We start from the raw sequence: 57,671 nt of genomic DNA, 5'->3' as shown, positions 1-57,671 counted from the left end.
ACGCTCTACAAACACCATCTCCTGGGGCACCATATACATCGGCACCCGGGCCTTCAATTCATCACGAAGCCGCTCCAGATCGACCTCGGGGCGCTCAATGAAAAGAGCCAGATACGTTCGCCCTTTGTCTGAAGCCGCAACGACGGCAATGCTCGTGCGATCAAGTAATTGCCTGACATGGTGTTCAATTTCACCCAGCTCCACCCTGAATCCATCCACTTTCACTTGTGCGTCAAGCCTTCCGTGATAGATGAAGTTCTCTCTTTCATCAATGGAACAGATATCCCCGGTGCGATAGGCCATGTCACGCTCTCCACGGTAATCGATCGTAATGAAGGCGGCTTCAGTCTTGGCGGGGTCTTTCCAGTAGCCAGTGGATAGCTGTTCGCCCATCAGCAACAGCTCCCCCCTGGCGCCCACTTTTTGGGAGAGAGTTCCGGATTCCTCCAAGATCACTGCCCGGGAACGGGGGAAAGGCGCTCCGATAGGAACAACCCCATTTACCGCTTCCGCAGGGCTGGTGTCCGGCTGCCAGAGATAACGCAAACAAAACACCGTAGCTTCGGTTGGTCCATAGAGATTCTCTACCCTTCCATTCGGTGCCGCGACGGTCCATTTCCGCGCAAGACTATCCGGTAAGGCCTCTCCGCAAAAGAGCGATAGCCGTAGCGAAGGGAGACGTACCCGGCTCTCCAGAAAAGGCTCGAGGAATACCAGTATCGACGGCACCATCGGCGCCACGGTCAACTCATGCTCCTGAAGCATCTTCAGCACTGTAGCGGCACCAAACCTAGACTGGGGTAGTACATAGCAGCAGGCACCCGCGCAAAGCGGCACGAATGTGGACATAACGGAGAAATCGAACGTCAGTTCGAACATTTGCAAACACCGGTCTTCAGGGCCTATGTCGTAAAGACCGGAATCCAGCATGATCGAGAGGAAGCAACTCAGGTTGTCATGACGAATCGGCACGCCCTTGGGTTTACCGGTGCTCCCCGAAGTAAAAAGCAGATAGGCCAACTCCGGCGCTGACTGCCAGCTTGGCCGTAAACCGGATTTCGCAGGATGACTGGCGGCCTGCACCAGTTTGCAACTGGATCCCTCGGAAAGTCGTTCCGCCAGTTCATCGGCCTCTTCGAAAACCAACGCACTCACTTCTGCATCGTCTATAATTTCCAAATTCCGTGTCAGTGGGTTTTTCCCATTAATCGGAACGTACGCCGCACCTGCGGCCATAATGCCGAGAATCGCAGCATAGGTTTCGACACCGTCTCCAGTCATCACACCAACTTGTTCCCCAATACCCACGTCCTGTTCACACAGGCGCAAACGAGTTGCCTCTGCAATCGCACTCAGTTCACGGTAGGTGTAGGTCTGATTCCGGGCCCATAGCGCCGGCCTGTCCGGGAAACGGTCTACAATATCAACAAATCTTTCAATTACAGAAGGATCCGTCTGTGTCATCTATTATTCTCCAGTAAGAGCCTTATTCGATTAGGGCACTTAAGCCAAATCGCCCTGGCGAATCGGTTGGCTCGCGCCATGAGCAGAATGGCCCACCTGACGCCGGCGGAACTTACCTGCTCTGAACCTGCCCGCCATGCGAATGGCCCGAGAAAGCTCGCTGACGAGTCCTGCAACCTGATTCGGACCAGGTCACGAAGACTTAACTGAGGAGCCGGCACCTGTTGCGCCGCACGGTTAATAGAACCGCTTTCCAGGGGATATTTGCCCCATGAAAACGACTCTGCCCGAGTCGGTGAATCCCAGAGCAGGCGATAGGTCTCGAGAACCGCTTGCCGGCTGTCGACCTCACCTCGCAGGAAGGAAGGTTGTCTGAGGATCGCCCCCACGAAACAGCCCAACACAAGCCTGACCTGACCGGTATACCGACGTCGACTTTTCCAACCGGGCTGTTCTTCGAACTCAGGTTCGATCTGGCCCGCCACACCCCGGCGGTAACCAACGACGCTCCCATGAACAGCGGCGCAGAAGATTTCCAGCATGGAAGTCAAGCCGGGAATCGAATAGCCTCGTCGGTAGGCGTACTGGTCACAGTAATACCCATGGATCTCCGGAAAGCCATCATAGTTCAACCGCCGCTGCCAGATACGAACCATCAGGAAACACTGAAGCGGCCGGGAGTCCGATTGCCCCCTGAGCCCCTGCAAAACCCTGAACTGACTTCCTACACCGGTTGTATCAACCAGTCCGATTTCCCCCTCACCCAGAAAGCCTTGCTGGGCAAGATATTCATCCACCAACTGACGCCTGATTTTGGCTTGCTCCTCAATCAGCGCCCTCACCCTTCCCTGACAAAAAAGATCAAGAAGCTTCTCGAAAGAGGGTCGGGACAAAAGTCCGGACCAGGAGTCACCATCGAAGCCTGCGGCGACAAGCTCTTCTGACATATCCTCGGGCGTCAGATTCAGCCGGGAAAGCAGGGTTCGAACCGTCTCGTTCTCGAACCCGGTCAAAGCCCACTCAAGCTCCCCGCGCTCAACACTTCTGAGCAGAGCCAGGTTCAGCGCCCGACGGCTGACGTGCAGGTAACAGAGCTCCAGTTCAAGACCCAGCCCTTCCACCAGTTCCTGGGCCACAGCGAAGAGCACCTCGCCTTCACGAGCGAGAAAAAACAGGCGCGTCAAACCAAGGTCGACCGCTTTGCGAAGCACCCACAAGGTGTAATCCACGACAAGCGGGGCGGCGACTCCGGAGCAGACAGGGAGCAGCGCCTGATCCACCTCTTGCCCAGAAGCAAGCGACTCCAGGCGAGCTACCCGGGACGCCCCCGCATACACACTGGATGTGCCCCGGGATTCCCAATGGGCGTGGTTCAACCTTTTTTCGTACCGAGTCAGATTCGCTGTGGGGAAGTGAATTGCGCCCATACCGACTTTTCTGGCGGACATGACATCCACCATCCAGTCCTTACCAACATGCACCGCATGACGAGCACTCACCCCGAGATCTTCAAGCGCATAGCGTAGCAAATCGCCGTTGGTTCCCTTACGGCATCCACAGTCGCCGGAAACGAACAGACGCTCGTCACCCTTGAGCAGTCCGTAGTGCGTCAACTGCTCCGCTATAACTTCCGTCGGAATGTACATGTCAGAGACAAACGCAACACGCCCGACCTCCCGACGAACCCAGTCGAGAAACTCGCCCATTCCCGGTATCAGTAGCAAAGCTTCGCGCTCAACAGCCAATTCACATGACATCAGTTCAGAAACCCGATCCCCTAACCAGCTGTAGCATCGGGCCAGTTCCTCATAAATCTGCAAAAGCGTTACGTCTTTGCCAGGATCGGTTAGTTCCCTAATACGTTGCTCCGCCAGCGTACGTGCTCGGGCAAAAGCCTCTGGAGTCATCATGTCAGAAATCTGCGTCTGCCGTGTCGAGCGACGGCCCACTTCAAGGAAAACGGCTTCAGGGTGGTCAAGCACGCTGGTGAGAAGTGTATCGAAGACATCAAAGGTCACGAGTTCCGTGTTTGGATACTGCGTCAACTTTTCTTTGATAGAAAGGATATGTGGTGGCAGTGTAGATATCTGGTCAGGAGTAGCGGGGGCCCTCTCGTTGTCCGACCGGTCAATGCCTAACTGATGAATCTTCCCTTTGAATTCCATGAGCCCTTACCACTCCCTGAACAACGATCTTCGGGCCGACGCTGACGACTGTCCGTTTTGCGATTGCCGTGCCTGCCGCAATAAGCCACAAGCCTCTGGCTTTCCGAACTCGGCTACCTTAAATATTGATTATAATTCAACCTCAACAACTATTCTCAGACTAACACCAAAAAAAGTCTATTTTCAGGCTATGGAACTGACTTGACGAACTAGGCGTAAAATATCCTGACGTTCAGGGGGAGAAATATTCGAAGCTAAAGCAACATGACATTCACCGACAGGGGGCACTAATATGATGAATACCACGGGGATCGGAGCATGCACAGCGCGCAGATCGAAGCCGACTCCCGAGCCGGACGTTCCCAAGGAAAGTAACGGAAATCTAGAGTGAAAAAACTGACAGAATTCCTGAAAAAGCCACACCTACCTTGGGTGATCCATAAGCGCCTCAAACGACTGAAGAACGCCTACTTCTTTTATCGAAACCAGGTGGCCAACCTGAAACGCAAGCATGGCACAGAAATCTCCATTGTCTTTATCTGTGGGTATCATGGCGACACCGGAGGTACGATTGCTATAGCCAGTATCGCGAATCTGCTGTCCCGATATTACAGTGTGAGTTTTTGTTCATATCTGGCCAGCAACTATAACCGAAAGTTATCGTCCAGGGTTAAAATCACCCGAGGACATTTGCCTGAATCCGACATCTACATCTGTGATGCTTCCTGTGATCACAGAACGCTTCAGGCAATGCGCGCATCAGGTCGGAATATCATCGTTTCCTGTCACGGTTTGCCAGACGAGCTCCACGGCATGGAGCCTGCTTACCTTCGACAGACCCTGAACCTGGCCACCCGAGTCCATTTCGTCAACGAGATCCAGCAGCGTGCCTTCCAGCTTGACGAAAACAAGGTCGCCATTATTCCCAACACATCAGCCGCCATCCCGAAAACACGCACGACAAATAATATTGGCACCGTTGGTAATCTTGATGAACCGAGAAAAGGGGCCGCTGAAACGATCTCTGCCGGACTGCTTTCCTATGCGGACGAAATTCATCTGTGGAGTACCAGCTCCGACCACTGGTCCCTAGATTCCCCAGATAGAGTGAAACCCCATCACTGGGAAAACGACAAACAGAAAATTTACAATTCATTCGACGTTCTGGTCTTTATGAGTACCCAGGAAACCTTCGGACTAGTAGTCATTGAAGCCATGAGTGCTGGCGTCCCTTGTGTTCTCAGGCGACTGCCAGCGTTTGAAGCTTATGCTGACTGTCCGGGCGTGGTACTTATCGACTCGCAAACCCCAGAGGAGCTTGCAGAAATCATAAACGGACTGCTTCAGCACAAAGACGACTATCGGAAGACCATGCGAGAATTTTTCGATGCCCATTACTCCGGTGAGGCCATACTCCGCGAATGGCAATCGCTAATCCAGAGCTTATTGACGGCTCAGGAAGTCAGCGATAGCGGCCATTGACTGCGAAGCGGAGAATTGCCGACCGCCGAACCAGCCAATAGTGAAACGCTATGGAAAGCGACGAGGCCACCAAGACAATCAGCAAAAACTTGAGTAGCAACGGCACGTTCGTGAACGACAACAGCAACGCAACACCAAAGACAAGCGGGTGATGTACCAGATACACGGTGTATGAGGCATCCACAACCGAAGCCGTTCGGGCCGATGGAACATGCACGTACCTGACAAATACCGCCACCAGGAAAGTAATGATCTGAAAGGCTACCGCGTAGTAAAGCAAAGTTACAACGAAATCAGAGAAGTAGAATTGCACCCTGCCAACCGACCCCGCCACATACAAATAGAACAGTCCACCCCAGGAAACCACCAGGGCGCCCAGCCTTGCAGGAGAAAGAACGGCCCAGTCCTGCAGCCGGCAAAACAACCTTGCAAAGAGAAATCCGGCAAGAAAAAAAGGCAGGTACTGGAAGTATGACAGCGTCCAGAGGAAAGGCAGATGGCTAAACAGCTCATTGCCTCCGCGCCACCACAGTGATTGAACAGCGTACCCGAAGCCGGAAAGAGCAAGCAACAACAAAGGCCAGCACCAAGCGGCGGCAACTGTTCGACTGACCCTTTCATTAACCCGAAGCCTGCGTGTTAACAAGTGTACGAAGTGAGCCGTCATGAAGAAATAGATCAACGTGACCAGAAACCAGAGATGTGATGCCCAGCAGCCCGCATAGATGTCGTACATAGTCTGGCAGGGCGACTCCGTAATCCGTGCCTGGCCGAAGGCAGGAGCCAGCCAATCGGATATAAGCAGCTGCGGAATGTTGAGCAGTATCGCCGCCACAATCAGCGGAATGCCAATCCTCACAAGGCGACTTCCCAGAAAAGCAAGGGGAGCCTTTCGGATAACCACCATGGCGAACAGCAGCCCGCTCAGAAAAAAGAAAGCAGGCATCCGAAATACATTTATCCAGAAAACCAGATAATCAAACAATTGATGGGTGGCCGAGTCCTTGATTAGCCATTTTTGTTCTACCGTATATACAAACCCGGCATGTATAACAACACCGAGGAGCATTAACAGCCCTCGCAAAAGATCCAGTTGCTGAAGCCTATCCTGGCTCATCATTATCCCCTGGTTCTCAGGTGGGTGGCGCCGGTCTGGGCCGTCCTGCAGTGCCAGCGATTATGCCGGCAAATCCTATCCGGCTATCCGGGATTAGCCCAGAAGGCAGGATGATATGACACCTGCGCTCTGGAGAGAAACAAGCGATAGCCCATTATGCCCCGCATACAGCGACGCTATGACCCACGGATAGCTGAATCATGAAAAAGACGATATTTCTTTTTGGGGCCAAGCGATGGCCTGACATATCAAATCGATACAAGGCCCCAGTGGCGCTAACCGGCATCCCCTACGATACTGAATCGTGCTGTCTTTAACATACCTCAAGGGATGATGTCACCATGTCTTTCAGTAAATTAACTGGCCTTGTATTGATTGCAGGTTTTATTTCGGGGTGTCAAAGTTGGCACAGAGCAGACCTGGATGCTCTACCGCCCACAGCAGCTTTGCCAGCCACTAGTGAGGCCGGGATAGTTGAGGTGTGGTATTGGGACAACCTTCCGGGCAACGAGGTCGGGGACCTCACCAGCCATGCCAGTTATCCGGACAAGCCAGACAGCGTGGTTGAAATCAACAGCCTCGAGAGTGAGAGCAACAGAGGGCAAGATTACGGCTCGCTCGTCAGGGGGTATGTCACCCCCCCCACCGATGGCCGCTACCGCTTCTTCGTCACAGGCGATGACGAGACCCAGTTCTGGTTAAGCGACTCTTCTTCCTCTTCGGATATAACGCTGATCGCATCGGTTCCGGGCTGGACCAATCCAGGGGAGTACAGCAAGTACACCTCACAAACGTCTTCCGAAATTACCCTGTCGGGTGATTCACGCTATTATTTCGAAATTCGCCACAAGGAAGGACGAGGCGGCGACCACTTCACAGTAGCCTGGGAAGGCCCCGGGTTCGGACGTACCGTTGTCGATAGTAATTCTATCGCCTCGTTCGCCCAGTCGACATCCACCGATAGTGGGAACATGGAAGAAGCGCACACACTCGGTTATCGCGTTGGCTTCTTTGACGCACAGGAAAACCTCGAGTTCAACCCTTCGTATCCGATGTTGGATGAGGACCGGGACGAACTCTACGACAACTGGGAAGTCGCGCACGGGCTTGACCCAACCAATCCTGACGATGCGACCTCGGATGCCGACGATGACCTCTTGACCGCACTGGACGAATTTTGGCGGGGAACCGATCCTGACAATGCGGATACTGACGGCGACGGCATACCTGATGGTGCAGAATTCGCTTATGGTATCGATCCGCTCAATCCCGCAGACGCACAGGAAGACCTGGACGGCGACGGCTTTTCCAATATTGAAGAGTATGCAGCAGGCACCGATATCGATGACCCCGAGGCTTTTCCGGCCCAGGAAGAGACAGCTCAGCAATTAATAAACGGATTTGTCGGCCAGTATTTCTTCGGGCAGGAGCTCGACGACCTGGTGACTTTGCGCAACGATGTCTCGATCGATTTCGAGTGGGGCAATGGCGGGCCAACCAACGGACTAACAGGTAACAATTTCAGTATCCGCTGGGTAGGCAAATTCTACCCACCGCATGGTTCAGGCACACGGGAATACCAGTTCACAACGCGCACAGACGATGGGGTCAGGCTGTACGTCAACAATGAGCTCGTTATCGATCAATGGCAGGGTCAGGCGGCCACCAGTTTCAGCGCTACCGCCAACCTCGAAGCCGGCACCACTGTACCTCTAAGTATGGAATACTTTGAAGGAAGGGGAGACGCAACTGCCCAATTAACCATTACCGACCTGTCGAACGGGACAGTCGTGTCTTCACAGGACACAGTGAGATCACCGGATCCAGCCGCACAAGACAGCACCGCGGATACCCAGGGAGACGGCATCCCCGACACCTGGGCAGTCAACTATGGTCTTGACCCCTGGAGAGACAACGCCGACACAAGCCTGAACGACCAAGGTATCAGCAATCTTGAAGCCTACCAGAGTGGTCTTGACCCCAGAACACTTGAGGACGTGTCTGAACCAGTGGGTACTGCCCCTACCCCCCCACAAACGGAAGATCCCCCCGAGGATCCAGCCACCGGTACGGCCAGCATCTCCTGGACCGCACCACTGACCCGGGTTGACGGCAGTTCACTCTCACTCAGTGAAATACAGAGCTACGAAGTCCGCTACGGCCAAAGCGAGAATAGCCTTGACCAGACGCGGACGGTGGATGCTGGAGAAACCTCAGTCGACATTTCAGGGCTGGAGACTGGAACCTGGTATTTTTCGGTCCGGGTTATCGACAACAGTGGAATACGAAGCGTGTTTTCCGACACGGTCGAATACGTAGTTCAATGACACCAGTGCACAGCAGCCCTCGGGCTGTTGTGCGCAGTTTCTTCAATTACCGGAACCAACAAAACTTCACGTGACCCGCCAGAACCTTTATCCTTTTGCTCTGAGGGATAAACGCAGTAGGTTGGGAAAATATGGAAGCCGTCACCATCCACCTCGCAGGGCAGCGAGGCATCACCAGGATACGAGAGCCACTCACGGTCGGGGTGCCACTGCAGAAAGGCGCTGTTCGTAAACCGGATGAGCTCGCTCTCCTGTCGCCAACCGGGGACTGCCTTCCAGCCGACTTCAGCCCGGCGCTCTATTGGCCAGACGGGAGCATACGCTGGCTTCGTGTTGCCACCTTGATCGACCTGACACCAGAGAGTTCAGACAAACTGTTACTCGTCACCCGTACTGGCGCTGAATTGTTACCAGCGTCTAGCCTGACATTGTCGCAAGACAGCAGTCATTGGACGATTGATACCGGAAAGCTGCAACTCCGATTTGATGACGACCAACTGGCCTGGACCGCATCACCAACAAACGCCTCGTCCGCCAGAGTTCTGACCTCCCACACTCCTGCTATTACCGACAAAGCCGGCCATCCCTGCCATGCCGTTATGACCCACTCCTGGTCCGTGGCCGATACCGGGATAGCTTCCATAACCCTGGAAGCACGAGGTCAGTGGGTGACTACCGATAGTCAGACGTTTGCCCATTTCCACTGTCGGGTAACATGTTTCAATGAAAGCGAGACCATTGAAATAGCAATGGTACTGCACAATACACGCCGCGCTCAGCATCGTGGAGGCTTGTGGGACCTTGGCGACCCCGGGTCGATTCATATTCGCAGCCAGAGCCTCACGATCACACCGTCTGAATCCGGAACCCCTTGGTTACAGCCAGAGGCAGGGACCGAAAGACAGCAGGCCTCCTCAGGAAGTGAGGCAATTGTCCTTTACCAGGACTCCAGTGGCGGCGAACAGTGGAACAGCCCGAACCACCTCGACGCACAGATGGATATTGTCACCCGGTTTCGCGGCTATCAGGTTACGGAGGACGGTCAGCTGATCACTGACGGCCACCGAGCCAGGCCCATCGCAGGCATCACTGGCCCCTCTCCTGTTCAGGTGGGTATCCGGCAGTTCTGGGAGAACTTCCCCGGGTCGGTCAAGGTGACCCCTGGTGCACTGTCCATCAACCTGCTTCCCCCGGAGTCGTCTGGCTTGCACGAACTTCAGGGGGGAGAGCGGAAAACCCGAACCCTTTGGCTGAACTACAGCGACGATCACCAGGCACTTCAATGGACACGGGCGCCACTGATTCCAACTCTGGATGCCCGCCAGTTTGAACAGGCGAAGGCCTTTCCCTGGTTCACTGCAGACCTCACAATCGGACCACTGGAATCACTGATCCAGGCGGGCGTTGAGGGACCCGGGAATTTTTTTGAAAAGCGGGAAACCATTGATGAGTATGGTTGGCGAAATTTCGGCGACCTTTTCGCTGATCATGAAACCTTATACCAGCCAGAGTGCGAGCCTCCCCTCGTTTCCCACTACAACAACCAGTACGACGCAATCTATGGATTTGCAAGACAGTTTGCTGCCAATGGTGACGTGCGCTGGTTCAACCTCATGGACGACCTCGCCAGACACGTGGTGGACATCGACATCTACCATACCGATGAGGATCGCAGCGAGTACAATCATGGACTGTTCTGGCACACGGATCATTATCTGAATGCGCACACCTGCACGCATAGGACATTCAGCCAGCACAACAGGACCAGTTCGACGCCCGGCCAAACGGGAGGGGGCCCGGGAGCTGAACATTGCTACACAACAGGGCTACTTTACCACTACCTGCTCACCGGCAATGTCGACTCACGCAGAGCGGTCCTCGGACTCTCGAACTGGATGAGGAACCTTCACGAAGGGAACGGCGGTTTGTTGGAGCAGCTGCTGGCAATCAAGAAACGTGACCTCCCGAAACTGAAAACGCTGATTCGTGGTGGACGACCCACCGCACATCAATACCCGTTCACCAGAGGTACAGGTAACTATATCAATGCACTACTGGATGCGTGGCAACTGGAACCATCCAGGGACTGGCTGTTCCAGCTTGAAACAGTAATACGAAATACCATGAATCCTGGTGATGATATCCAGAAACGGGATTTGTTAGATGTTGAAACCGGATGGTCTTACCTGATCCTGCTTGCGAGTCTGGCACGCTACCTCAAGCTAAAGGAGCTTTTGAGCGTAAGAGATGAGCACTACCAATATGCCAGGGAATGTTTTCAGCATTACACCCACTGGATTGCAGAAAATGAACGCCCCTTTCTGGCAGTCCCTGAACAGCTTGAATTTGCAAACGATACATGGGTCGCACAAGATATCCGTAAATCCATGCTTCTGTTTCAGGCGGCAGAATATACGGATGATCACGGGCTTCAAAGGTATTACGTGGAAAAAGCATCGGAATGGCTTCAAGAAACGTGTGAATTACTTTCAAAGAGCCCCCAGCGCCACTATACCCGTATCTTGGTCATCCTCATGCAGAACTACGGCCCTCATCAGTGCACCACCCAACTTCCTTCGGATGCCTCTACGGGACTCACGAAAACAGACTTTTATGATCAAAAATTAACGCTGTCCCTGCAAGATGTCGTACGTCAGATCACACAACGGCTAATGATTGGAGTGAAATCGTTTCGTCTAGCACGGGAGAAAGCCTGGCTAAAAGCGAGGCTGGGGCAAAGATGAGCTATCGTGCAGTTCTTAAAACAATAGTAAAAACGTTCTTCCTGATTATTGTCTATCCGATATTCATAACCTATAAACTACTTGGTTTATTAAATCGATCTGACAATGGTTTTGCTGCTTTTTCGCAGTTTTTCAGTCTGATCCCGGGCAAACCCGGGATCTATTCCCGCGCCGCCTTTTTTCGGCTTTGCTGCACCAATACTTCTGATCATATTTCAGTAGGCTTTCTGACATTACTATCCCATGCTAACACCACTATCCATGAAGGTGTTTATATAGGCCCCCAGTGCAACATAGGCATGTGCTCCATCTTGAAAGATACACTCATCGGAAGTGGCGTTCATATTTTAAGCGGTAACAAGCAACATTATTTCGATAACAGCAACCTGCCAATACAGAGTCAGGGAGGTCAATTTATCAAAATCAGCATCGGGGATGATTGCTGGATAGGAAATGGCAGCATCATAATGGCCGACGTGGGGCGAAAGTGTATTGTTGCCGCCGGCTCGGTAGTTACAAAAGCGCTCCCCGATTCATGCATCGCAGCCGGTAATCCCGCACGGATCATAAAGTATCGAGCAAATTAACTTCAGAGACAACCAAAAATGGAAAATCTTGACAATATATCTTTTATAATACCCACACTAAATGAAGAGAAAAATCTACCTCGCTTACTAAACTCCATACAGAAAACCATGGGTGAATTTATCTATGAAGTATTAGTGGTCGATAACGGATCTAACGATAAAACACAAAATATAGCACTAACTCACAATACAAAATTATTAGTAGATCAAGAAGCAACAATTGGGGGACTCCGAAATATTGGCGCGAGATCTGCAAGCTATGACATACTCGTTTTCCTTGATGCAGACATTTCACTAGAACCCAACTGGATTTACAAGCTCCAAGAAGACATAAAATCTTGGCCAAAGGATGACCTAATTATAACTGGCAACAGCTACTTGGTTCCCGAAAGTTCATCATTGGTCGAAAAACACTGGTTCTCCAAACTTGTTAACACAAATGACAATTATATAAATTCCGGCCACCTGATCACCACAACAACGATGTTCAAGAAAGTAAACGGATTTAACGAAGACTTGCGAACCGGAGAAGATTATGATTTCTGCCGAAGAGCTAAAAATAAAAATGGTGTTGTAAGAAAATGTAAAAACCTAAAAGGCTTCCATCATGGTTTTCCTAAAACCATAGCTCAGTTCATCTTAAGAGAGGCATGGCATGGCAAAGAAGATTTTCAATCAATATCAAAGCTAATTCACTCGAAAACAGCATTAGCCTCATTGGCGAACTTTACACTCCTGGCTTCTGCCTTTTTTTTAGTTGTAGCAGCTGATAATAGGTTTTTCGCCATAGTACCTCTAACACTAATGGCTATACTCTCCCTTGCAACTGCACAAATTAAGTTTGGAAAAAACACTACAGCGAAGGAATTAATACCAACTGCGCTTTTTACTCAATTCTATTTTTTTGGCCGCGTGCTATCGCCCTTCCTAAAGATGAAAAGGCCGAAAGCACGCAGCTAGGTGGCAACATCACTCTACAAGAATGCTCGTTGGAGGGTTGGGGGCTGCAACTGCATTATCTAAGGACTCCGTGACTGGACCAATATCGGTACCAGAACCAGTACGAACGCGACCATATATATCTCGATCCACGAACTGATCAGAAGTCCTTAGATATTGAGTCATCATGGATGATGGCGCGTTTACGTTTTGAGCAGACACGCCATTACCAAAAACCGGAGATTGAGACGCCACCTCTACTTTAGAACCCGAAATTGTTAGTAATGGATCAGCTTTGACAGCCGAATTGTCCCAACCAGGAACGCTGTAATCGCTTCCACCAGTCGCCAAGTACCATATATTATTACTACCTTGAACATTGTCTAGCTTGTTCTCAGCTCTGAAGCCAGAATCAACAAACGGAAAACTGTAGTCGCTGTAGCAGATATTATTCATCCAAACAACGTCAATATTATCACCATCCGCATTGAAGGATAAGCAACCCAATCCGCCACGGCTTTGCTCGGGCGTTGCCCAGTTATAAACAAGGTTGTTTCGGATTATATAATCACCATAGAGCCCGTTACCACCATCTCTCAACGCAATTCCTCCGCTTTCTGCTGCGGTAAGGTCCGAGGAATCCACTCCGTCCCAACCTGCAGGAAGACCAACATCTATAAGAACATTGTCTTCGATGAAAACATCCATGGACCATCCACATGTAGAGCCAATGCTGATACCCGCACCGCCTTGCTCAACGATCACATTATGATGAATTCTCAACGGACCGGAAATATCACCACACCCTGTCCCTTCGTCATAGTTATGTATCCCAAACTTCGCGTGATTTCCGTGCAAGTAATTATAGGCCCACTCCCATGGTTCAACTATAGGATTATCGTTGGCCCTGATGGATAAATAGGTTGTATGGTGAAGCTTATTCGACCCCTCACACCCATAATCATATATTTCATTACCATATATCTTGTTATTGCCAATCCAATCCTTGTTGCCCAAGATAGCTCCCTGGGCTTGTGATGCACAGCCGCCTGGAATGTCTCCTATACGATTACCAACGACTCTGCCATTCCTCGATGTTTGAATACCGTATGTGGCTCGGGGGACATTTGATATTACGCCACCAGCGGGCTGACCGTTAGAGTCAACTGACAGATAATTCGATGCGTAAACATCGTATTTGGACACCACCCAACCTTCGGTCCGGTAACTCTCGATAGCCCTCTGAGCGATAGCTTTAGGTTGGTAGCCAGGGTAAGCAGTCACTGCGAACTGAGCGTCTTGCGTGCTGCTCGCATCGCCATTATTCCAGTAGATCGCCCGCGCAGATGGCGAATTAAAGCTGCCCGTGTCCACTCCATGTACGTAGATTGTACTCCCCGCCGGAACTGCGTTTACCGCAAATGCTGCGGTTGCAAATGGCTCCTGCCAGGACCCATTGGCCCCGTCCTTGCCGCCTGCTTTCACGTGATAAATTCCACCCTGGCGGACGGTGAAAGGCAGCCGGTTACTCTCCTGCCCATCAACTTCCACGAAAAGCTCCCCGTCCCCATCCGCACTTGCCGGAATGGACAAGGCAATTTCCTGCATACCGTGGGATTCATACAGATTCGCCGGCCCGGACGGCAGCTGACCATCAGCAGCTTTCCAATAATACACATGAGCAACGTCAAGAATATCTCCGGACGAACTGCGGAAATATACGTTGCTGTCGCCCTGCGAATTCCCCAGGCCCTGCCCCCAGAGTGTGACGATGACGCCGCTTCCCTGACCGTCGTCAAGCCCCGAACTGGGTCCGTTCCTCAGATCTGAAAAGGCCAGAAACGGGGCACTCGCGGACGCGTGAAACGGAAACAACGTCAAAGACAAAAAAAGGAGCCCGGATATTGCGACCTTTTTTATCAACATTAACAAGTACATAATCTATGTCCTCAAACACCAAGATGTACGGGATAGTGCTCTACCGTTATCTTAGCCCAGCATTGGTTATTTATCGAGTTACCAGTGCGATCTCACAAAAACAAAAAGTTCAATAATTCTAACAACTTGGCTTATTTCAGATTAAAGATCCGCAATAGACCAAATTCTTCTCAAAATCTGAACGGCACTCTCATGCTTCTACGAAAGAGCCCTCCGGAAAAAGTAGGGAGGTCTGCTCGATGCCTACTTTGACGAAACCATCGGATCCCGTTGCCGGCAGGCAGGCCAGTTGATTAGGTAGCACTTCAATCAGTTGTATGCGCGGGGTGCGATACTCGCCGCAAGACCGGGATACTCGGCATTTTTCGGGATGGGAAACGCTACCGTTATCATATTGGCAGTACGATGCTACCGGCGACCCGCATCCTGGCCAAGGAAGAAGCAACCGAGCCGTACCAGATATATTACTATCGACCGCCGCTGCCAGCCCTGTGAGGCGACTATGGCCCACGTACTGCGTTTAAGACGATGCCGCAGGACTACGCCGGCCGCAGGCACCTTCCCAGTGTTTGTAAAGCCATTCTTGCGCGGCGCTCGGCGACGACAGGCTGACCTTCAGCGTCAGGCCTGCACGCTCAACTTTGCCCTCTTGAGCCTCATCGAGATCAGCAAGAGACCTAGACCTAGTGTCACAAAAACCGAAGGTTCGTTCACTTGTGCTACGGGCTCAACAAGGAAGCTGATGTCAGCCCCCTCCCAACCAAAGTTGCCGTGGCCATTAATACCTGGCTTGTCATAATCCTTGAGTTCAAGATCGAAGTGTCCGGAATCACTGGAATAGTCGAAGAACGTAGCTTCCAAACCGTCACTGGAAAAATTATTGTGATAAGAAACAATCAGTGTACCGTTCCCATCAAGGTAGGTTTGCCCCCAATCGAACGGGTCCGCCGGCACAGAGAATGTGTAATTTCGGCTGTTCCCATAGAACGTATACTCTGTAAAGCTTGATAAGGTACCGTCTCCTTCACCGATGTCATAGAGTTCAAAGTCTGCATCGAACCTGGAGCCCGCTTGAATATCTACGCCCTTAAAATAATCCAACCAGTCAGCAGCTATTTTTATATCTGTTACATACCCTGAAAAATTGCGATCTTCCAGCTGGACGTAGCTTGCCTGAAGGACTGAAGAAAAAGAATAAAATGCGAGGGTGATGACTGTATTTTTTAATAATTTCATAGCGATAATCCATTCGAGTCATTAACGGAAACACCTAGGAGGTTTTTGCAAATAAAGTGCCAAAACCCTAAATCGCTGATTGTCGAATGAATTTTATATACCATCATCTATAGCCGTAAAAGAAATCGACGACCAGACGTGCTGTCTGATGCGGCATAAAAACCAGACCCTGGCCAGATGTCAAGGTGAGAGTGCATCCTGACCTCCTGCTCAGACCACTTTCAATGACGGCGTCGTGGACTCGCTCCAGCCAATGACGAGTCTGACATGCCCCGCCCCGCCTGAGTCAGGAAGATTGGGTCGGTGCATTCAAGCAGAAGGTGCATCGATACAGAAAAGCACGTGCCTTGATGAGTGTTATCAGCCCACCCTGCAACACTATGACCCCTTTTCCCAAATGGCCGGGGATAGTTGGAAGAGAGTTCATGACAAGGCTGCATCTTGCTCTGACAGCGAATATTTAGTAGCATTTCGAGAGCAAAAATTAAACCGCATGTCACAGGCGCAAAAAGGCAAAGAGCAACTCAACACCCTTAAACATCTTATCAGGGATGACAATGAAAAATTTTTCACAGGTTTTTATTTTCGGTGCTCCCCGCTCTGGCACAACATTTTTGGCGAGCCTGCTGGACAAGACAAAATACAAAGCCCCATTCGAAACCCATTTCATTACCAAGTACTATAAAAAACTCGAAGACTACGGGGACCTGCAAGAAAAAAGAAATTTCAAGAACCTGATTAACGATATTTTTGGCGAGAGAGCGGTTCGTCAATGGAAGATTGATCCAGACATTGATAAGCTGTACTATGCTACAGCCCCAGACTTCGAATATTCGAAAATTATAAACGAAATAATTTCATTGAAGATTGATGGAGGCACTTTTTGGGGAGACAAAACCCCGAATTATCTTGAAGATCCTGGCACAATCATCGAACTCTTCCCTGAAGCAAAGTTCTTGTTTATTGTTCGAGATGGACGCGATGTGGCACTTTCTTTATTGAGGAAGTCTTGGGGACCAAACAACTTTTTGACCTGTGGAGAGTACTGGTCGAGATTGAACGACAACTTTCTTAACGTCAAAGATAAAATTCCACCTGGAAGTCTTTTTGAATTAAAATATGAAGAAGTTCTGACTGACCCAGAACGTCATATAAAAGCAGTTTACGATTTTCTGGAAGAAGACATCAGTGAAGATAATATAATGGATCTGGCAAACACCACAAAATCCAACAACTCTGGCAAATGGGCCTCGCAAGCTACTACCAGTCAATTAAGACGTTTTGAATCAGCCGCTGCGACAACATTAAAGGTTTTTGGCTACTCAACCGCTTCGCGTCAAAACATAATTACTTCACCTGAAAAAATGCTACTTAGAGCCCACGAGGCTTACTGTCGATTCGTTTTTTTATTTAAAACAAATGTAATTGATGGAATCAAAATTCATTTTTTTGATAAAGAGCCTTTCAATGAGTAGCACACAAAACAAACCAAATTTCCTTATCATTGGCGCAGCGCGCTCAGGATCAACCAGTCTATTCCTCTATCTGGAGCAACATCCCGAGATTTATTTTTCGGAAGTAAAAGAATTAAATTTCTTCTCAAACCCCTCCTTCTGGAAAAAAGGTTTTTCATGGTATGAGACTTGGTTTAGGCCCAGATCAAAAAGAATAACATGCATTGGCGAGGCATCAACTAGCTATACGAGATCCCCTTTTCTTGAGCACGCACCAGGGAGAATCTTTGATTATAACTCTGACATGAAGCTAATCTATGTTGTTCGAAACCCGTTAGATCGGTTAGTTTCACATTATCTTCACAACATTAATGCCGGCATAGAAGATCGGGATATTGAAAAGCTACTTGAAAACTTACCCCTCGAGCCCATCGCATGGCAGGGAAAATACCACTACCAGCTCTCAAGGTATCTTGAGTTTTTCAATAGAAATCAATTATACGTTACAAGCTTTGAAAAACTTTCCAATGAACCTGAACAGGTTACAAAAGAAATATTTGACTTCCTTGGAGTTAATTCAGACGTATCACTTGAAAAAATCGGTAGAGTATTTAATTCGAGCAACAAAACGACAAAAAAGTCTCAACTAGGCCTCAGGATCCTCGACCTCTACAGAAGAACCATTCAGTACCAGGCGTTACCATATCGCGTCAAAAAACTAGTTCAGAATATCGCTGAAATTGGATCCACGCCGATCACCAAACCGACTCTATCTCTTAATGAGAAAGAGGCACTATACGACTTTTATAAGGAAGATTCGCAACTTTTACAAACCGAATTTGGGATACGTACTGAGGATTGGTTCCCCCCACTTCAAGGATGACATTACGTTGCACACTTCAGCATACTGTAAGTCGACATCAGGTCACCTAAATTTGCGTCTATTCAAAGACTTTCATCAGCTAAACTTGTCTACACTCAATTGATACAGGGTGTGCAACGTCAAGCAAAAATAAACTCTGCATTTTTTGATTTCGATTTCTTTTGAGGTTATGGCTTCATCCTGATGGACTTTGTCCGCTATCAGGATAGAAGAACCTGTAGGCTTTGGTGGCCAGATTAGTCCAGCAGAACTGCTCTACAACATGACTTCTGGCCGACTCGCCCATCGCTTGCAGTCTTTGCTCATTGCCCAGCATCTTCGATACTGCATCAGCCAGGGCATCTTCGCGGGTGCAATCCACGATCTTCCCAGTCTCTCCCTCCCGCATCGTTTCTCGTGTTCCGCCAGAGTTGCCTGCCAGGACAGCCTTCCCACACGCCTGAGCTTCCAACAGAACCATGCCGAAACCTTCATCGTCATTACCAACGCGACGGTTTGGCAAGGCAAACAGGGAACAGTGGCGATAGGCATTCACCATTTGCAGGTCATCCACTTCCCCCATAAACAGTACATGGTCCGACACATCCAGCTCACGGGCCAGTTGATGCAGAGACTCCCATTCCTTGCCCCCACCAATAATGGCGTAGAGTATGTCCGGCCATTTTTCCCTCAGCGCGGGCAATGCACGGATCATCATGTCCTGCCCTTTACGCTTCTGCAGCCGACCTACCGTCAGAATGACGGGGCGATCCCCCCAACTTTCAGGCCTCGGGGCATTATGGTCGGGCGCGAACCGATCCACATCCACGCCTGGGGTCATGACCAGGATCTTGTCTTTGGGTAGTTGCCATTTTTGCTCAAGAATGCGCCTGCTGTTTTCACTGTTACAGATGATCTGCTCGGCGTGTCTCATTACCTGCCGGGTCAGCCAGGTAAGTTCGCGGCTCGCCAGCACCGTTTCCACATCTTCACCATGCACATAACAGCTGAAAGGAATCCGGTTGGTGAAGTTGAGCAGCAGCGCTGGCACCCCCTCAGGAAGAACCCTTCCGCAATGCACCCGAGTTACCGCCTCTTTCCTCACAACCTGTCTCAGGCGACGCCACTGTCCAAGATAAAATGTGAAGCCCTTCCAGGACCGGACCCCCCACTCCGGACTACTCAGGTTTTCCCGGTAGACAGGGTGTCGGATGCCCGCGTCATAATGCTGCGCCTGTTCGTGATCCCCCACCAGGAAAGCTGCACTTCCCTCCGGAAAGCGGCCATAAATTTCTGAAAACCAGCGTCCGCTGCCGCCATGGACTGGAGGGAATATCTCGCTGAACAACAAAATCCTGGGCGAAGCCGTCGTCTTGATCACTTCAGAAAGTCCTCCAGTACCGCTTCACACTCTGCCTCGATATTCGCGAACCATTCTTCACTGGCGTATTCCGGCCAGCGACTGACCGCCGGCTTTACGAAGGACAGATCCAGAGGATAGTCGGGGGCAGACCATCCGATTGCGGATAGAAGGTTATCGGTACAGATTGCCGGATTTTCCGTGAGTGACTCCATACTGATGCTGATGTCCGAATAGTGTTGCCCAAAGTTGTAGGACAATTTCCAGAGGAAATAGAAATTGTAGTATTGGTGTCTGTCCCGGTAATCTTCCAGAAACGGAAACTGGCGACATAGATCCCGGACCCACATACCCTGATAGAAACGCCGGGGAAACGATTGTTCTGAATCAGCTGTCAAAGGGTAGGCGGAAATGTCCCCGAGAATCGAGCACCACTGATCCCGTGGATTCCGGTAAATATGGATAATCGGGGAGTCGGGGTAATTTGCTCTCAGCCAGGCGAGACGGAAATCCACGCGGTTGAACTGTAGGACAGGTCTTCCTCGAGCATTGGAGGCCAGCGCATCAATGTAAGACTTCATGTTGTAGTCGAAATCGCGTTCGTCCATGTACAGCCGGTGTCGTATCCAGTCTTCCCGGTAGTATTTCACCAGGTGATCCAGCCCCTCGTATTCTGACCAGTACTCCGTAACCCCCTGATGAGTTGTATCGGTATGTTTCCCTCTACTATCGCGGAGGAACCAGCGACGCTCGTTCAAGGGCTCATAATAGGCAGTACAGTCGTCCAGACTTCTGAAAATATTCCAGAGCAAGGTGGAACCACTCCGGAACCTCCCGGTAACAAAGGCCGGAGGCCGGGTCCGTAAGGCCACCGGGGCCGAGCCACTTCCTGTCTCATAGGGCGTAACGACATTAGTGACCCGGCGCCGAACATCACCGTGGTCATCAGCGTGTCGGTTGAGATAATGCCTGGCTTCTTCTGTTTTCAACAACCGTACAAACAGCTCAATGAGTCGTCGACGGAAATGGCCACGGAATCTGCGTACTATCATGCGGAAACTTCCCACGAATACCGGGTCTGTAGCACCTGTTATTCCCCTTTCCTGCGAAGCGTCCCCAAGACACCAGCAAATTCATCGAACAGGGGATGCCGGAACGCCCACAACAGGCCCAGCCAGACAGGGGGCATCACCAGCACTAAAGCCACTGCCGGCTGCCATGGGGGGGCCTGCTCGAAATCTATCACCTGGCGCACGCCCAGGGCGACCAGAGCACACAAACCTGCAATGGCCGCGTTGGACACCCAAGCCCTGACAAACCCCCCCGAATCCATGCCCAGATATTTCCGCAGGACCAACGTAATGACGACCACCTCCAGCATGCCTGCCAGGACAAACACCTGGGCAATCCTTTCCAGCCCACCGGAATAGGCAAAGGCAATGCCCGCCAGAAGAATGGCGAATATCCCCGCTTCCTTGAGAACCATGACCCGTTCCCTGTGCATCGCCAACAATACTTGATTGGAGAACCAGTGGACGGATCTCAGGGCAGCCCAGAGTGCGAGCCAGCCAGCAAGTGGGGCAGCAGCATCCCACTGACTCCCGAAGAACAGCCGGATAGCTGGCAAGCTGGCAAGACTTGCTACCGCCAGAACCGGCCATAGTAGTCCCCCAAGCAGCACGGTAGCCCGCTGGTAGGCGTCACTGAGGTCACCGCCTTCCCGCCTCGTCCGGGACAGGTAAGGTAAGGCCACCGGGCTGACACTGGTCATCAGTGATTCTGCGACGAACTGAACGAACCCCAGCCCGCGAGAGAAGATACTCACCTGATAGGTGGTGCCCAGCTTCCCTATCACCAGGTCAGGGGCTACAACCGTGAACTTGCGAAGTATGTTGGTTAGCGAGCTGTAAATCCCGACACTTGCAATCGCTTTGAGCCCCCTGAACTGGGGACGATAGGTCATTTGCTCCGGACTCAAAAAAAACACCGCCACCAGAAACCGTGTCAAGGCGCCGGCGGAAAGGCCCCACGCCAGCGCATAGAAGCTGGCACCAAACTGGATTAGCGAAACGATTACTGCCAGGTTTACCAATGTGCCTGCTACCTGCATGCGAAGAATCAGGTGGAACTGGAGATGCCTCGCAAGCAGGGCTGAGGACACGCTGATGTACGGTGCCAGAAAAAAGCTGACGGCCAGTATCCAGAAGATCGTCTTGATTTCAGGAAGATCGTAGAATCGGGCTATCCAGGGCGCAGACAGGCAGACAACGATACCCAAACCCCAGGAAATAATGATGGTAAGCCCCAGCGCCGACCGGACCTTCGACCGGGTTAGGTCCTCTTCCCGCACCAGATAGACTCCGGCTCCCAGGATTCGAAACTCACTCACCAGCATCACCACGGCACTGGCAACCGCGAAAGTGCCTATTTCGTCGGGCGTCAGCAAGCGCGCCACCACCATAGTGGTGACCAGGGTGATCAGCATGACACTGTACTTCGAAAGGGAAGAGAAGATTACCGCCTTGCGCATTTCCGAAAGTGCTGCCATCAATCCTCCAGCACTTTGACATACAAGTCCTGGTAACGGGACACCATGCGGGCGACCGAAAACCTTTCTTCAAAAAGAATCCGGCTCTCTCTGCCGAGTTTTTCTCGCAGGTCACGGTCCGACTTAAGACGAAGCACGGCTTTGGCAAGCTCTGCTGGATTTTCTGTGGGAATCAGCAACCCTGTGCGACCGGACTCTACAATTTCCACGTTCCCTCCGACGGCAGTAGCAATGGCAGGTACGCCCAGACTCATGGCCTCAAGCAGCGTCATGGACGTGCCTTCTGTGTGGGACGTCAACAGGAACAGATCCATGGCTGCCAGATAATCCGCCGGTTCCTCACGAAAGCCGGTAAAACAGACCCGGGATTCTATCCCAAGCTCACTGGCCCTTCGCTCAAGAGTTCGACGGTCGGGACCGTCCCCCACCATCAGCAACCAGCTGTCGGGGCAGGATTCGAGTACGATCGAAAAACCATCCAGCATCATCGCCTGATTCTTGACAGGGTCCAGACGGGCGATAGTTCCCAGCACAAAGTCCTTGTCGGGTATTCCCAGCTCGGCGCGAACTTCGCTGGCCCTGGACGGGTTCTTTTCAATGCTCCGGATGCCATTGTAAAGAACTTGTATCCGGGATTTTGGAACAAACTCGTACCGTGACAGCGCAGAGCGGGTTGCATCTGAGATGGCGACAATGGCATGGGTCTTCAGGGCCATCAAAGGATTTAGCGCAAACGCCTTGTGACGATAGCGATCCGGATGAAAGCGACCGTGCTCGGTGAAAACCACACGGGCACTGGTGCCAAGGCTGGCAAGCCAGCCGTAGAACCAGGGGGTGTATTGATGGCAGTGAACAATATCCACTCCCAGCTGCCTGATGCTCTCACGAATGGCACGAATCAATCTCTTGTCAATTCCCGCCTCCCGGGATATGGAAAAAACATCCACGCCGTCGCGTTGGAGCTGTTGTCCCATTTCGCCGACATTTCCGTCAATACAGACCACATGATTCTCGTAGCAGTCTGAAGGGAGTCCCGTTACCAGTTGCCGTATAACCTGCTCGGTGCCGCCGATTCCCATGTTGAAGGTGACGTGAAGAATCGTGGTCTGCTGCGATGACGGCCCTGGAGTTGCGTTACGCACCAGCCACCCTCCAGGCATCACTTTCTTGCCAGCCCTGCCACCACAACTCAAAGGTGAGCATACTCCAGAGTTCCTGCGTGAACTGGTAATCACCCGATAAATGCCGTTGCCACAAGCGTTGGACTAACTCCATGTCGAAACACTCTGCCAGCCCGCCGCTCTGGCTGGTAAAGGTGCGGTCTGCGATTACTTTAAGCTCATGCCCCAGCCATTGGGCGAGGGGTACGGAAAAACCCATTTTCTTCCGGTAAAGAACAGCGTCAGGCAACATTTCGGAAAAAGTGTCTTTGAGAATGAATTTCTTTTCCTTGTTCTTCAGTTTCAGTGCGGACGGAATGCCTGCCGCATACTCCACTACACGGTAGTCGAGTAGCGGAGCGCGGGTTTCCAGCGAGTTGGCCATACTCATACGATCCACTTTCACCAGAATATCGCCAGGCAGATAGGTTTTGATATCGGTATAGAGGATTTTCGACAGATGGTCGTCTGTGTCAGCGTTCCTGTAATGGCGCCGCGTCAGTTCCGCCGGATCGTAGCCAGAGGTTTCCCTCTTCAAGTCACCGGCTACTAACTCGTCCCAGACTGACTGGCGGAAGAAACTGTTCGTGATAAAGAAGGCATCGTCGGGCTCCATGGCCAAAGTGGAGAGCAGCGAACGGGCCTTCCGGGCCGGCCCGATATTCAGCCTACCCGCCAATTGCGAGAGGTAGGGAAACAGATTGCGGCGCAAGCTTGCCGGAAACCGATTGCGCAGCCGGTTCTCGATCTGGTCTGTACGGTATTTGCTGTATCCGGCAAAATTCTCATCGCCACCATCGCCCGCCAGCGCCACGGTCACTTTCTGGCGGGCCAGTTGTGAGACAAAATAGGTCGGCACGAACGATGGATCGGCAAAGGGCTCGTCGAAGAAGCGAGCAATGTCTGCGATGCTGCCTGCGACATTTTCCCGCACGGTGAACTCGTGGTGATCAGTATCGAACAGGCCTGCCACTTTCCGCGCCCAGTCCACCTCATCAAACCGTTTCGAATCAAACCCTATAGAACAGGTAGTTACCGGTTGGCTGGCGTGGGCGGCCATTAACCCGACAACCACACTTGAGTCCACACCACCACTGAGAAAAGCACCCAGGGGGACATCGCTGACCATCCGCAAACGAACCGCGTCTTCGATCAGCTCGTACAGCTCCCCCTCTACTTCCTCCAGACTTTTCGAGCCACGGCTGGCGAACGACACATCCCAGTACTGCCGGACTTCCACGCTTTGACCATCTGTGATCAGCCAATGTCCCGGGGAAAGCTTGTGTATATTCTGGTAAATGGTTTTCGGATCAGGAACGTATTGATAGGCAAAGAAATCCTTGACCGCATCGTACCGCACATCGGTTCGAACAAAGGGAACCTTCTTCAATGCCTTTATCTCGGAGGCAAACGCAAATCGACTGCCTTCCTTATAGTAATAAAGCGGTTTTTTGCCCAGCCGATCCCGGGCCAGGAATAGCTGGCGCGATTGGCGATCCCAGATTGCAACGGCAAACATGCCGTTCAAATCGTCGAGACATGCGGAGCCCTTCTGCTCGAATAACGCCAGTAACACTTCGGTGTCGGTCTGCGTCCGGAAAACCACGCCAGATTGCTGAAGTGTCTGTCTCAGTTCAAGGTAATTGTATATCTCGCCATTGAAGGCAATGACGTATCGGCCAGACGCGGAATGCATTGGCTGGGTGCCCGCATCGCTGAGGTCAATGATACTCAGCCTGCGGTGTACCAGACCGATGTTATCATCCTGCCAGGTCGCGCCTGCATCCGGGCCACGATGAATAATGGCCTGGCCCATCGCCTCCAACCAGAGGTTGTGAGACTCCCTGTCATGCGTCGGGGCAGAGCGCATGAAACCAGCAAATCCACACATAGTTAGGAAGCCCTTTCCTTGCGGCTGACACCGCTGACCGTGCGCTGATTCGCAACCAGGGATTCAAACAAGACCTCGTACTCCCGCGCCATCCTGCCGGCCGAGTACTGTTCTTCAATATGCCGACGGGCATTGGCCGCTAGCGACGCAGCGAAGTCGGGATTGGTCAGCACCTGGCGGCAACAGTCAGCCAGCGCCGCCTTGTCTCCGTGGGGCGCCAGCATGCCCGTCCTGCCATGCTCTACCAACTGGTCAACACCCGGAATATCATAGGCTACCACAGGGACACCGACGGCCATGGCTTCCATCATGCAACGGGGTATTCCTTCCAAAGAGGACGTCATGACGAAAAGATCAAATCCCTTCAACAACTGTAGCCGATCACTACGAAAACCAAGAAACTCGACCGATGCCCTGCTAACACCGTTTGCTACGATCGACTCCAGTTCCGATCGCTGATGGCCATCACCAACCAGCTGCAATCTGAGTGCTTGATCTTCACTGCGAAGCTGGTCAAAAGCACTCAACAAATCTGGAATTCCCTTACGGGGAATCATCTGTCCGATAAAACCGATAGTCTTCTGATCACGCTTGCTCGTCTTTTCCGCCGGCGTATAGTGAGACAGCTCGCGGTCAATATCTTTCAGATCTACCCCATTTCTGACGAAATGTGTCCTCTCCGCTGGAACCCTGAACCGGCGCATATCCGACTGTAGCTCTTCCGAAAGCGGAACTACCGCGTCGAATCGTCTTAACACCAGCATCCCCAGGCGGATAAAGGTCGCGAGTTTAAGGTCCACTTTCCCTGCAAATCCGTGCGGGGTGCTCATGCAGGGAACACCAGCCCTTCTTGCTGCAAGGTAACCCAGAATGTCCGACTTGTACCCATGAGTGTGAACTACGTCGATTTCACGCTCCTTGATAACGCACACCAACTGACTGACCACCCGCCAGTCAAAACGCCCCCTCATGGGCAGGTAATGAACCTGGCCCGCCACGGTAGGAAAGTACTCCGCCACTGAAAGATCCTGATGATCACTTTCCCGCGTGACCGCGAGATCACAGGTTACCGTCTCCGGATTCAGATTATTTGCCAGAGCCAGAACCCAGCGCTCCGCGCCATAAAATCCCGCAGGCGTGATGAACTGTAAAACCCGGATACGACTACCCATCAGGCGGGCGCTCTCCTTTCCTTTGAAAATGTGTGTGATTTTTGCAAGGCATCACTCTGATGTCGCAGATAGTAAACATTTGATGCAACCACCAGGAACAGAATCATCCAGTACAGAATTTCGGACCGGAACTGGTTGATAAAGCTGCCGGCGGCCAGGAAACCAATTAATCCGCACTCAAGCGCCCTGATCTGGAAGTAGGCATTGACATCACCCTGAGACAGAACCCACTTTCGGGCTTTCCTCGACAGCCGGTAAACCGATACCAGCATGGCGATGAAGAAAGTGAAACCAAACCAGCCAACTTCAGACAGGCCCTGAAACCAAAGTGAATGGACGCTTTTGTTCTCAAATTCGTCGCCAAGATAAATGGGAGCCAATTGGTTAAAACCCTGAACTCCAATCCCGAGAGGATGGTCCTTGGTCATTTCGACCGAAGCGAGCCAATAGTTGATTCGACCCGAGCCACTGGCTTTTTCATCCTCAGGATTCTGGAGCGTGCTCATTCGTTCCCAGAACGTATCATCAGCGACATAGAACGCTCCACCAAGGCCAAGCACTGCGATAAAAATCGCCATGGCGCGCTGCCCCTTCTGACGGTATTTCGAGAACATCATGATCAGCAGAAATACACCACCACTGATTACCACACCCACAAAAGAGCCACGGCTGTTGATCAGTACCAGACCATTCGCAATAAGAGCGCCGCAAATCACACAAAACACTTTTGCTTTTTTATTGCCAAGCCAGGCGTAATACATCAGCAGGGTAGCTGCCGGCACCAGAGTAGAAGCGACGCCATTGGAATCAGGAGAATCTACAACCCCGATGCCCTCAACCCGATCGCCGACATTTCGACCGGTAATGGTTGCAAGATAGCCAATATAGGTGGCACCAATCAGATAGGCCCAGATCGATGCGTGCAGTGTTGCCCTCGAGTGCAACAACTTATAGGCGACCAATACAATGATCAATAGTTTCAGAAAGTTGAACGTGAACCTTTCGTGGAGGACAGGACTCAGCGCATAAAAGCCCACAACGTAATACATGGCCAGTAACATCAACATCCACTTGAAAACCGGTTGCTGTTTCCAGGGAGCCAGTTCGCTGTATTTCCTGTAGCCAAGGCCCAGGGCTATAAGCATCAATATGGCGCTGAAAAAAGAATAGCTGACTCCCGGTATCTGGGCAGACCACCACCGAGCATCCGGGTTCAGGAAATACACCAGCTGGTACAAGAAAAATGAGGCCGCACCGCTGAAGAAAAATGTGGCGATGACGCAGCCAGCAAACACCATCAGGAACAACAACGCAAACTTCGACATCAGTCCTGCTCCTGCCCCGGCCTGGCACTGCTCCAGGTTACCTGGGTTTCACCACGAAGCGCCTTTACTATTCCCCTCAGGGAATACAGATTCACCATAACGAAGTAATAAGGCACCGAGATCCACACCGGCATCGCGTTCCTGTCAGAGAGCAGATGCCCCACACCGGCCAGCGCCAACAGTACAAGCGCCCCAGCGGCGACCAGCTGGAAAAAGCCATAGCCCTCCAGGGCCAGCAGCAGACTGCCGACGGCGCCGATCAGCAGGAACAGGGGGATCAGCCACCTCAGCAGCTTGTGGGAAATCACCTGCCACGCAAAGAGGCCCACCCTGAACGGATTCATGGTGGCCTTGACCCGCATCAGGCCGCGGATGCTGCGGTTAACGATTCGCTCCTTGCGGGCGATTTCCCGGCCGAAATCGCCCGCGGTTTCCTCATAGCAGCGGGCCTCCGGCTCAAAGATGCCCCGATAGCCCTTCGCGATTATCTGCAACGGATTGACGAAGTCGTTGATATCCTTCTGGTCCAGGGGCTGCCAGAGGTGCGAGCGAATGGCGTAGATCGCGCCGTCACCTCCCACCACGGAATGCAGCCGCGACTCCATGGCCTTGATGGCCAGCTCATAGCGCCAGTAGAGGTTCTCATTGCGGGCACTGGCGCCGGCGTCTCTGTCTGTATACAGGGCGGCGCCCACCACGTAACCCACTCGCTCATCGGCGAAGTTGCGCACCAGTTTGGTAATGGCATCCGGCGCGTAGAGGGCATTGGCATCGCTGAAGACGGTTACCTCGGACGTTAACTGCTCCATTGCCAGATTAAGCCCCATGGTCTTGCCCAACCGGCCCTCCTGGCGGATGAGTTTTACGCCCACCAGGGCGTACTCCCGTACGATGTCGTCGGTGCCGTCATCGGAGCCGTCAGACACCACCAGTATGCTTAGCCTGTCGCGGGGATAGTCCAGGGCCAGGGCATTTTCCAGCTTGTCCTGGATGACGGCTGCCTCGTTGTAGCAGGAGATGATCAGGGCAACGGACGGACGGGTTTCCGCGACGCGGTGGGTCACCTTGTCCCGGCCCAGGGTGAGCAGCCACAACGCCAGCGGATAGCCGGCGTAGACATACACCGGGATAAACAGGCATAGCAAGGTAATCAGCAACAGCAAGGTGTTCATAGACTGACGTACTTCCTTACCCCGGGGCCGATCAGGTTGGCGACGGGCAGGGGCAGCCGTCGCCAGGTGGCTTCCAGCAGGTTACGCAGGCCGCCGGGTTGTTGCGACGTCCGGGCCGGTTCGGGTTCGCCATCGGGTTTCAGGTCCAGCCAGTTCAGTGCGTGGGGTTCAGCGCCCCACTGCTTCTTGAACCGGTAGGTGCCTTCACCGGGTGTGGACCGGCCTAAGTCGAAGGTGTGGCATCCACCATCGGTGACATGGGCCAGCAGGGTCCAGTAGAGCAGCATGTTGGGTGCCAGTCGATTGTATTCTGCCAGGGTGGATGCCCAAGGGATGCTTGCCCGAGTGCCATTGATGAGCACGATTCCGGCACCCACCACCGTTTCCCCATGCCAAACCAGGCCTGTCTGCATCCGCTCGCCATAAGTGCGCTGCAGCGACTGGAACCAGCCCAGGCTGTGCACCGGCGACCCCAGGCGGTGCATGTTGACGGAAAACACCCGGTAGAAAGCCTCAATGGCATCCGCCCGGGTAGTGACCTCCGCCCGCAGGCCGTTTTTTTCTGCCTTGCGGATCTGGCTGCGCAATTTGGGTTTGTAGCTTTTGAAGAGCGCGTCGCTGCTCCCTGGCAGTTCACAGATCATGCTGACCTTCGCCAGGTTTTTTTCTTCCTGCGCATCCACTCGCTCTCCGGGCAGGCGCAGGTTGATTCCTTTCCCGCCCCGTTGCCGGGTCAGTTCCACGGCCTTGTCCCGCAGGGCGGACGCCGCTTTTTGGCTGCTGGCCAGGGGCCCGCCCAAGTCGCAAAAGGGCAAGGATATCCAGTGGGCGCCCAGCAACGGGATGCGAAATTCACACAGGGGCAGCACCCCCGCCAGGTTGCCACCCGGTGACAAAGCCACCAGGCACCAGGGCCGATGGCCATAGGCCTCGGAAATACTCTGCAGCCAGGCCAGGTAGTGATAACCCGTGCCCTCTGGGTGCCGGCTGACATAGTCATCCCATCCCGCCGCCCGGGCTTCCTCTATGCCTGTCGAGACAACTTCGACGTCGCCTGTCCTCGACATGAACGTCTCCTCAGCGCCCATAACCAGCTCCGTGTTCCCCCAGCCAGTGGTGCTTGGCTTCCCGCAGGGCGTTCTCCAGCTTCAGTTTGAAACGGGGCCGCTGCAGCGCAATTTGCACCAGCTGTCGGTGGCACTCCCCCAGGTTGGACTTGTAACGCTCGTCGCCACCCATGAAGTCATAGTAGTGAAAGCCATGCTGCCGGTAGTCTTCAATGCACAGACTGTGCCCCAGCAACCCCGGTTTCAGCTTGTTGTCAGATTCGGTCATCATGCCCCCCAGGTAGAAATACACCACCTGGTTGTGCAGCAGGTTGTAAAAGGAGGCGATCACATCGTCCCCTGCCCTTACTGATACCAGGTCTACCCCGCCTTCCGGCCACTGGCTGCGGATCAGGCTGCGGTGAAAGCGCACAAAGTCCGGGTTGGCGAACCCGCTCTGGTCCGGCCCACTGCCCCAGCGCTCCAGGTGACGGGGGCCGATGCTGTCAAAAACGGCAAGCGCCTCGTCTACATTGTCCGGTCGTATCAGTTCAACCGCCCCGCGCTCTTCGTAGAGGCGATGGGCGCGGTTCACCTGGTACCGGGTATTACGGGACAGGGTGTCCAGGTAATGCCGGCCACTGCGCCGTAACTGGTCCAGGTCCACGCCATAACAAGGCGCCTCCCAGCGGACATGCTTGAACAGACCCATGGTGCGGGCGTAGAAGTCCGCCTCGTCTGCATCGATGGCGCCTACCACGAACTCGTCCCAGGTATCCCGCTGCGCCTCCAGGAACTCCAGGCAGGCCGAGGACACGTCCCGGTCACGGCCATGCTCCGCGAGAAAGCCGTTGTACTCGATCCAGATCTGGTCCAGCACCCTGCTGCCGGTCTGGTGCAGACGCAGACACCGGGAGCGAAGCAAGCCGTGGCGCCGCTCGTCAGACGCCACCACCATGCCAAGGCCAATCAGCCGGCCGTTGTCGGTCACTCTCAGCACCCGCGCATCCGGCTCGTATACCTCCAGCCAGTGCCCCAACCACTGCCAGGACAGAAATACCGTGGGCGCAGACCGGCTTTCCAGGTCTTCCCACTCCGCCCGCAGTTGCTCCGGGCTGGCTACCGTCTGCTGGCTTACTTCCAGCTTGCCTGTCGTCATCAGCGTCCTGCTCCGCCCGCCGGGTAAGATCAGTGGGCCGGGTTCGGCTGCTTGACCAGGAAGGGCCCAATGGCAAGGTAATCCAACGCCCCCTGCACGAACGCCCGAACCGCATCCTGCGGCGTATTGACGATGGGCTCCTCGTGCATGTTGAAGCTGGTATTGATCAGGCTGGGAATACCGCTGATCTTCTCGTATTCCTTGAGGATGTCGTAATAACCCGGGTTGACGTCACGCTGGACCAGCTGGGGCCGGGCCGTGCCATCCACATGCACGGCTGCCGGGCAGTTCTCCCGCATGAACTCGGTGCAGTCGAAGGTGATGGTCATGAACTCGGCACTGTGCTCGGCACCGCGAATATTGTGGTAGCACTTCTCACGGGCTTCATAGAGCGTTACCGGTGCGAAGGGCATGAACTCGGTGCGGCCCAGGCGCTTGTTCAGCCATTGGTTCACTTCCGGCTCACGGGCGTGGTAAAGGATCGAACGGTTGCCCAGGGCCCGGGGACCGTATTCCATACGACCGTCAAAACGGGCGACCACTTCTCCGCTATGGATCAGCGACGCGACTTCTGCCGCCAGGTTATTGGGGCGGGTGTATTCAAGGTCTTCGGCTTCCAGTTCGGCGGCGATCTCGGCTTCGCTGTAGTCCGGGCCAAAATAGGCGCTGGATATGGAGTCCTTAACGCCACCCGGCCAGCAATGGTAAAGGGCCGCACCGGTACCGCAGCCGCCGTCCCCCATGTTCGGGTAGACGAAGATATGGTTAACGCCTTCAATACCGAAGAGACGCTGGTTCAGCTTGACGTTGGCCGTGACGCCACCGGAAAGCACGATCGTGTCGATACCGGTTTTCTCGACCCAGTAACGCACGTAATTGGTGGCCACCACTTCCAGGGCATGCTGATAGGCGGCAGCCACGTCGATCTTCGGGAACTTGGATGCCAGGTAACGGGAAAAAAAGACGTTGTTGGCTTCATAGATCCGGTAATCGCCCGGCTCCTGCTGGATACGGCTAAGCAGGATGTCGCCCAGGATGGACGGATCGCCGTAGGATGCAAGGCCAACGATTTTGCCCTCATGACGGCTGGGCTTGAAGCCCAGGCTGGAGGTGACATGCTCATAGAGCGTGCCCAGGGAGTTGGGGTAGCTGATACCATGTAACCGATGGATCTTGCCATCGCGGGCCTCGTTCGCAGAGCCGGCAAGGCCTGAGCCATAGCCGTCCAGGGTGATACACAAGGCTCGCTCAAATCCGCTGGCCAGGTAACTGTTGGCCGCATGGGACAGGTGGTGGTCCATGCGCTTGACGGGCTTTTCCCATCCCATCGCGCGAAGACCCTGATTCAGTGACTGCTCCCACATCTGAAACGATTCAGTCGCGCCTTCGCCCCAATGGCGAGAGCCTTTAATCGCGGCATTGTTGGAAGCCAGTCGCTGGGCCCCCGCCATGGAATAGTACGAGCTGTGCAGAAAGCCCTTCTCCATAATGGCATTGGGATGCTCAAGTCCATGGATCGGCTCATTACGATCCGGCACCCGGGTAAGTGCTTCCTTGATCTGCCGGTTCAGGTCCGCCGGCTCAAAACTACGGATAAACTGCCGCTCATCCTCCAGGTTCTGGTTGAAGAGCTTGGCTTCGTTTTCCCAGGTCAGGAACGGGTAGCAGACCTGGTCAAAGTCGCTCATCTTGCTGCCGGTATATTCCAGTGCCTTCTCCAGCGCCAGCTGTGGAAAGCCGTCCTGCTGTTTAACCCGGGAAAACCGCTCCTCGCCGGCGGCGAACAGGATCTCACCATCTTCCACGATCGAGACTGTTGAGTCCTTGTCCAGTGGCGAAATACCAAGCACTTTCATGCAAACTTCTCCATATGCGACTTGAGCCGGGTGGGGGTCGAGGCCTGCCCGCCCAGTTCGTTAAAAAAGAAATCAAAGAACCGGCGGAACGAATCGAGGAAATCCGCCAGTTGCTGTTCGTTCTGCACATAGCTGGTGTGGCCGGGCACGACGCTGGGGCTGTGGAAGCTCCAGGTAAAGGTGCGAACGCCACGGCGGTACAGGTCCCGGGTCAGCTTGATGTGCTCTTCCGTGGGGAACCCCTCCGGGGAAAGCATCAGCCGGTCGACCATGCCCAGCCGTGACAGAATGCCGGGGGCCTTCAGCTTGCGGAAGGCCATGGCCAGGTCGAACACCGGTGGAGACAGCTTGCCCGCCCAGCCCACGAATCCACCGGTCACCGGCAGCTCCAGGACACGCTTGTCCGCCGGGCCATACCAGAAGGGCCAGGCGTCGTAGTAACGGTAGTCCGGGCCGCCGTCGCCACGGGCATCCAGCGGTGGGCACACCGACAGGTCAATGTCGAACCCCAGGTCATTGAGGATGGCTGTGGTATTGGGGCCATAACCGTACCGGCCTGCCTTGTAGATGCGTGGCGCGGCGCCGAAATTCTCTGCGATGGTGTCACGGAGTCTTGTGAGCTTCTCCCGTTCCAGGGCTTCCGGCAGGTTGCCAGGATACATATTGGAACGGGACAGGGTCTCTTCCACTGGCGGGTTCACCCAGGGGTGAAGGTGTGCACCGATCTCACACTGCCCTGCATCAAGGTACGCTTTCAGGGGGGCAACACTGCGGGCCTGGCTGGCAATGGAGTAGTCCACCACATAGCAGGGTGCGATACCGTACTCATTAAAAATATCCTGGGCACGGTTGATATGGTCCATGGCGGTGACGGCAGTGGCCTGGGGGTCCGGCTCGGCGTTCCAGTCGAACTCCTCCTCGGTGTCGATCACCACAATCAGCTGCGGCGGCGTATTCGCCGGCAACCGGATGTTTTGTCTGTTCTCGAACACTGCGTCTTCCCTGTTCTTATGGTTTGGCTTTTCTGCCGTTACCAGGCCCTTTCCATACCATCCCAGCCCAGGGTAAAGAACACCCGGGCCTGGTAGCGATCCTGGTCTGTCAGGCCCCGTGTGAAGGCGGTATCAAATGCCGCCCCCCAGGAAGCCAGTTCGGTCAACCGGTGACGGTAAGTCACCGTAAACTGGTGCCTCTCGTCATCAATGGTGCTGCTCTCTTCAAGCGCATCACCCTGCCAGCGGTAGTCAAAATCAACGGTTTTGTCTTCAGCGACCGCCAGGCCCAGGCCGGCACCTGCCAGGTATTCCCAGGTCTCTTCGCCAGTCTGGACGTTTTCTTCTTCACTGCCCCGAACGATAAAATTCAGGGTACACAGGTCGCACAGTCTCTGGGTGCTGTGGACCAGGGTGACTGTGTCGTTCAGCGTCACTCCCTGCACCCGGACCGAAAACTCGTCTTCAATGCCAAGCTCCGGAATCGGTGCCAGCGCCAGGTCCAGCAGGGTGCTGCTCTGGGTGCGGTCGTAGCTGATGCGCGTGCTGGTGAGGGAGGTCTGCCACTGACGGGCGATGGAGCCGATGACGGCATCGTTTTCAAAGTCATCGCTTTCAGCCCTGGAGGCTCCGACGCTCGCCGAAAAGCTGCCGTTTTCAAGGAGGGTGTTCAGGCCGACAGAAGCAGAGTCCAGGGTGATATCAAGGTCTTCTTCGTGCTCCCAGGCCCGGCGGCCCGTCAGGGACAAGGTGCTGCGTTCAGAGAGTTGCCGCGAGAGGTTGGCTTCAACGCTCTGGGATTCGCCGTCCTGAACATCGTCTTCGGCCCAGGTTTTCGCGGCCTGGCCGCCCAGGCGAAGGGTGGTCAACTCGCCGGGGTAAAACATGACACCAGCGCCCGCATTAACGGCGTTCTGGGTATCGTAGGCCGATTCGTCCAAAGTAAAGCCGGTGTCATTGCGAACCGAGCGAATGGTATGGCCGGCGTTGAAGTCAAAGCGACCGCCCGGCTGGTAGAAGTTATAGCGGGAAGAGCCACGAACTGACAGGTTATCCCGGTCGCCAGTGGCAAGGCTGCTGCGCTCGGTTTCCAGGGTACCGCCATACAGCGCATTGAACTGGTGGGCACCGGACAGCCAGTTGGCGCCGACATCTCCGCTGATCCCGGCACCGCCACGGGTGTCGTTTCGGGAATCACGCTCGGTGTGGGTTACATCGGTAAACACTGTGGTGGTTGCGGTATAGCTGATGTCTTCGGCACGGGCCGAAGCAGAAGTCACAACCGCCAGCATGAGCGGCACGACCACAGCTGTGGCAGACAGTTTGTAAAAGGCAACATCCATGGCCCACCTCATTGCTGGAAGATCAGCCCGGAGAATTTCTCGGACCCGAGGGTTTCAACCGAGGCGACGATCTCTTCCGGAGTCACTTCACCAAAGGGTACACCCAGCACTACCTGGTTAGCGTAACGCACCAGGATATGGGCTTCCGTGCTGGCTTTAAGCGGCGGCGCATTGATAATCAGGAAACGGTCCGGGTAGCGGCTTTTCAGTTCGCCCATCAGGTCCCGCATGCGCACAGCCGAAAACAATTCCACAGCCGAACTTGCCTGGGTGCCCGGTGGCACCACACTCAACCGATCGATGCCGCTGGGGTAGATGATATCTTTCACTTTGACGGACTTGTCAGCAACAAAGTCGGTAACACCCCGGCCCATGGAAGATGACACCAGGTTGTCCAGGTCGCGGTCCCAGGGGTTGCAGTCCACCAGCAAGGCGGAGCTCTGGGCATCCATGGCAAAGGTGGCCGCCAGGTTATAGGCGGTCAGGGCCGAGTTGTCCGACTTCCCCAGGGAGGAAACCAGTACGGAGAAGTTCACGGCGCCGGCCCGGTCCCGCAACTTGATCCGTATTTCCCGGAAGGCATCCAGAATGGCCTTGTTTGGCATTCCGGAATAGATGATCTTGCGATCCCGCAGCTCATCCAGTGACCACGGCCGCGGATTGTTGATCAGGTCCAGGGAGATTGAGGAATCATACAGTGACGGCGGATGGTCGTCCTCTGCCTCCTCCACCATGGTCCAGTTAGGGGGCGCTTCGGAAACGGGCTGGCCGGCAGGCTCCGCCCGCGTGGAATGCCGCTGCTGCTCGAGCCAGGCCTCCTTCAGGAAGGCCGACTCCAGGCGTGAGCCATTGGCGGAAGATGGCGGTGCCGTCTCAGCACGTTCAGCAGCCTCCGGGTGGGCATGGGTAGCCCTCTCCGCTTTCTGGCGTTCCTGGGTTTTCAGCAGCGCGTTATAGAGTTTGTTATTGTCCATGGAAGCTAACCGCCCTGACCGGCAAACAGGCCGGTAAGTGTGTTCATGATCTGCTGTGGCGTTATACCCAGGATGCTGAATACGAGCACCGCCAGGTACCCCGCCATAAAGACCGCCAACAGGAAGAGGATGAACAGTGTGTCCTTGCGCAGAAGCCGCTCTTTCCAGCGACTGGAGTAGTGAGGGATAGACGCCAGTACCGGGATATCACCAGGCAACTGGGTCAACAGGGTGCGACTGGAGCGAACCCGGTTATCGAACATCACCAGCGCCACCAACAGGCCCAGCACCATGGTGCCACCCAGGAAGGGGCCTGCCATTCCGACCTGGTGAAGCTGCAACCCATCCCATCGAGTGGGGTACGAGGCTGGCTCCTGTATCCGGTAGCTGACGCCCTGACCTTCCACATCCAGGGTCATGGAAAGACGGGCTTTTTCCCGGCGCTCCAGCATGTCTTCATAAACGTTCTTGGTAACATTGTAATCGCGGGTAAGCTCCGCCAGCTCGGCCTCATTGGCAGCCACCCTCTCGGCACGCCCAAAGGCCTCATCAAGCAGGCGCTCCAGCGACGCCAGCCGGTTACGCTGCACTTCCAGTTGCGTCTGCGCATCGGTCAACTTGATTCTGAGTTGTTCGTACACCGGATTCTCGATCACATCACTGGAACCGGCGCTACGCCGCCCCACATCGCCGCGGGCTTTGCGTTCGCGAAGATCCTCCAGCTGGCCGAGTGCAGAGACGATATCCGGGTGGCTGTCGTGATAACTCAGGCGCAGGTCCGCGAGAGTGCTTTCAAGCTGGGCAATCTTTCGATCCACCTCCGATGCGCCACCTCCGCGACTGACCGTGCGATAGGGCTGCTCTTCCTTTAACTGCTCCGCAGTCAGCGCGACCTCGGACTCACTCTGTTGAATGGAGAGCTTCAGGTTTTCAATCTCGCCACGCAACCGTTCAATCCGGGACTGCACATTGGACGTGGTGCCATCCTGGTTGTCAGAACGAAATTGCTTCAGGCGCTCCTCAGCTGCTTCAAGCTGGCGCCGATAGGTGCTGACCTGTGCATCGATAAACTCGTAGGCACCCTGGCTTTCCGAGCGCTTCTTGCTGGATGTTCGCTCCACAAACCGGTTCAGCGCAGCGCTCAGCAGCCGGAAAGACTTGTCCGGGCTGTCGCTGCTGTAACTCAGCTCGATAAAGTTGCGGTTGGATACCCGCATGTTGAGGGCATTGCGCAACCCACTGGTGACCTGGCTCTTCTCGTTATCCGTCTCACCGCCGTTAAGCAGGCCGGCATCAAACGCCACCTGCTCCAGATAGGAGCGGCTTTGCAGCATCTCCCGGGCTTCGTTAATCCGGTCCAGGGGGGTGACCTCGGCACTGCCCCGCAGCAGTGGTTGCAAGATACTGGAGGAGTCCGCATACAACAGCGCTTCAGACGTGTAGGTCTTTGGAGTCACGTACCCCAGGCCAAGCACACCCGCCGTCACGCACATGAAGATGATGGCGGCCAGCACCCGATAGCGGTAGAGCTCCAGCTTGACCGCGTTGATCATATCGAGAATGTACCGCCAGTCCATCAGAGTTCTCCGCGCAACAGTGATTTGCGAGGCACACTGACCACATCACCAGGCTGAACGGTGTAGTTGGTGCGCATGTTGCCATCTTCCAGGATGGCTTCCACGTCAAGGTCAAAACTCTTGTATTCATCACCCGTCTGCCGGTGCATGACCGCCCGGTCACCAGCGGCGAAAGGCGTCAGACCTCCTGCTTCGAGAACCAGGTCAAGGACCGTCATACCCTGCCGGTAGGGCACGGAGATCGGCTGACCCACCTGACCTGTGATGCGCACCCGGTTACGATATTCGGCACTGACAGGGCTATCCACCACGACCGTCACTTCCGGGTTACGAATAAGCTCACTCAGACCGACGGTGATCTCATCAGCGAGCTCTTCCGGACGCATGCCCTCGGCATCCACGTCACCCATCAGGGGCATGGAAATATTGCCGTCCGGACGCACCACAATGGAACGGGTCAGTTCCGGGTTACGCCAGACGTGCACGGAGATCGTATCGCCGACACCAATCCGGTAATCCTCCGGCTCGGCCATGGCCACCGGCGGGTTATTGCCACCTTCAGGCATTCCTGCACAAGCAGTCAGCATGCTGACCAGCAAAACCAGGATGGTAGTTTTCAGTGCTGTTATCTTGTTGCTGTCCATATCGCTTATCGCACCCCTTTGCCCAATAACACCACCTCAACGGTCTGGATCATAATCAGGAAATCCATCACGATGCTGTGGTTCTTCGAGTAGTACAGGTCGTACTCCAGCTTGCCCCGGGCATCCTCGATGGACGCTCCGTAAGGGTAGTTCAGCTGGGCCCACCCCATGAGTCCCGGCTTGACGTAATGCCGGGTGTTATAGAAAGGCACCTGTTCCTTAAGCTGCTCCACGAACTCGGGCCGCTCGGGACGAGGGCCGACAAAGCTCATTTCCCCCTTGATCACATTCCAGAGCTGGGGCAGCTCATCCAGTCGGGTGTTACGGATAAACGCGCCTACCCGCGTTACCCGGCTGTCATTCTGGGAGGCCCAGCGGGCCTTGCCGTCTTTCTCGGCATCCTGGCGCATGCTGCGGAACTTGTAGATACGGAACACCTGGCCCCGGGCACCGACCCGGTCCTGGCTATAGAGAATCGGAAAGCCGGATTCCAGCACAATCGCCAGTGCCGTTAATAACATGAAAGGGGCCATGACCACTGCCAGGATCAGGCTGATGACCAGGTCGACCACCCGCTTGGTCAGGTCCCGGGAACGGGACGCTTTGAAACCATCTGAAAACAGTATCCAGGACGGGTGCACCAGCTCGAGCCGTGCCTTTTTCAGCTCCCGTTCATAGAAGGCGACAGCATCCGTTACTTCGATACCGCGCAGCTTGCACTCCATCAGCGCTTCCACTGGCAACTGCCCTCCCTCGCTCTTGCGGCGTTCCTGCTGGGCGATGACGATTTCAGAGATCCGGTTCTGGCGACAGAATTGATAGAAGTCCGTCGGGGCCGGCAGGTGATGCCGGGCGTCGACCCGCGGCGCAGCCGAGTCAGGGATACACCCCATGATGCGAATACCCGATGCCCTCAAGTTTCTTTCATAGTCGGTCAGCAGGGATTCAGCAAATTCGCCACCACCGAAAATGACCACCCGGCGGGCCAGCTGGTCCGAATCCACTACTTTGAGAAACACCTGCCGAATGACAGTGACCAGGAAAATGGCTAGCAGGACGGCCCAAAACAGCTTGTCACTGCCCGGACTGACGTTGGGGATGAGCATATAGAGGATGGTAAGGGCCAGGCCGCCCAGGAAGCAGAAGGCCACCAGGGTGCGGAAGAACATGGAGGCAAAGCCTTCGCGCACCATGGCGAAATAAACACCCATGGCCAGGGTGCCGCAGCTCATGACAAGGGCAAAGAGGAGCGCTGCACCAGCGCTGGTATGGAGGTTTGCCTCGGCTGCGCCTACCTGGTCGAGGACAAATCCGAGCAGATAGAAAGTGCCGAACAGTGCTGCAAACTCCAGTCCCCCGAGGACCAGGTAGGGAAGGTGCAGATAGTGTTTTCTGATGCGTATATAGGACACATCGAACATCCTTGTCGTCTCTATAAAACTCGTGGCACCCCGCGATGAGAAGGCCGGGGCTAACCTGCCATCACCCGAATCTGTCAGACGACGCCTGAAAGCTTAATTTCCTGTCACTTATTCTGCGCCGGGGCTGTGACAATCTCAAGGTGTTCTGTATCAATTTGTAACTGTATTTTACAACGTTTTACAGTGTGTCAGCGGATTGTTTCCAAAGATGCGGGCAAATGCCATGACAACCCGGTAGGCTAAGGCTACTATTTGAACGGATACGAAATCCGGACAGGTTTCAAGAATGGTATTCAGGGAGACGGAGAACGGAGCCTCCTATGACGGAATCAGCCAAGCCAGTGACCAACCGGCGCGCGGGTAATGGCGCCACCCTGCACGCCCTGAGCGTTGACGTGGAAGACTATTTCCATGTCGCAGCGCTGTCTGACGTTATCTCTCCTGACGACTGGGGCTCCCTGCCTTCCCGGGTAGAACGTAACACCGAGCGACTACTTGAGCTGTTTGACCGGCAGCAGGTCAAATGCACCTTCTTTGTGCTCGGCTGGGTGGCAGAACGCCACCCGGAACTGATCCGCAAGCTGGCCGACCACGGCCACGAGATCGCCTCCCACGGGTACAGTCACCAGCTGATCTACAACCAGACCCCGGCGGTGTTTGCCGAAGAAACCCGCAAATCCAAGCTGATTCTGGAAGATATCATCCAGCAGCCGGTCACCGGGTACCGGGCGGCCAGTTACTCCATTACCCGGGAATCACTGTGGGCGCTCGACATCCTGGCCGAGCTGGGCTTTACCTGGGATTCCAGTATCTTTCCGATCCACCATGACCGTTATGGCATCCCGGATTCACCGAAAACCCCCTACACCATCCAGACCAGCAACGGCACGGCATTGAGGGAATTCCCGCTGACCACCGCCAGGCTCTTCCGGCTCACCATTCCGGCGGCGGGCGGAGGCTATTTCCGACAGTTCCCCTACCCTGTGTTCCGCCATTTGTTCAGGTTGGCGAGCAACCAGGACACCCGGCCGCAGATGTTCTACCTGCACCCATGGGAAATCGATCCTGACCAACCCAGGTACGACGACGCCAGCTGGTTTTCCCGCTTCCGGCACTACACCAACCTGGACAAGTGTTACGGGCGGCTTGAGCGCTTGCTGAAGGATTTCAGCTTTGGCACCGTAAGCCAGAGCTATGAGGCCTACCAGCCCGACCGGATCAAGCTGCACCAGAACGAAATGATACGCCTGGCCTGACTTAACACGGACGCGCACCCATGTATCTCGAACATTTCGGACTACGCCGCCACCCTTTCCGCATGACGCCGGAAGACGACTTTGTCTACATGAGCCAGCAGCACTCCCGGGCGTTTGTCTACATGAATTCCGCCATCTGGAGCCCGGAAGGTTTCGTGGTGATCAGTGGCGAAATCGGCTCCGGCAAGACGACGCTGCTGAAAAAGACCATTCGCAGCCTCGATGGCAATCTCAAACTGCTCCATGTCTCCTACACCAACCTGAAGTCTGACGACTTCTTCCGTTTGCTGGTGCACCAGGCAGGGATCAAGGCGGAGACGGACAGCAAGGTGACCATGCTGTTCGCCATCATGGACTACCTGCAGATGATGGCAGACGCAGGTACGCCCGTTGTCCTGGCGGTAGATGAGGCACAGAACCTCAGCAAGGAAAACCTGGAAGACATCCGGATGCTGGCCGGCCTGGAAGGACTTGGCGGGCCCGCCATGAGGGTGATTTTGCTGGGGCAGCCGGAGCTGAAGGACCATATTCGCAAGATCCAGCAACTGTCTCAGCGGGTGAAGCTGTTCTTCCACCTGGAAGGTCTGTCCGAGAAGGAGACTGGCGAATACATCGATTACCGGCTCCTGGTAGCCGGCCACAAGGGAGCGCCCCTGTTCGATGACGCGATGATAAAGGACATCTTCGCCATGAGCGGCGGGATTCCCCGGGTTATCAACAAGCTTTGTGACGGCCTGATGATGTGCGCCTACTCGGATGAGCGCCAGGTGCTGGATCGCCGGGACCTGAAGGAGATCCGCAAGGACCTGCTCGGTGACGAACCGGCCATCGGCAAATCACCGGAAATTCCCACCAGCACCAGTTCGGCAGATTTCGAGCCTTCTGCAGATAGCTCGACACCGCTCAGCGCCAGCGGTGAGCTGGGCAATACCCTGTCCAGAATGGCAGCCGCCCTGGAGGGCATTGATGAAAAGCTGGGGATGCTTCTGAACGAAAAAACCGGAACCCCGCCACCGCAGGATTCCGGCAATGTAAAGCCCCTGTCGCCGGGGCGTCACAGGAGTAACTGAGTTTTTGCCACGGAATCCACGGAACAACACGGAAAAAGAATATAAAGATAAAGGCTTTCTTGGCCACGAAAACCACGAACAAAAGACAAAAACACTTTTTGCTTCAAGACCTTTTGGGGTCATTAATTTTCTTTCGTGGTTTTCGTGGATTTAATGGCCAATAACGTCTTTGCCTTTTTTGTTTTTCCGTGCGCCCCGCTCGCCCTGAGCTTGTCGAAGGGCTGTGGATCCCGTGGCTAATCAATCAAATGTGTTCTACTTCCTCGATTTCGTACTCCACGGTACCCGAAGGCACGCGGATGGCGACGATTTCGCCTTCGCCCTTGCCTACCAGGGCGCGGGCGATGGGTGAGGAGATGGAGATCTTGCCGGCCTTGATGTCCGCTTCGTCTTCACCAACGATCTTGTAGACTACCTGCTCGTCGGTTTCCACGTTCAGCAGATGCACCGTGGTACCGAAGATCACCTTGCCGGTGTTCGCAATGGTGGTGACATCAATGACCTGGGCGGCAGACAGCTTGCTCTCGATTTCCTGGATACGCCCCTCGATAAAGCCCTGCTGCTCGCGGGCCGCGTGGTACTCGGCGTTCTCCTTGAGATCGCCGTGCTCACGGGCCTCGGCAATAGCCTGGATCACCTTGGGGCGCTCGACGGACTTGAGCTGCTGAAGCTCTTCCCTGAGGCGTGCTTCACCATCAATGGTCATGGGTACTCGAGTCGTCATAATTACTTTCCTGAATGCAGTTCCTGCAGACGGCGTACCGTCCGCTCGGGTCCGAATTTGATCGCGCGGCAGAAGGCTTCGCCCCCGGCCAGCGTCGTTGTGTAGGTTACCTTGTGCTGCAGCGCCGACTGGCGAATCTGCGCAGAGTCCGCAATGGCCTTGCGACCTTCAGTGGTGTTGATGATCAGCTGGACCTTGCCGTTCTTGATGGCATCAACAATGTGCGGACGGCCTTCGCCCACCTTGTTGATCCGCTCAACCTCGAGGCCGGCTTCGCTGATTTCCTTTGCGGTGCCGGTCGTGGCCACCAGGCGGAAGCCGGATTCAATCAGGTCCCTGGCCAGTCTCACCACACCCGACTTGTCCACTTCCCTTACGGAAATGAACGCCGTGCCCTTGGCCGGGAGGCGCTCACCCGCGGCAAGGGCGGCCTTGGCGAAGGCTTCGTCGAAGCTGTCCCCAATACCCATAACTTCGCCGGTGGACTTCATCTCCGGCCCCAGGATGGGATCAACCGACGGGAACTTGTTGAACGGGAACACGGACTCCTTCACAGAGAAGTGCGTGGGCACGATTTCCTGGGTGAAGCCCTGCTCTTTCAGCGTCGTACCGGCCATACAACGGGCGGCAACCTTGGCCAGGGAGACACCCACCGCCTTGGAGACAAACGGCACGGTACGGGAAGCCCGCGGATTTACCTCGATCACGTAGATCTCGCCATCCTGCCAGGCCAGCTGTACGTTCATCAGGCCGATAACGTCCAGCTCAAGGGCCATTTTCTTGACCGCTTCGCGCATGTCATCCTGCACCTCTTTCGGCAGGGTGTACGGAGGCAGTGAACAGGCGGAGTCACCGGAGTGAACGCCAGCCTGTTCGATGTGCTGCATGATGCCGCCGATCACGACTTCCTTGCCGTCGCTGATGGCATCTATGTCGATTTCGATAGCGGCGTTGAGGAAGTGGTCCAGCAGTACCGGGCTGTCATTGGAGACCAGCACCGCGTCGCGCATGTAGCGCACCAGCTCTTCTTCGTTATAGACGATTTCCATGGCCCGGCCGCCCAGCACGTAGGACGGACGTACCACCAGTGGGTAGCCGATTTCCCGGGCCGCGACGATACCTTCCTCGTGGCTGCGTACGGTGGCGTTTTCCGGCTGCTTCAGACCCAGGCGGGTAATCATCTGCTGGAAACGCTCCCGGTCTTCAGCCCGGTCAATGGCATCCGGGCTGGTGCCGATGATGGGTACACCAGCCGCTTCCAGGCCACGGGCCAGCTTCAGCGGAGTCTGACCGCCGTACTGGACAATCACACCCTTGGGCTTTTCCTTGTAGACAATTTCCAGCACGTCTTCGAGGGTAATCGGCTCGAAGTAGAGCCGGTCACTGGTGTCATAGTCGGTGGAGACGGTTTCCGGGTTGCAGTTGATCATGATGGTTTCATAACCGTCCTCACGCATAGCAAGGGCGGCGTGCACACAGCAATAATCAAACTCTATGCCCTGGCCGATCCGGTTGGGACCGCCACCGATAACAACGATCTTCTCCCGGTCCGACGGCTCGGCCTCGCACTCTTCCTCATAGGTTGAGTACATGTACGCCGTGTCGGAAGCAAACTCCGCCGCGCAGGTGTCCACCCGCTTGTACACCGGGCGCACATCAAAGTCATGGCGCAGCTTGCGCAGGGACACCTCGGAAATGCCCAGCAGCTTGGCCAGGCGGCCATCGGAGAAGCCCTTGCGCTTGAGGCGGAACAGGGTGTCACGATCAATGTCGGACTTGCCGGCGGTTTTCAGCGCGGCTTCCTCGCGGATCAGGTCTTCGATCTGCACCAAGTACCAGGGGTCTACCTTGGTATGGCGGAACACCTCGTCCACGGTCATGCCGGCCCGGAAGGCCTCACCAATAAACCACAGGCGGTCAGCACCGGGTACGTTCAACTCCTTGATCAGGACCTCGCGACCTTCGGTGGTGTCCAGGTCGACTTTTTCCTCGAAGCCTTCGGAGCCCACTTCCAGGCCACGCATGGCTTTCTGGACGGATTCCTGGAAGGTACGACCAATGGCCATCACCTCACCCACGGATTTCATCTGGGTGGTCAGGCGGGCATCGGCCTGGGGGAACTTCTCGAAGGTGAACCGGGGAATCTTGGTGACCACATAGTCGATACTGGGCTCGAAGGACGCCGGGGTAACACCGCCGGTGATGTCATTCTGCAGCTCGTCCAGGGTGTAACCCACGGCCAGCTTGGCCGCCACCTTGGCAATGGGGAAGCCGGTTGCCTTGGAGGCCAGTGCCGAGGAACGGGATACCCGCGGGTTCATCTCGATCACCACCATGCGGCCGTTGTCCGGGTTCACCCCGAACTGCACGTTGGAGCCGCCGGTTTCCACACCGATTTCACGCAGCACCGCCAGCGAGGCGTTCCGCATGATCTGGTATTCCTTGTCGGTGAGGGTCTGGGCCGGTGCCACGGTTATGGAGTCACCGGTGTGCACGCCCATGGCGTCGAAGTTCTCGATGGCGCAGACGATGATGCAGTTGTCGTTCTTGTCCCGAACGACCTCCATCTCGTATTCCTTCCAGCCGATCAGTGACTCGTCAATCAGCAGTTCGTTGGTGGGGGACAGGTCCAGCCCGCGGGTGCAGATTTCCTCGAACTCGTCCCGGTTGTAGGCAATACCACCGCCGGAGCCACCCATGGTGAAGGACGGGCGGATAATGCAGGGGAAGCCGATGTCATCCGCCACCTTCCAGGCTTCTTCCATGGAGTGGGCAATGGTCGCCTTGGGGCACTCCAGGCCGATTTTCTTCATGGCCTTGTCGAAGCGGTCCCGGTCCTCGGCCTTGTCGATGGTATCGGCGTTGGCGCCGATCATTTCCACACCGTGCTTCTCGAGGATACCGTGTTTTTCCAGGTCGAGGGCGCAGTTCAGCGCGGTCTGGCCACCCATGGTAGGCAGCAGGGCGTCCGGCTGCTCCTTCTCGATGATCTTCTCGACGGTTTTCCAGGTGATCGGTTCGATGTAGGTGGCATCCGCCATGGCCGGGTCGGTCATGATGGTGGCCGGGTTGGAGTTCACCAGGATAACCCGGTAACCCTCTTCGCGCAGGGCCTTGCAGGCCTGGGCTCCGGAGTAGTCAAATTCACACGCCTGGCCAATCACAATGGGGCCAGCGCCCAGGATCAGGATGCTCTTGATGTCGGTCCGCTTTGGCATTTCTCAGTCAACCTGTCAGCAAAAATTCGGAATCGTCGGGCCTTTCGGCGACGCTGTGTCGGATACCACCGCTTACGCGGTACGGGCTTCCATCAGCCGGATAAATTCGTCAAACAGCGGGGCCACGTCGTGGGGGCCCGGGCTGGCTTCCGGATGACCCTGGAAGCTGAACGCCGGCTTGTCAGTGCGTCGGATACCCTGCAGCGTGCCGTCGAACAGGGACTTGTGGGTCGCCTCCACGTTGTCCGGCAGTGTGTTTTCGTCCACGGCAAAGCCGTGGTTCTGGCTGGTGATCATCACCGTGCCGTCTTTCAGGTTCTGGACCGGGTGGTTGGCGCCGTGGTGGCCGTGACCCATTTTGACGGTCTTGGCGCCACTGGCCAGCGCCAGCAGCTGATGCCCCAGGCAGATACCGAATACCGGAATCTCTGTTTCCAGCACTTCACTGATGGCGGTAATGGCATAGTCGCAAGGCTCGGGGTCACCGGGGCCGTTGGACAGGAAGATGCCATCCGGATTCATCGCCAGTACCTCTGAGGCCGGGGTTTGTGCCGGCACGATGGTCAGCTCACAGCCGCGGCTGGCCAGCATGCGCAGGATGTTCTTCTTGACGCCGTAATCCCAGGCCACCACCTTGAAGCGGCTTTCGGAACGCTTACCGTAGCCCTCGCCCAGGGCCCACTCGGTCTCGTCCCAGCTCCAGGTATCTTTCCGGCAGACTTCCTTCGCCAGGTCCATGCCCTTGAGGCCGGGAAAGGCCTTGGCCAGCTCCAGCGCATGGTCATCGGTGGCATGCTTGCCCGCGACGATAGCGCCATTCTGGGAGCCCTTGTCCCGCAGGATCCGGGTCAGGCGCCGGGTATCGATGCCGGCAATGCCGATCTTGCCGTTTTCACTCAGATACTCGGAGAGCGTCTTCTGGCTGCGCCAGTTGCTGGCCATCAGCGGCAGGTCGCGGATGATCAGGCCGGCTGCCTGGATGTGGTCGGACTCCACGTCTTCGTCGTTGATACCGGTATTGCCAATGTGAGGATAGGTCAGAGTGACAATCTGTCGGGCGTAGGACGGATCCGTGAGAATCTCCTGGTAGCCGGTCATGGCGGTATTGAAGACCACCTCACCGCTGGTTTCTCCCTCGGCGCCAATGGCGACGCCGTGGAACAGGCTTCCGTCTGCGAGTGCAAGGATGGCAGGTGTACTCAAGGCTTGTATCCTCAATCGGGTTCGTGTGGGCGAACGGGAACGCAAGCGCAAATTCAGGTCGCAAAAAAGCGAGAGGGGGTGTTGCCCCGTCCCGCTTTCTTGTTCCGCCGTCAGGACTGGTCCGGACCCCGGGCGGGCTTTGTCATTGGCTACGCTTGGTGCAGTTAAATCGCCTTATTGTAGGAAATTCGGCGATCTGTGTCCATCTGAAAGACCTTTATAGCCACGGAACCCACAGAAGAACACGGAAAAAAAATAGAAAGATAAAGAATTTATTGGCCACTAAATCCACGAAAACCACGAAACAAAAGACAAAAACAGCCTTTCTGACAGGACCGCTTTTTGGCCATTGGTTTTCTTTCGTGGTTTTCGTGGATTTAGTGGCTGAATTCTTTCATCTTTTTCTTCCGTGTCCTTCCGTGGATTCCGTGGCAAAAAATCAGTCTTTAAGACCCAGAACATCCTGCATATCGTACAAACCGGCCGGCTTGCCCTGCAGCCAGCGGGCGGCGCGTACGGCGCCCTTGGCGAAGGTCATACGGCTGCTGGCCTTGTGGGTGAGCTCGATGCGCTCGCCCATGGTCGCGAAGAGTACGGTGTGATCACCCACCACGTCACCGGCGCGGATGGTTTCGAAGCCGATTTCCTTTTGTGAGCGTTCACCAGTGAAGCCTTCGCGGCCGTAGACGGCACATTCCTTCAGGTCGCGCCCGAGGGCATCGGCGACCACCTCACCCAGGCGCAGGGCCGTTCCGGAGGGCGCGTCCTTCTTGTGGCGGTGGTGGGCCTCGATGATTTCCACGTCGTAGTCATCACCCAGCACCGAGGCCGCCTTGTGCAGCAGGTCGAGCATCACGTTGATACCCACGCTCATGTTCGGGGCGAAGACCACCGGGGTTTTCTCGGCGGCCACCATCACCTGCTCTTTTTCGGCATCGGTCAGCCCGGTGGTGCCGATGATCACTGCCTTGCCATGCTGGCTGCAGAACTCCAGGTTCTCCAGGGTCAGGTCCGGGAAGGTAAAGTCGATCAGGATGTCGAAGGCGTCTTTTACATCGGCCACATTACCCGCGAGGGCAACGCCGTTCTTGCCGATCCCGGCCATTTCACCCGCGTCGGCTCCGATCAGCGAGCTTTCAGGGTGGACAATGGCAGCCCCGAGTGTGAGATCGTCGGCCTCATCGATGGCCTCGATCAACACCTTACCCATACGTCCGGCTGCGCCGGTAACGCCTATCCGTGTCATGGCGGACCTCAGAATTTCATTTCATCGAAGAAGTTTTTCACGCCCTCAAACCAGGAAGTCTTGCGCGGGCCATGGTTGTTCCCATTGTTGCCGTCCAGGGTTTCCTGGAACTGCTCCATCAGGTCTTTCTGCTTCTTGGTCAGGTTAACCGGTGTCTCCACCATCACCCGACACAGCAAATCACCGGCAGGGCCGCCACGCACCGGGGATACCCCCTTGTTGCGCAGGCGGAACAGCTTGCCGGTCTGCGTTTCCGGCGGAATCTTCAGCTTTACGCGCCCATCGAGGGTGGGCACTTCCAGTTCGCCACCGAGGGCCGCATCAACAATGCTGATGGGTACTTCACAATAGAGGTTGCGACCATCGCGGGTAAAGATGGAGTGCTCACGCACAGAGACCTGGACGTACAGGTCACCCGAGGGGCCACCCTCAATGCCCATCTCGCCTTCACCAGAAAGGCGGATACGATCGCCGGTATCCACTCCCGGCGGCACCTTGACGGAAAGAGTTTTCTCTTCCTGCAGGCGACCGGCGCCGTGGCACTTCTTACACGGATTCTTGATAGTCTGACCACTACCACGACAGGTAGGACAGGCCTGCTGCACAGTAAAGAATCCCTGTTGCATCCGAACCTGGCCCATGCCCTTGCAGGTGCCGCAGGTTTCAGGCCGGGAGCCCTTTTCAGCACCACTGCCTTCACACACGTCACATTCCACATGACCGGGCACGCGGATCTTTACTGTGGTGCCGTGTACGGCTTCTTCCAGGTCCAGCTCCAGGGTATAGCGCAGATCGGCGCCACGATTGGAGCGACCGCGACCGCCACCACCGAAGATGTCGCCAAACACATCTCCGAAAATATCGGAAAAGCTGGCACCACCACCGCCGAAGCCGCCGCCACCGGCCTGGCCATCCACCCCGGCGTGACCAAACTGGTCGTAGGCAGCCCGCTTGTTGGGGTCCATAAGAACGTCGTAGGCTTCCGTGGCCTCCTTGAACCTGGCTTCGGCGTCAGCGTCGTCCGGGTTACGGTCCGGATGGTACTTCATCGCGAGCTTGCGATACGCCCGCTTGATCTCCTTCTCGTCCGTATCCCGGGTGACGCCGAGAACGTCGTAGTAGTCACGTTTGGCCATGCTGGAAAAACCCTGTTGAAAACCTGTCTGTGCTCATTGAATACGGGCCCTGTCACGCCAGAACCCGATGCTCTCAAACGCAGAAAACGCGGGGGCCTTCACCCCCGCGCCGTGTCTGCTATCGCGATATTGCTTATCGCTTGTCGTCGTCTTTGACTTCCTCGAACTCGGCGTCCACCGCATCATCGGCGCCGCCACTGGCCTGCTCTTCGCCGCCAGCCTGCTGAGCCTGCTCGCCCTGCTCGGCGTACATCTTCTGGGCCAGCTCACCGGAAGCCTCGGTCAGCTTCTGGGTCTTGGCCTCGATGTCGTCCTTGTCAGAGCCTTCCAGCGCTTCTTCGAGTTCCTTGATAGCAGCCTCGATGGTTTCCTTCTCGCTATCCGTGACCTTGTCACCGGCATCGTTCAGGGTCTTGCGCACGGTGTGAACCATGGCGTCACCCTGGTTACGGGCCTGCACCAGCTCCTCGAACTTGCGATCTTCCTCGGCGTTGGCCTCGGCGTCGTTCACCATCTTCTCGATTTCGTCATCGTTCAGACCGGAAGAGGCCTTGATCACGATGGACTGCTCCTTGCCGGTGGCCTTGTCCTTGGCGGACACGTTGAGGATACCGTTGGCATCGATATCGAAGGTCACCTCAATCTGCGGCACACCGCGTGGCGCCGGCGGGATATCCGCCAGGTCGAAGCGGCCCAGTGACTTGTTCTGGGACGCCTGCTTGCGCTCACCCTGGACCACGTGGATGGTTACCGCGGTCTGGTTGTCATCAGCCGTGGAGAACGTCTGCGACTTCTTGGTCGGAATGGTGGTGTTCTTGTCGATCAGCGGCGTGGCCACTCCACCCATAGTCTCGATGCCCAGGGTCAGCGGGGTCACGTCCAGCAGCAGTACGTCTTTCACATCACCGGAAAGTACCGCGCCCTGGATAGCTGCACCAACAGCAACGGCCTCGTCCGGGTTAACATCCTTGCGGGCTTCCTTACCGAAGAAGTTCTTCACCTTCTCCTGAACCAGCGGCATACGGGTCTGCCCGCCCACCAGGATAACCTCGTCCACTTCGTTAGCGGACAGGCCAGCATCCTTCAGGGCCACCTTACAGGGCTCAAGGCTGCGTTCGACCAGTTCCTCTACCAGCGACTCGAGTTTGGCCCGGGTCAGCTTGACGTTCATGTGCTTGGGACCGCTCTGGTCAGCCGTGATGTACGGCAGGTTAACGTCGGTCTGCTGGCTGCTGGACAGCTCGATCTTGGCTTTCTCGGCGGCTTCCTTCAGGCGTTGCATGGCCAGGGAGTCGCCACGCAGGTCGATACCGCTGTCCTTCTTGAACTGGTCCGCCAGGTACTCGATAACCTTCAGGTCGAAGTCTTCACCACCCAGGAAGGTGTCACCGTTGGTGGCCAGCACTTCAAACTGGTGCTCACCGTCCACGTCGGCAATCTCGATGATAGACAGGTCGAAAGTACCACCGCCCAGGTCATAGACAGCCACGGTGCGGTCACCGCTCTGCTTGTCCATGCCGTAAGCCAGGGCTGCAGCGGTCGGCTCGTTGATAATCCGCTTAACTTCGAGGCCCGCGATCTTGCCCGCGTCCTTGGTGGCCTGGCGCTGGCTGTCGTTGAAGTAGGCCGGTACGGTGATTACCGCCTCGGTCACTTTCTCGCCCAGGTAGTCCTCGGCCGTCTTCTTCATCTTCTTGAGCACTTCCGCAGATACCTGCGGCGGCGCCATCTTCTCGCCCTTCACTTCTACCCAGGCATCACCGTTGTCAGCCTTGGCGATTTTATAGGGCACCATCTCGATGTCTTTCTGGACGACGTCGTCCTCGAAACGACGACCGATCAGACGCTTGATGGCGTAAAGGGTATTGTGGGGGTTGGTGACCGCCTGGCGCTTCGCAGACTGACCGACCAGGGTCTCACCATCGTCGGTGTAGGCGATGATGGACGGCGTGGTGCGGTCGCCTTCGGCGTTTTCGATCACCTTGACCTTGTCGCCATCCATGATGGCAACACAGGAGTTGGTCGTACCCAGGTCGATACCGATAATTTTGCTCATGAAATCACTCCAGTTAGCTATTCAGTCCGAAATGCCTTGCAGTCCGGCTTGTTCTGATTCGGTGCCGGCGAGAGTGCCGGCTTGTTGACTGTTACCTGCCTATATTGGCGCCGATGACGACTTTTCAAGCCTGCTCATCGATTTTTCGCGCATCCTCGGCCTTGGCGACCACTACCATGGCCGGACGAACCAGGCGTTCGTTCAGGGTGTAACCCTTCTGCACCACTGCCACTACGGAGTTCGGTTCCGCATCCGGCGCCGGCACCATGGACATGGCTTCGTGCAGCTGGGGATCAAACGGCTCACCCACCGGATTGACCTGCTGAACGTTGAACTTGCCCAGGCTCTTCATGAACAGGTCCAGGGTCATTTCCACCCCTTCACGGATGGAAACAACCAGCTCGTCGCTGCTTTGCTGGTTCTCGGTGCTCTCGACCGCCTTTTCCAGGCTGTCGGCCACCGGCAGCAGTTCCTTGACGAACTTTTCCAGCGCAAACTTGTGAGCCTTCTCCACATCGATTTCGGCACGGCGACGCACGTTCTGCATCTCGGCCTGTGTTCTCAGCATCTGATCCTGCATTTCCTGCATGCGGGCTTCCATGGAGTCCGCATCGTTTTCAGGGTCCGGGGTTTCCCCTTCCTGCGTCTCAGACACCGGCTCACCGGCGCGCTCTTCCGCCTTCATTTCTTCATCGACTTTCTCGTTGCGATTCTCGTCAGCGCTCATCAGCTACTCCCGCTTGTTTCTGTGTGCGCGGCTGGCCGCGCCATACCCAATGATGGTGAAAACTTGCAACGGATATGGGGCCCAAACCATCGCTTTCAACCACCCCGAATTCACAGAAACTGAACTACTGGGTTTGCATACAGCCTTTTTGCTGTATATATTCACAGATACTGTATACGCCAACAGTGTTCGAGACTCAGGGAGACGCCTCATGCTGACTCAACTCACGGTTTCCAATTACGCCATCGCCGAAAGGGTGGAACTGCAATTCCAGCAGGGCATGACCGCCCTGACCGGTGAAACCGGCGCCGGCAAATCCATTGTGCTGGATGCCCTGGGGCTGGCCATGGGAGGCCGCGGCGATGCCAGCGCTGTTCGCCATGGCGCCAAGCGTGCCGACATTACCGCCAGCTTTGATATCAGCCGCATCGATGAAGCCCGTGACTGGCTGGAAGACCAGGACCTGGATGACGGTAATGACTGCATCCTGCGCCGGGTCATTGGCCGTGACGGACGCTCCAGGGCCTACATAAATGGCCAGCCCTGCCCCCTGAACCAGCTCAAGGAGCTGGGCGCGACACTGATGGACATCCACAGCCAGCACCAGCATCAGTCACTGCTGAAAAAGGACACCCACCGACGCCTGCTGGATGAGTTCTCCAGTGCAGAAGACCTTGCCATCAAGACCCGCCTGGCCTGGAAACAATGGCACCAGGCCCGGGAACGGCTACTGAGCCGGCAGCAGAATGCTGATGAAACCGAGGCCCGCCTGCAACTGCTGCGTTACCAGGTGGAAGAACTCGACCGCCTGGCGTTGCAAGAAGGCGAACAGGCCACCCTGGAACAGGAACAGGAGCAGCTTAGCCACGCGGAAACTGTGCGCCAGGCCAGTCACCAGGCGGCCATGCTCTGCTCCGAGGATGAAACCAGCGCCGCAGACCTGGTGCGCCAGGCCCTGTCCCAACTGGAACAGCTACCAGTGGAAGTCCCTGCCCTGGCGGATACGCTGCAGATGCTGAACGAGGCGCAGATCCAGCTAACGGAAGCTGGCAGCAACCTGGTGCACTTCGTGGAGGACTATGAGGCGGACCCGCAACGCCTGCAGGAAGTGGAGGAGCGACTCAGCGCCATCTACCAGCTGGCCCGCAAGCACCGGGTACAGCCTGAAGAACTGACCGAGCTTCATATGCGCCTGAGTGACGAACTGGCCGAGCTGGACGACAACGAAGGCAGCCTGGAGCAAATGGAAGCTGACGTAGAGAACTACCGCAAGGCTTACCAGACCGTCGCAGACAAACTGTCAGAAGCCCGCCGCGAGGGCGCCGCCACCCTGGACCAGCGGGTAGCCACCGAGCTGGCAGAGCTGGGAATGCCGACCATGCAGTTCATCAGTCACCTGGATGCCAGCAACGGGGAGCCCAGCGCCACCGGTAACGAGGAGGTTGAATTCCTGATCAGCGCCAACCCCGGCCAGCCGGCCCGCCCGCTGGCCAAGGTCGCCTCCGGCGGCGAACTGTCACGGATCAGCCTTGCCATCCAGGTGGTCGTTGCCCAGACCTCAACCACTCCCACACTGGTATTCGACGAGGTGGACGTAGGCATCGGCGGCGGTACGGCGGAAGTGGTCGGGCGGCTGCTACGGTCCCTGGGCGAAAGCGGGCAGATCATCTGCGTCACCCACCTGCCACAGGTGGCAGCCCAGAGCCATCAGCACCTGTTTGTCAGCAAGTTCACGGAAGCCGACGCGACTTTCTCAAGGATTGAAGCACTCAATGATCAGGGCCGTATCAGTGAAGTGGCCCGGATGCTTGGTGGCGTGGACATGACCGAGCAGACCCTGGCCCATGCCCGGGAAATGTACACCAAGGGTCAGGCGACCCATCACTGAATCACGGTCCATGCGGCGGTAACCGCCAAGCCAGGAGAATAGCTTCCTTCGGCTCTCACAGATTCCCTTCTCACCTGAGAGCTTTTTGAGCGCCGCCCCGGCGCTCTTTTTTTGTTACAGGAAACAAAAAGCAAAGACAGGAGGTACGCCCGGCCACCCTCAGGTTACCGAGCGCTATTGGCAGGTTCAGGACTTTTGCAGCGGCTTCACGTAAAGGATCAGGCTGTGGTCCACGATTTCGTAGCCATGCTCTTCGGCGATCTTCTTCTGACGCTCCTCGATCACCTCGTCGACGAACTCAATGACGTCGCCGGTCTGGGTGCATACCATGTGGTCATGGTGATCATCACCAGCCATCTCGAACACGGCATGCCCGCCCTCGAAGTTGTGGCGGAGAACCAACCCGGCCGCTTCAAACTGGGTCAGCACCCGGTAGACAGTTGCCAACCCCACATCATCACCCTGCTCCAGCAGCTTCTTGTACACGTCTTCAGCGCTGAGGTGGTGTTCTTCCGCATTTTCCAGGATATTGAAGATCTTTACCCTGGGCAGCGTGACCTTCAGGCCCACTTTGCGCAGTTCGGCGTTTTCAGATGACATAATGCTGTTCGCTCTTTGGTGTGTTCAGTGCTTCCGGTATTATAGCGCCATATTGCGACTCATAAACCGTTTCATTTCCAGCCAAAAAAGGACATCTGTCCCTGATGCACCTTCTTACCAGACTTGCCCCCGTACTCCTGCTGACCATGCTTGCCGGCTGCGTATTCCCCGGTGTCTACAAGATCAATGTCCAGCAAGGTAACATCATTTCCGAGGAAGAACTTAGCCAGCTGGAACCGGGCATGTCTCGTTCCCAGGTGCGCTCTGTGCTGGGCACCCCGATGATGCTGAACCCGGCAGACACTTCGGTCGAGTACTATACCTACACGTTCCAGGAAGCCGGCGGCGAGATACGGGAACAGAAGGTTATCGTCCATTACGATGGCGACACCTTCACCCATATGGAGAAACAGCTGCTGGACGATCTGCCAGCTTACTGATTCCTGCCGTACAGGGCCCTGGTCAGCCCTCGCCCTGCTTCTTTCGGGCCCGGTTCAACCGGGCCTGCTTGGGATCAATCTTGAGCGGTCGATACAGCTCGACCCGATCCCCGTCCCGCAGTACATGTTCCGCGGACGACTTGACCACCTTACCGAAGATACCCATGTCCGTCTGCTCTGGATCCAGCCCGGAGAAGTGCGATTCAATTCCGGAACGACGCACAGCATCCAGCATCGTCGTCCCCTCTTCCACTTCGACAGGAATGATTTCCTGGCGTTCCGGTGTTGCGTAGGCTACTTCCACACGCATCAGCGGTTCACCAGGGCATCGGTATAGACTTCATTCGCCCGGCGACAAAACGCCTCTACCAGGGTATTCGCAGCCTGGCTGAACACCGGCCCGAACGTCATGCGCGCCAGCGAGCCCGAGAACTCGAAATCCAGCTGCAAGGTTACCTTGCAGGCATTCTCATCCAGTGGCTTGAAATGCCAGCGCCCCTGCAAGTCACGGAATGGTCCATCCACCAGCTTCATGTCGATACGCTGTGGTGACAGTAATTCGTTACGTGTGGTGAGGCGATGGCGCATACCGCCCTTGGCCACCTCCAGCGACGCCAGGACCTCGGCACCGGTACGTTCATGTATCTCTGCACCGGCGCACCAGGGCAGGAAGTCAGGATAGCGGGCGATATCGTCAACCAGGGCAAACATGCGCTCGGCAGAATGCATCACCAGGGCGCTTTTATCGATCTGATGGGCCATGAAACCTCGGAGTCTTGCAGTGACTTCTTTCTGAATATACTGAGCCCATGATATCCGATTTCGTGCCGGTTGCGGCAGTCGTGGCACTTCCTGATACCAGAACCGGAACTCAGTACTCTGCGGCCTTACCCGGCCCTCTGCGCTTCTCGTCCTCAGCCGGCAGCTCATGTGCTGACGGCGTACACCAGCCCAGCTCGCCATCGTCACACAACAACTTCAGCGACATTACGGAGTAGCCGACGCCCACCCCAATCACAATCAAGGGCAACAGGTAGCGCAAGGCAAAGCGCCACATGGTGACCAGCCAGTCCTGCGTATCACCAAGCAAACCGGTCAGGTAGTTCACCGGTGTCATCCACCCCAGGAATATTGCCAGGCCAGCCGCGACGGCCGGTATCAAAATGCCACTGGTCAGCAGCTCGATCCAGCGGAAGGGCGTCAGTCCCGCCACCTGGAAATCTGCCCATATATTGAAGGAATACAGCGTAACCAGTCCCGCCAGCCACGCACACACAAGCACCAGCAGCACCGAGACCGGGCGCGGAGCGATCACCCACTCCCGCAGCCAGCTGACAACCGTCTCCGCCAGTACCAGTGCCGAGGTCCAGGCCACCAGCATAATCAGGGTAAACACTGCCGTCGCCAGTAACTGGTGATGCTCCAGGCCTCCAAGGCCCACCGGCAGGGCCACGAACACCAGCCCGAACCCCCGCACATCACCGGAGCCGTCGAACGACTCGGCAATTCCGTAGATCACCACGCCCGCCAGCACACCCACGGCGGTATCCAGCAGGGCGACACCGAACACCGAACGTTTGAACGGGGAGCCCGGGGCCATCAACGCCCCCAGAACCGCCCAGATGCCCAGCCCGATACCCAGGGTGTAAAACGCGTGGGACAACGCAAACCAGGCCGTGTCACTGCTGACGTCCTGCCACCGGAAGCCGGCCACGGATTCCAGCGCAGCGGGCCCGACACCCCGCTCCCAGCTCCACCACAACAGGCCAAGCAGCAAGGCCAGGAACGCCGGCATGACCAGTCGGAACGCCCGCTCGACCAGCTCCTGCCGGAACGCCACCGCTCCCACAAGGATAATGAAAAACAGGTGCCAGGCCATAAAACCGCGATAGTCATAGGGGCTCTCCACCAGCTCTGCCAGCATGCCCGTCATGGACAGGGGCGTGGCATTACCAAACCGGCCGAAGGCACCATAGAACACATAGGCCAGACAGATAGAACCAATCACCAGGGTAATCGACAGAACCAGGAAGCCGGACAGCACACTCACCCGGCCCAGCCACCGCCAGCGGGGGGACAGGTAGCGATCCCGGGTTTCCGAGCGCAAGGCAAGCACCAGGTTATGCCGGTGCCGGCGCCCCAGTGCGGCTTC

At 55.6% G+C, this 57,671-nt stretch carries 44 protein-coding genes (2 of these 44 running past the window's edge); 11 read left to right on the top strand and 33 right to left on the bottom strand.

Annotation, left to right across the window (positions count from 1 at the left end; all coding sequences use genetic code 11):
* Together MLC59_RS07680 and MLC59_RS07675 are read right to left on the bottom strand one after the other, a co-directional pair.
* Positions 1-1,464: the 5' portion of an amino acid adenylation domain-containing protein gene (locus tag MLC59_RS07680; RefSeq protein ID WP_248233007.1), read on the bottom strand. Its footprint begins 63 nt before the window's first position; the window shows 1,464 of its 1,527 coding nt (coding positions 1-1,464); the start codon lies at positions 1,462-1,464; the stop codon falls past the left edge of the window.
* A complete protein-coding gene (locus tag MLC59_RS07675; RefSeq protein WP_248233004.1) occupies positions 1,461-3,629 on the bottom strand; it encodes a hypothetical protein in 2,169 nt (722 codons plus the stop codon). The genes MLC59_RS07680 and MLC59_RS07675 overlap by 4 nt, the downstream gene beginning before the upstream one ends.
* 387 nt (positions 3,630-4,016) lie before the next feature.
* On the opposite strand from MLC59_RS07675, the gene MLC59_RS07670 reads away from it, so the two are divergent.
* Entirely contained in the window at positions 4,017-5,111 is a 1,095-nt protein-coding gene (locus tag MLC59_RS07670; RefSeq protein ID WP_248233003.1) for a glycosyltransferase family 4 protein, read from the top strand.
* Here the strand turns inward: MLC59_RS07670 and MLC59_RS07665 are convergent.
* Entirely contained in the window at positions 5,092-6,231 is a 1,140-nt protein-coding gene (locus MLC59_RS07665) for an acyltransferase family protein (RefSeq protein ID WP_248233001.1), read from the bottom strand. The two genes, MLC59_RS07670 and MLC59_RS07665, sit on opposite strands and share 20 nt — an antisense overlap.
* Positions 6,232-6,569: 338 nt before the next feature.
* Between MLC59_RS07665 and MLC59_RS07660 the strand changes: the two genes are divergently transcribed.
* The 4 genes from MLC59_RS07660 (at position 6,570) to MLC59_RS07645 (ending at position 12,846) form a co-directional block, all read left to right on the top strand.
* On the top strand, positions 6,570-8,555 hold the full coding sequence (locus MLC59_RS07660) for a PA14 domain-containing protein (protein WP_248232996.1): 1,986 nt from the start codon (positions 6,570-6,572) through the stop codon (positions 8,553-8,555).
* Positions 8,556-8,686: 131 nt separating this feature from the next.
* Positions 8,687-11,299, top strand: a complete 2,613-nt coding sequence (locus tag MLC59_RS07655; protein ID WP_248232993.1) for an RIFT barrel domain-containing protein — start codon at positions 8,687-8,689, stop codon at positions 11,297-11,299.
* Positions 11,296-11,886 (top strand): acyltransferase, encoded by a 591-nt coding sequence (locus MLC59_RS07650; protein ID WP_248232991.1) that lies wholly within the window; start codon positions 11,296-11,298, stop codon positions 11,884-11,886. The genes MLC59_RS07655 and MLC59_RS07650 overlap by 4 nt, the downstream gene beginning before the upstream one ends.
* A gap of 18 nt (positions 11,887-11,904) precedes the next feature.
* Positions 11,905-12,846, top strand: a complete 942-nt coding sequence (locus MLC59_RS07645) for a glycosyltransferase family 2 protein (RefSeq protein WP_248232990.1) — start codon at positions 11,905-11,907, stop codon at positions 12,844-12,846.
* A 9-nt stretch (positions 12,847-12,855) separates the two neighbouring features.
* On the opposite strand, the gene MLC59_RS07640 is transcribed toward MLC59_RS07645, so the two are convergent.
* Positions 12,856-14,763 (bottom strand): hypothetical protein, encoded by a 1,908-nt coding sequence (locus tag MLC59_RS07640; RefSeq protein ID WP_248232986.1) that lies wholly within the window; start codon positions 14,761-14,763, stop codon positions 12,856-12,858.
* A 621-nt stretch (positions 14,764-15,384) separates the two neighbouring features.
* On the bottom strand, positions 15,385-15,999 hold the full coding sequence (locus MLC59_RS07635; protein ID WP_248232984.1) for a hypothetical protein: 615 nt from the start codon (positions 15,997-15,999) through the stop codon (positions 15,385-15,387).
* 557 nt (positions 16,000-16,556) lie between these two features.
* Here MLC59_RS07635 and MLC59_RS07630 point away from each other — a divergent pair.
* On the top strand, positions 16,557-17,474 hold the full coding sequence (locus MLC59_RS07630; RefSeq protein ID WP_248232982.1) for a sulfotransferase family protein: 918 nt from the start codon (positions 16,557-16,559) through the stop codon (positions 17,472-17,474).
* The gene (locus tag MLC59_RS07625) at positions 17,467-18,336 is read left to right on the top strand and encodes a sulfotransferase family protein (protein WP_248232980.1); all 870 of its coding nucleotides are present in this window, start codon (positions 17,467-17,469) and stop codon (positions 18,334-18,336) included. Before MLC59_RS07630 ends, MLC59_RS07625 begins: the two co-directional genes overlap by 8 nt.
* A 175-nt stretch (positions 18,337-18,511) precedes the next feature.
* Here MLC59_RS07625 and MLC59_RS07620 read toward each other — a convergent pair whose 3' ends face one another.
* Genes MLC59_RS07620 through MLC59_RS07540 form a run of 17 tightly spaced genes read right to left on the bottom strand, consistent with a single transcriptional unit; the run spans position 18,512 to position 39,955 of the window.
* Positions 18,512-19,696, bottom strand: coding sequence for a glycosyltransferase family 4 protein (locus MLC59_RS07620; protein WP_248232977.1), 1,185 nt, complete (start codon positions 19,694-19,696; stop codon positions 18,512-18,514).
* On the bottom strand, positions 19,693-20,727 hold the full coding sequence (locus MLC59_RS07615; protein ID WP_248232975.1) for a sulfotransferase: 1,035 nt from the start codon (positions 20,725-20,727) through the stop codon (positions 19,693-19,695). Before MLC59_RS07615 ends, MLC59_RS07620 begins: the two co-directional genes overlap by 4 nt.
* Before the next feature lie 38 nt (positions 20,728-20,765).
* On the bottom strand, positions 20,766-22,223 hold the full coding sequence (locus MLC59_RS07610; protein WP_248232974.1) for an oligosaccharide flippase family protein: 1,458 nt from the start codon (positions 22,221-22,223) through the stop codon (positions 20,766-20,768).
* The gene (locus MLC59_RS07605; RefSeq protein WP_248232970.1) at positions 22,223-23,365 is read right to left on the bottom strand and encodes a glycosyltransferase; all 1,143 of its coding nucleotides are present in this window, start codon (positions 23,363-23,365) and stop codon (positions 22,223-22,225) included. Before MLC59_RS07605 ends, MLC59_RS07610 begins: the two co-directional genes overlap by 1 nt.
* Positions 23,358-25,253, bottom strand: a complete 1,896-nt coding sequence (gene asnB / locus MLC59_RS07600) for an asparagine synthase (glutamine-hydrolyzing) (protein WP_248232967.1) — start codon at positions 25,251-25,253, stop codon at positions 23,358-23,360. Before asnB ends, MLC59_RS07605 begins: the two co-directional genes overlap by 8 nt.
* Before the next feature lie 23 nt (positions 25,254-25,276).
* Positions 25,277-26,446, bottom strand: coding sequence for a glycosyltransferase family 4 protein (locus MLC59_RS07595; protein WP_248232965.1), 1,170 nt, complete (start codon positions 26,444-26,446; stop codon positions 25,277-25,279).
* The gene (locus MLC59_RS07590; protein WP_248232962.1) at positions 26,446-27,771 is read right to left on the bottom strand and encodes an O-antigen ligase family protein; all 1,326 of its coding nucleotides are present in this window, start codon (positions 27,769-27,771) and stop codon (positions 26,446-26,448) included. The genes MLC59_RS07595 and MLC59_RS07590 overlap by 1 nt, the downstream gene beginning before the upstream one ends.
* On the bottom strand, positions 27,771-28,943 hold the full coding sequence (locus tag MLC59_RS07585) for a glycosyltransferase family 2 protein (RefSeq protein ID WP_248232959.1): 1,173 nt from the start codon (positions 28,941-28,943) through the stop codon (positions 27,771-27,773). Before MLC59_RS07585 ends, MLC59_RS07590 begins: the two co-directional genes overlap by 1 nt.
* A complete protein-coding gene (locus tag MLC59_RS07580) occupies positions 28,940-30,010 on the bottom strand; it encodes a FemAB family XrtA/PEP-CTERM system-associated protein (protein WP_248232957.1) in 1,071 nt (356 codons plus the stop codon). Before MLC59_RS07580 ends, MLC59_RS07585 begins: the two co-directional genes overlap by 4 nt.
* Before the next feature lie 10 nt (positions 30,011-30,020).
* Positions 30,021-31,148 (bottom strand): GNAT family N-acetyltransferase, encoded by a 1,128-nt coding sequence (locus tag MLC59_RS07575; protein ID WP_248232955.1) that lies wholly within the window; start codon positions 31,146-31,148, stop codon positions 30,021-30,023.
* 29 nt (positions 31,149-31,177) lie between these two features.
* A complete protein-coding gene (locus MLC59_RS07570) occupies positions 31,178-33,004 on the bottom strand; it encodes a carbamoyltransferase family protein (RefSeq protein WP_248232953.1) in 1,827 nt (608 codons plus the stop codon).
* Positions 33,001-33,996 (bottom strand): polysaccharide deacetylase family protein, encoded by a 996-nt coding sequence (locus MLC59_RS07565; protein WP_248232950.1) that lies wholly within the window; start codon positions 33,994-33,996, stop codon positions 33,001-33,003. Before MLC59_RS07565 ends, MLC59_RS07570 begins: the two co-directional genes overlap by 4 nt.
* Before the next feature lie 38 nt (positions 33,997-34,034).
* Complete coding sequence (locus MLC59_RS07560) at positions 34,035-35,339, bottom strand: hypothetical protein (RefSeq protein ID WP_248232946.1); 1,305 nt, start codon at positions 35,337-35,339, stop codon at positions 34,035-34,037.
* A gap of 8 nt (positions 35,340-35,347) precedes the next feature.
* Positions 35,348-36,313, bottom strand: a complete 966-nt coding sequence (locus MLC59_RS07555; RefSeq protein ID WP_248232943.1) for a P-loop NTPase family protein — start codon at positions 36,311-36,313, stop codon at positions 35,348-35,350.
* Between the two features lie 5 nt (positions 36,314-36,318).
* Complete coding sequence (locus tag MLC59_RS07550; RefSeq protein ID WP_248232940.1) at positions 36,319-37,890, bottom strand: XrtA system polysaccharide chain length determinant; 1,572 nt, start codon at positions 37,888-37,890, stop codon at positions 36,319-36,321.
* Entirely contained in the window at positions 37,890-38,534 is a 645-nt protein-coding gene (locus tag MLC59_RS07545; protein ID WP_248232939.1) for an XrtA/PEP-CTERM system exopolysaccharide export protein, read from the bottom strand. Before MLC59_RS07545 ends, MLC59_RS07550 begins: the two co-directional genes overlap by 1 nt.
* 5 nt (positions 38,535-38,539) lie before the next feature.
* Positions 38,540-39,955, bottom strand: coding sequence for a TIGR03013 family XrtA/PEP-CTERM system glycosyltransferase (locus tag MLC59_RS07540; protein WP_248232936.1), 1,416 nt, complete (start codon positions 39,953-39,955; stop codon positions 38,540-38,542).
* Between the two features lie 320 nt (positions 39,956-40,275).
* Here MLC59_RS07540 and MLC59_RS07535 point away from each other — a divergent pair, with 320 nt between their 5' ends.
* Complete coding sequence (locus MLC59_RS07535) at positions 40,276-41,211, top strand: XrtA system polysaccharide deacetylase (RefSeq protein ID WP_248232933.1); 936 nt, start codon at positions 40,276-40,278, stop codon at positions 41,209-41,211.
* A gap of 20 nt (positions 41,212-41,231) precedes the next feature.
* On the top strand, positions 41,232-42,281 hold the full coding sequence (locus MLC59_RS07530; protein ID WP_248232931.1) for an ExeA family protein: 1,050 nt from the start codon (positions 41,232-41,234) through the stop codon (positions 42,279-42,281).
* 244 nt (positions 42,282-42,525) lie between these two features.
* Here the strand turns inward: MLC59_RS07530 and greA are convergent, their stop codons facing one another.
* From greA to grpE, 7 genes are all read right to left on the bottom strand, one after another.
* Complete coding sequence (gene greA / locus MLC59_RS07525) at positions 42,526-43,005, bottom strand: transcription elongation factor GreA (RefSeq protein ID WP_282450881.1); 480 nt, start codon at positions 43,003-43,005, stop codon at positions 42,526-42,528.
* A 2-nt stretch (positions 43,006-43,007) separates the two neighbouring features.
* Positions 43,008-46,223: a carbamoyl-phosphate synthase large subunit gene (gene carB, locus MLC59_RS07520; protein ID WP_248232928.1), complete on the bottom strand. Its 3,216-nt coding sequence runs from the start codon at positions 46,221-46,223 to the stop codon at positions 43,008-43,010.
* A gap of 72 nt (positions 46,224-46,295) precedes the next feature.
* On the bottom strand, positions 46,296-47,426 hold the full coding sequence (gene carA / locus MLC59_RS07515; RefSeq protein ID WP_248232924.1) for a glutamine-hydrolyzing carbamoyl-phosphate synthase small subunit: 1,131 nt from the start codon (positions 47,424-47,426) through the stop codon (positions 46,296-46,298).
* 439 nt (positions 47,427-47,865) lie between these two features.
* The gene (gene dapB, locus MLC59_RS07510; protein WP_248232922.1) at positions 47,866-48,672 is read right to left on the bottom strand and encodes a 4-hydroxy-tetrahydrodipicolinate reductase; all 807 of its coding nucleotides are present in this window, start codon (positions 48,670-48,672) and stop codon (positions 47,866-47,868) included.
* An 8-nt stretch (positions 48,673-48,680) separates the two neighbouring features.
* Entirely contained in the window at positions 48,681-49,808 is a 1,128-nt protein-coding gene (gene dnaJ / locus MLC59_RS07505; RefSeq protein WP_248232919.1) for a molecular chaperone DnaJ, read from the bottom strand.
* Positions 49,809-49,941: 133 nt separating this feature from the next.
* On the bottom strand, positions 49,942-51,864 hold the full coding sequence (gene dnaK, locus MLC59_RS07500) for a molecular chaperone DnaK (protein ID WP_248232916.1): 1,923 nt from the start codon (positions 51,862-51,864) through the stop codon (positions 49,942-49,944).
* A gap of 124 nt (positions 51,865-51,988) precedes the next feature.
* Positions 51,989-52,591: a nucleotide exchange factor GrpE gene (gene grpE / locus MLC59_RS07495; RefSeq protein WP_248232914.1), complete on the bottom strand. Its 603-nt coding sequence runs from the start codon at positions 52,589-52,591 to the stop codon at positions 51,989-51,991.
* A gap of 211 nt (positions 52,592-52,802) precedes the next feature.
* Between grpE and recN the strand changes: the two genes are divergently transcribed.
* On the top strand, positions 52,803-54,479 hold the full coding sequence (gene recN, locus MLC59_RS07490) for a DNA repair protein RecN (protein WP_248232912.1): 1,677 nt from the start codon (positions 52,803-52,805) through the stop codon (positions 54,477-54,479).
* A gap of 186 nt (positions 54,480-54,665) precedes the next feature.
* Here the strand turns inward: recN and fur are convergent, their stop codons facing one another.
* On the bottom strand, positions 54,666-55,079 hold the full coding sequence (fur, locus tag MLC59_RS07485; protein WP_248232910.1) for a ferric iron uptake transcriptional regulator: 414 nt from the start codon (positions 55,077-55,079) through the stop codon (positions 54,666-54,668).
* Between the two features lie 104 nt (positions 55,080-55,183).
* Here fur and MLC59_RS07480 point away from each other — a divergent pair, with 104 nt between their 5' ends.
* Positions 55,184-55,519: an outer membrane protein assembly factor BamE gene (locus MLC59_RS07480; protein ID WP_248232908.1), complete on the top strand. Its 336-nt coding sequence runs from the start codon at positions 55,184-55,186 to the stop codon at positions 55,517-55,519.
* Between the two features lie 22 nt (positions 55,520-55,541).
* Here the strand turns inward: MLC59_RS07480 and MLC59_RS07475 are convergent, their stop codons facing one another.
* From MLC59_RS07475 to MLC59_RS07465, 3 genes are all read right to left on the bottom strand, one after another.
* Positions 55,542-55,829 (bottom strand): RnfH family protein, encoded by a 288-nt coding sequence (locus MLC59_RS07475; protein ID WP_248232905.1) that lies wholly within the window; start codon positions 55,827-55,829, stop codon positions 55,542-55,544.
* Positions 55,829-56,281 carry a type II toxin-antitoxin system RatA family toxin gene (locus MLC59_RS07470; protein ID WP_248232901.1) on the bottom strand — a complete coding sequence of 151 codons (453 nt, stop codon included), beginning with the start codon at positions 56,279-56,281 and terminating at the stop codon, positions 55,829-55,831. Before MLC59_RS07470 ends, MLC59_RS07475 begins: the two co-directional genes overlap by 1 nt.
* Positions 56,282-56,390: 109 nt before the next feature.
* Positions 56,391-57,671 carry the 3' portion of a sodium-dependent transporter gene (locus MLC59_RS07465; protein WP_248232899.1) on the bottom strand. It continues 195 nt past the right edge of the window, so 1,281 of the gene's 1,476 nt are visible here — the last part of the coding sequence; the start codon falls outside the window, past its right edge; the stop codon is at positions 56,391-56,393.

Source organism: Marinobacter bryozoorum (assembly GCF_023156245.1).
Taxonomy (GTDB): domain Bacteria; phylum Pseudomonadota; class Gammaproteobacteria; order Pseudomonadales; family Oleiphilaceae; genus Marinobacter; species Marinobacter bryozoorum.
Note: the sequence above shows the minus strand (reverse complement) of the source record. Positions and strands in the feature narration are given on the sequence as shown.

Coding starts and splice junctions, on each gene's coding strand:
- MLC59_RS07635 (WP_248232984.1), bottom strand. CDS start 15,999: ATGAAATTATTAAAAAATACAGTCATCACCCTCGCATTTTATTCTTTT.
- MLC59_RS07535 (WP_248232933.1), top strand. CDS start 40,276: ATGACGGAATCAGCCAAGCCAGTGACCAACCGGCGCGCGGGTAATGGC.
- carB (WP_248232928.1), bottom strand. CDS start 46,223: ATGCCAAAGCGGACCGACATCAAGAGCATCCTGATCCTGGGCGCTGGC.
- MLC59_RS07540 (WP_248232936.1), bottom strand. CDS start 39,955: ATGTTCGATGTGTCCTATATACGCATCAGAAAACACTATCTGCACCTT.
- MLC59_RS07550 (WP_248232940.1), bottom strand. CDS start 37,890: ATGGACTGGCGGTACATTCTCGATATGATCAACGCGGTCAAGCTGGAG.
- MLC59_RS07645 (WP_248232990.1), top strand. CDS start 11,905: ATGGAAAATCTTGACAATATATCTTTTATAATACCCACACTAAATGAA.
- MLC59_RS07585 (WP_248232959.1), bottom strand. CDS start 28,943: ATGAACACCTTGCTGTTGCTGATTACCTTGCTATGCCTGTTTATCCCG.
- grpE (WP_248232914.1), bottom strand. CDS start 52,591: ATGAGCGCTGACGAGAATCGCAACGAGAAAGTCGATGAAGAAATGAAG.
- asnB (WP_248232967.1), bottom strand. CDS start 25,253: ATGCGCTCTGCCCCGACGCATGACAGGGAGTCTCACAACCTCTGGTTG.
- MLC59_RS07610 (WP_248232974.1), bottom strand. CDS start 22,223: ATGGCAGCACTTTCGGAAATGCGCAAGGCGGTAATCTTCTCTTCCCTT.
- MLC59_RS07630 (WP_248232982.1), top strand. CDS start 16,557: ATGAAAAATTTTTCACAGGTTTTTATTTTCGGTGCTCCCCGCTCTGGC.
- MLC59_RS07675 (WP_248233004.1), bottom strand. CDS start 3,629: ATGGAATTCAAAGGGAAGATTCATCAGTTAGGCATTGACCGGTCGGAC.
- MLC59_RS07575 (WP_248232955.1), bottom strand. CDS start 31,148: ATGACGACAGGCAAGCTGGAAGTAAGCCAGCAGACGGTAGCCAGCCCG.
- recN (WP_248232912.1), top strand. CDS start 52,803: ATGCTGACTCAACTCACGGTTTCCAATTACGCCATCGCCGAAAGGGTG.
- MLC59_RS07665 (WP_248233001.1), bottom strand. CDS start 6,231: ATGATGAGCCAGGATAGGCTTCAGCAACTGGATCTTTTGCGAGGGCTG.
- MLC59_RS07470 (WP_248232901.1), bottom strand. CDS start 56,281: ATGGCCCATCAGATCGATAAAAGCGCCCTGGTGATGCATTCTGCCGAG.
- dapB (WP_248232922.1), bottom strand. CDS start 48,672: ATGACACGGATAGGCGTTACCGGCGCAGCCGGACGTATGGGTAAGGTG.
- MLC59_RS07560 (WP_248232946.1), bottom strand. CDS start 35,339: ATGGATGTTGCCTTTTACAAACTGTCTGCCACAGCTGTGGTCGTGCCG.
- MLC59_RS07660 (WP_248232996.1), top strand. CDS start 6,570: ATGTCTTTCAGTAAATTAACTGGCCTTGTATTGATTGCAGGTTTTATT.
- MLC59_RS07570 (WP_248232953.1), bottom strand. CDS start 33,004: ATGAAAGTGCTTGGTATTTCGCCACTGGACAAGGACTCAACAGTCTCG.
- greA (WP_282450881.1), bottom strand. CDS start 43,005: ATGACGACTCGAGTACCCATGACCATTGATGGTGAAGCACGCCTCAGG.
- MLC59_RS07640 (WP_248232986.1), bottom strand. CDS start 14,763: ATGTACTTGTTAATGTTGATAAAAAAGGTCGCAATATCCGGGCTCCTT.
- dnaJ (WP_248232919.1), bottom strand. CDS start 49,808: ATGGCCAAACGTGACTACTACGACGTTCTCGGCGTCACCCGGGATACG.
- MLC59_RS07475 (WP_248232905.1), bottom strand. CDS start 55,829: ATGCGTGTGGAAGTAGCCTACGCAACACCGGAACGCCAGGAAATCATT.
- MLC59_RS07625 (WP_248232980.1), top strand. CDS start 17,467: ATGAGTAGCACACAAAACAAACCAAATTTCCTTATCATTGGCGCAGCG.
- MLC59_RS07655 (WP_248232993.1), top strand. CDS start 8,687: ATGGAAGCCGTCACCATCCACCTCGCAGGGCAGCGAGGCATCACCAGG.
- MLC59_RS07590 (WP_248232962.1), bottom strand. CDS start 27,771: ATGTCGAAGTTTGCGTTGTTGTTCCTGATGGTGTTTGCTGGCTGCGTC.
- MLC59_RS07480 (WP_248232908.1), top strand. CDS start 55,184: ATGCACCTTCTTACCAGACTTGCCCCCGTACTCCTGCTGACCATGCTT.
- MLC59_RS07595 (WP_248232965.1), bottom strand. CDS start 26,446: ATGGGTAGTCGTATCCGGGTTTTACAGTTCATCACGCCTGCGGGATTT.
- MLC59_RS07555 (WP_248232943.1), bottom strand. CDS start 36,313: ATGGACAATAACAAACTCTATAACGCGCTGCTGAAAACCCAGGAACGC.
- MLC59_RS07615 (WP_248232975.1), bottom strand. CDS start 20,727: ATGATAGTACGCAGATTCCGTGGCCATTTCCGTCGACGACTCATTGAG.
- fur (WP_248232910.1), bottom strand. CDS start 55,079: ATGTCATCTGAAAACGCCGAACTGCGCAAAGTGGGCCTGAAGGTCACG.
- MLC59_RS07545 (WP_248232939.1), bottom strand. CDS start 38,534: ATGGACAGCAACAAGATAACAGCACTGAAAACTACCATCCTGGTTTTG.
- MLC59_RS07530 (WP_248232931.1), top strand. CDS start 41,232: ATGTATCTCGAACATTTCGGACTACGCCGCCACCCTTTCCGCATGACG.
- MLC59_RS07650 (WP_248232991.1), top strand. CDS start 11,296: ATGAGCTATCGTGCAGTTCTTAAAACAATAGTAAAAACGTTCTTCCTG.
- dnaK (WP_248232916.1), bottom strand. CDS start 51,864: ATGAGCAAAATTATCGGTATCGACCTGGGTACGACCAACTCCTGTGTT.
- MLC59_RS07580 (WP_248232957.1), bottom strand. CDS start 30,010: ATGTCGAGGACAGGCGACGTCGAAGTTGTCTCGACAGGCATAGAGGAA.